A 57,671-nucleotide genomic window follows, 5' to 3' on the forward strand; every position below is an offset into this window, starting at 1 on the left:
TCGAAGAAGCAGGTCTGGTCCTGGAAAAATACGCAGAACTCGACCTCAAGAGAGACGACCTTCTGAAATTTTCCGGGCTTGACCTCCTGACCGCTTACATCGAGGAAAACAAGCTTCAGGATCATTACTGTGTCTTGTGTGTCAGCGGCACCAGCATCATCATCCGCTACATCCTGCTCCCGAAGATTCCGGTCGAAGAGCTGCCGACCGCGGTTCCATTCGAGTCCAAGAAGGAACTGCCATTCTCGCTGGAAGAAGCGGAACTGGACTATTTCATCGTCGGGGAAGTGGAAAAGGAAGGCGTAAAAAAACTGAAGGCCTTCGTTGCCGCATATAAGAAAGAGGAGCTGCAGAAATATTACCAGCTGTTCGAGCGGCTGGGACTGAAACTGAGTTCGATCGTCGTGACCCCTCCGATCTCGGAAAACCTGATCAAAATGCAGGGTGGAAAAATTTCGGATGAAATCATCGCGCACATCGATATCGGCTATCAGACTACCTCAGTGAACATTCTCAACTGTGGAGGCCTTGATTTCAGCCGCGTGATCCCAATGGGTTCCTTCCAGATCGACGAACTGATCGCTGAAAACCTGGCCGGGAATCCGCTTCAGGTTGAGGGTAATCTGGAAAAAGCTTCCAGGCTGAAAATTGAAAACGGGCTCACCGGCAGCGACGAGAAAGTCGTGGAATGGGTCAGGGACGGCATCAACAATCTGCTGCAGAGGGTCAGGCTTTCCATCGGATACTATAAGACCCAGACCGGAGCCAAGAAGATTGACAGGGTGCTGCTGACCGGGGGACTGGCCGGCCTCAAAGGAATTGCTCCATATCTGAAAGACAACCTGGAAGCGAATGTCGAACTTCTCAGACTGGAACCGAATCCGGAATTGAGCATCAGCCCGGAATTCAGCGGTCTCAATACCAACCTTTTCGCCACTGTGATAGGCGGAGTAATCGAAAATAAGGGATCCATTTCCAGGATCAACCTGCTGGCCAAGTATCTCAGGCCGAAGAAAGAAGTTTCACTCTCCTCATCCGAAGATATCCAGTACTTCTATAAAGAAATCATGATCCGTCTGGAAAAGATGATCCCGAATCCGAAGCTGCTTTTTACTGTCATCTATGCCGGACTTTTCATTCTGATGCTTGTGCCTTATCTGTTTCTGAATACATCCAAGATTTACTATTCAAGCAAGTCCGCAGATTACTCGACCAACCTCAACCAGCTATCCACAAAACTGGAGCAAGCAGTTGCTCTTAGAAATGAATTCAAGAACCTGGAAATAAAGGTGCGCGAAAAAGCCAGCATCTTCCAGGGAAAGCGCAACTGGTCCGAAATCATGGTTTCGCTTTCACATACTTTTACTGAAGAAGTGATAGTGGATTCGCTGAACTTCAAGATGGAAAAGAACCGTAATTATTCTTTCACACTCTCAGGAAAGACCGGAGATACGAACATGGCGACTATGGCTGCGATCGACCTCGGCAAAAACAAGTATTTCAGCGACGAGGTCGCGCTTGAAGACACAATGTTTTCAGAAGGAAATGCAGCCCAGAATAAAAAAAGGAAACTGCTCTTTTCTTTGAAGGGCAGCCTGAAAAATATTAATTATGAAAAATGACAAGCTGATCCTGGGCGGATTTTCCGGCATTTTCATCCTTATCTTCTGCTACTTGTCCTTTTTCCTGCTTCCACTGAACTCTGATATCCGGAAAGTCAAAAGCAATTCGGACAATAACCGCCGCCAGTTTGAGACTACTCAGGAAGAGCTGAAACGATTCGATATCCCTGACTTGAATTCCAAGATCGAAACGCTGAAAAAAAAGCTTAAGAGTTTTGAAGAATACAAGATAGAGCGCAAAGATATACCCGTCCTCCTGGACAAGATCACCCAGATCGCCTCCAAGCCGAGGATGAAAATCTATCTGAACAGCATCAAACAGGGCGGAATCCAGAAAAACGAAAAAATTTCCGAAGCTTCCGACAAGCCAAGCCCGCCGAAACCGGTTTCCTCTAGTTCAGAGCAATCCGCACCTCCGCCTCCACCTCCACCCGGTTCTGGAAGCACCCCTCCATCACCTTCTGGTGCATCATCCGTTCCCAATCAGCGCTTGACTGTACAACAACCCGGCACGCAGAAAACCCCGGATAAGATCACCTGGCTGGAACTGCCGATTTTCATCGAGATGTCCGGAGAGTTCATCGACATAGCCAAATTCTTTTTTTATCTGAACCAGATCGAAAACATAATCATAGTGGACAGTCTCAGCCTGGATACAGATTCCATGAATACCGGCGCCATCGAATGCAAACTTAAACTGGTAGTCGTAATGGGTGAGTCCAATGAATAAGATCAAACTGATCTTTTTCATTCTGGCCACGCTGACTGCGATGCTCGTGTGCGCCTTGCTTTTAATGAAGCCTGTGCAGCCCGGTGCTGCCATACCCGTCAACACTCCTCCAGTACCTCCGCCGCCTTCGAATGTTTCCGACACCAAGCCCCCAAAGCTTCCGCAAGTGGCCCAGGTCAAAACTTCGGAAACAGCTGTGCAGCCTGTGACCAAAAAAACTACCGTTGAAACGAATCTGGTCGTCGGCAAGACAGTCGAAGCATCAGCAGTCACACCTGTAGTTATTTCAAGCGAGTTGAAAGATATCTTCGCTTTCGAACAGAGTTTCGGTCGGAATATTTTCCAGGAACGGATCGATCTCAATGCCCCGCTGCTCAAAATCACGGAATACGAGAACCCCGACCAGGACGGCAGGTTCGTGGTGAGCTGGGCACCTGTTCTGCAAGCAAAATCATATGATTTCGAGATCAACGGGGATCTGAAAACAGATCTGAAATCACCCTACATTTTCGACAATCTGATTGAGGGCGAACTGTTGATGAGAGCAATAGCCAAGAATGACAATGGAACCAGCAAATGGTCTACCATGGAGCATTTAATCATAGAGAAAAAGAAGGAAGAGAAAAAGGTCGAGCGCGAAGTAATCAAGATCAATCTGCTTGGGATCATTAAAAAAAAGGAGAGCTTTCAGGCGCTGATTGACGATAAGTTATATAAGGTGGGCGATGAACTGTGCGGTGGCCTGATCAAGCTCATCGAGATCAAAAGGATCGTGCTGCTTAAAAACGGGCTGGAATATGAATTTCCGCTCGAAGGGAGTGCCGAAAATGAGATGTAGTTTAATACTGCTCCTGATCTTGTTCACGATGGCGGCAGCTGGCATCAATGACCCTGTTCCGCAGTCGCATTACTCCTATAAAATCCTGGAAGGGTTGAAAACGGAAAATCTGCTTGGGGAAAAAGGCGACCTTTATCAGCCGGGCATCACACTGACCAGGCGCGAAGTTGCTTCACTGCTCGCAGTTTCACTGTCCAATCTGGAAAGCATGACCCGCGAACAGGTCTCGACTGTTTCCACTGAACTTCTGGAAGGCCTTCAGAAGCTCACCCAGGAATTTTCAGAGGAACTCGAACTGCTTTATTCATTCGGGATCGATTCATTGACCCGCAAGATAACATTCCTGGAGCGTGCAATCACAGATTCAAAGCAGGGCACCAGTCTCGAAAAACCGTTGAAAGCCGCACCGATGCCTCAGCTTCAATCTCCTTCCACCATCGAACTTATGACGGAACTGCCTAATGCAGTTCCCGAAAAACCGGCTCTGCTCATGAAATTCGATCCGAACGATCCAGTGCTTAATCAGAAAGTCTCGCTCAACTTTGTCCGCACCGAATTGCCCCAGGTTCTGACCGCACTGTTTCAAGACACCACTTACAGCCTGGTCACAGGTGTGGACGTTAAAGGGAAAATCAACATCCAGGTCGAAGACAAGACCATCATCGAAATTCTAAAATCCCTGGCTGAAGCCAATAAATTCGACTTTCAGATTGAACAGAAAATTGTGACTGTGATCCCGATTTCCCGCGAAGTCACTGAAATTATCAAGCTGAATTTCGCCGAAGCCAGTGAGGTCGTTCTGCTGCTCGATGCATTCAAGGGCCGCACCGGCTCTGTCAAGATCGACAAACGAACCAAGTCGATCCTGGTTACAGACGCTATCGAAAACATCAGGAAGATGCAGAAGCTGATCGCTGAGATCGACATTGAATCCGATAAAACCAGGAAAATCCTGCACGTTTTCTCTTTCAAGTATGTCGATCCCAAAGACATCGAGTCGATCCTCACCACCCTTAAATCACAGGAAGGCATACTGCAGGTAAATTCCCAGAACAGCACCAGCATCGTGATCGATTATCAGGAAAACATCGATAAAATTGCCGAATACATCAAGAAACTCGACCTTCCTGCTGAATCGAAGCAGCTGCAGACAGAAATCTACAATGTGCGCTATGCCAAGGCTGTAGACATCGTTTCCATACTTCAGAGCGACGTCTTCAAGAAGCACGATGAATACAGCAAATTGCAGATATCCAGCGATGCACGCACCAACAGCCTGATCATTTCCGGGAAACCGGCAGATATCCTGTCTCTGAAGAAATACATCAAACGCCTGGACGCCAGAAACCGCCAGGTTGTAATTACAGCCAAGATCATCGAGGTCACACTGGATGATAAGCACAGCGAAGGAGTCAACTGGACCAAGCTGGTGCCCAAGAACAACACCAATAAAGCGCTTGACCAGGAAAACACGATGAAAACCCTGCTCTTCCCGGAAGCCAGCAACAATTTCACATTCTCCTTCAAGTTCGGCACACTCGACAATGAACAGTTCACATCTCTCCTGAACGCTCTGAAGACAATTTCCAATATCAAGGTGGTCAGCAACCCGACCATCACCACCCTCGACAATGTCGAATCCAAGATCCTGATCGGCGAAAAAATTCCATTCGAGGAAACCACTACTACAAGCACAGGCACCACCAGCAAGGTCACCTTCAAAGATGTGGGAATCACTCTTACAGTCACTCCCACCATCAGCTCAGATAATTACGTCACTCTCAAGGTTCACCCTGAAATATCCCAGCAGAACGGCGTGGTTCAGTCAACCGGCGAACCGATCATTGGAACTACGGAAGCCGACACTCAGGTGCTGGTCAGGAACGGCGATACAATGGTGATCGGCGGTCTGGTCAAGGAAACCAAATCCCATGTGGAAAACAAGCTGCCCCTTCTGGGTGATATCCCCGGTATCGGCAGGCTTTTCACCTTCAATTCGATGACGAAAAACCGGGTGGAGACCATTATTTTCATCACTCCGACGATCATGGACTATGAGGAGGGTAATCCCTATGAAATCAGCGAATATTTTGAATAAACCGTCGCTAAAATATCTGTCATTCGGATTCCTGACCGCGATTCTGTTGATTCTGGGTTGCGGACATTCTCCGTTCAGTCCTGATGCGAAAATGATTGTAGTCAGTACAGGCTCAAGTGTCCTGGCCCCGGTCCCATCCCAGGACGGGCTGACTATCAATTCGGTTCTGCCTTCCACTTCAGTGACGCTGAAACTGCTTCAAGGCACCAATGTTTTCATCGACGGCTATTCAGTGGACTATCTGGATGAAGCCGGCGTACTCCTTTATACCAAAGTCGGCCTGGCTACCAACTCCCTGAAAGTGATGGGGAAACTGTCGGCCTATCTCACGACGAGCACTGACCTCTCTCTCACCATCCCGGTGTATTCAAGGGACGTCTATTATAAAATCCATCCCTCAGACAAAGCTTACAACAGCGGGGAAGTCGATCTGCTCTCCCCTGTTTCAGCAGTAGTCACCTTCTATGGCACTGATGCCAATCAAAACCGCGTCAGCTGCACTGGATACGTCTCATTGACAACAGTACCCAGCAGCATGACTTCCACTTCCTAGGCAGCTGAAAAACTACCATCTGCTTCGTTGCACTCATCCTGCGCAGCTTACTGTACATTTCAAGTGCATCTTGACTAATGCTTGCATTGGTTTAGATGCACTAGATACAGCTCGCTTTGCGCGAAATCGTGCGCCTTGCATCTGGCAGTTTTTGAACTGCCTGGCTTAGTAGCCTTTTTCAAAAGTCTTGAGCTAAAAGGTGAGATAAGGGGACACCATACTTATCTCCCTATCTCCGGAAAAAGACGCTAACAATTTAGGCTGTTCAAAAGCGGTCAGATGCTAGAAGCGCGAAATTCGACGAAGTGAGCCGTACTAATCGTACGGTGAACGAGGCGGATAGAGCGCGACAACGCAGATGACCGCTTTTCAACAGCCTAATGCAAATCAGACTTGAGCTCGTCCACCAGTTTTTGTACTTCTTCCTTGCGGAGCGGGCTTTTATCCAGCGGTTCATCTTTCAGGCTGGATTCGATCTTTTTGCGTAATGCATCTTTGACTTTGATGTCTCTCTGATCAATTCCAGTATCCATGATCACAGGAGTAATGAATATAATCAATTCGCTTTTTTCCAGAGATTGCGCAGTGGATCTGAACATTGATTTAATGAGGGGAAGATCGCCCAGTACAGGTACTTTACTTGTTTTATTCAGCACATCGTTCTTGATCAGACCGCCGATGGCGATGGTGTCCCCGTCCCTGACCCGCATCATGGTTGTGGTTCTTCTGGAAGTGATGCGCGGGGTGTTGGTCGCGACATCCACAATTTCCACCACATTGTCCACCTGGATCTCAAGCTGCATGTTGATGAAGCCGTCTTCCCCGATCTTGGGCACTACATTCAGTTTGATCGGAACATCCACAAAATCGTAGGTGACTGTATCGCGAGGGGCGTTACCCGCGCTGGTGGTGGTCTGCTGCTGCTGCTTCGGCCATCTGCTGTTGATCTCGATTTCAGCTGAGCAGTTATTCAGAGTAGCCACTTTGGGGGCTGATAAAAGTTTGGCATCAGATTTAGTAGAAAGCGCTTTCAGGGCCATGTTGAAATTTCTGGAATCCATGGTCCCGAAACGGATTGTGCCGCCCGGATTTCTGGGATCAAGCACAGCGGCAGGGATCTTGACGGCAAGTGAAGCGAGGTCTTCGGGATTCCCGGCAGCATCATACACTCCGGTCATGATGTTATGCCAGAACCAGTCCATTCCCATGGTGTCTGACTTGCTGAGCGCGACTTCCATGATCTTGGCTTCAATCATCACCTGCATGGGCTTCCTGTCAAGATAACTGATTACTGAGGCCGCAGAATCGATCGCCTGTTTTCTGTCAGTGATGAACAGAGTATTGGTTTTCTCGTCAGTCAGGATGACAGCGTCGAATGACAGCAAAGGTTTGATCATGAGTGCAATTTCGGCTGCATTGCCCAGTTTGATGGGGATGATCCGGAGTTCTTTACCCACAGATACGGTATTCGGGATGCCGATAAAGGGAGTGATCGTTCCTTCTTTGGTGCCTGCGAAAGAAGGAATGACTTTTCCTTCCAGGCTGGAGATTGTTTCTCTGATGTTCCTGATCCGGTCGGGAGTGTCCACGATCAGAAGGCTTCGGGTGCTCGCATCAGCTGTGATCGTACCGCCTGGTCCGAGCAGGCTCGCCATCAGATTCTTGGCTTGTTCCGCATCCAACTTCTGCAGGTTTACAATCTCATTCACCCGGTGTTCATTACCCTGCTTGAACACTCTGACGATATCTCCTTCTAACGAATAACCGAAACCGTTCACATCCAGAATCGCTTCCAACGCTCTCTTAAGAGTGACGTTGTTAAGGCTGACTGAAATTCTTCCCCTCACATCATCCCCTGCGACGATGTTGAGACCTTTCTCTTTCACGAATATCTGAAGTACGGTCTGGATATCGACATCCTTGAATTCCATGGTGACCGTCTGCTTGTCAAGATCGACGGCCATCGAGATTGCAGTAAATAAAAGTATGATCAGCACCGTCAGTTTTGAGTTATATTTCATGGATGTCCTCCTTAGAACTGTTACCTTCATTATTTAACCGCTGTAGTCAAAAAGACATTGCATTCTGCAGGGGCTGCATATCTATCCAGATTGTCGGACATGCTGAAAACGAATACTACTTTGACAGGGTCGACATCGTCGGCGGTTGTTGTGGTCAAATTCACCATTTTCGCCAGAATCCCGGGTGTGAAACAGGAAATTGTAAGCGTTGACGGTGACTTATAAGAATTTCCAGGGATGGTATAGTTCAGGTTTGAAGAAAGGCCGCCAGCAGGCAGTCCCAGCGCCAGGTTAATATTGGTGGCACCGGAAAAATAATTCCATTTGGCCTGGATCAGTTTACCCGGTAAAGAGGTCCTGGAGTAGAAAGTGAAAGAAGCATCCGGCAGTTTGGCAACGGTTGCTTCGATCGTGTCAGGGTGCAGAATTCCTGCAGCAGAGTTTGTCTCAACGGAAAAGTCCGCAGCCGGGTAAAGTGCTGTAGCGCTGTTTCCCCCGGTGCATCCGTAAATAACCAACACAGACAATGCCGTAAATGCCAGTGCCGCTTTCGTGAGCATATTCTCTCCTTGTTTATTACAATCTCTACTCTTACTCCGCATTGATGGTATCTCCATTTTCCAGTTTCACACCCGTCTTTTCGATGCTCTGGATCTTCCTGCCATTGAGATCATCACCTTCCTGATAGATGCTGCCGTCGATCACAGCAAAATGCCTGGTCCCAAGAAAAATACCATTCAGGACAGGCTTGATTCCTGCGGATTCAGGTGCTTTATTCACTGCAGCAGGAACTGCAACCGCTATTTTTTCCCTGTATTGATCAGGAATTTGAAAAACATCCCTGATCACCTGGGCTTCAAGTTTTGCCACCTGCAATGGAGCAGTATTTTCGCGGGCAGGAGTCTCTGCCATCAGCAAGGGCAGAACAACTTCATCTTTATTGCCTGATTTCCGGAGAAAGAATATCAGAGCCAGTACTATCAAAATCAGGATCAAAGCTTTTTTAGGCATTGTCACTCCTTGACCACTTTGACGACAATCTTCAGCTGTCCGTTTTCCCTGTTTCCGCTGGAAACGAGGTTAAAATCAGTCACCTGGAGATTCACAGGCAGCAACAGCTCACAGAAACGTACGAAATTGAAAAATTCCAGATAGCTGGCCGTGAAAGTGAGGGAATAATTGGAATCCCTGGAAATGTCGGTCTCAGAAACTCCGACAGGCGTCATTTCCTTGATCATAAGATTCGTCTGTCCTGCGATTTCCCAGATTTTCTTGATCAGCTGGAACTCATTGCCTGCAAAGATGGATTTGTTGATTTCAGCCACATGGCTGTTGAGCAAATCCAGCTCATTCTGGAGTTCAGGCATGGAATTCACCTTGGTCCTGGCATTGGCGATCTGAGCATTAATTTCCATTATTTTTGACTTGAGTTCAACTGTATCTTTATAAAGAGGCCTGAAAAACAGCCGTTGTACGAACACCACTACGATCAAGGCAAAGATGATGTACAGAAGGATTTTGTCTCTCCTGTTCTTATTCATGCAATGCCTCCTGAATCCTGAGCGAAATGGAATAATCCCAGAGGCTGCCGGATTTGTTGCTCTGGCGGATACTGTCCAGATTCAATTCCCTGATATTCTTTAATGATTTCAGAGATTCCAGGAAATTCATCTGGCTGTCATAATCCCCTGCACTTCCTGTGAACTGGATTTTCAGGCCATTGCCCGCGCTGGTAACATTCAGGCTGCTGATCCAGCTTGTAGCAGGAAGCCTGCTAGACAATTCGGTCAGTAAATCAACGACTCCACTCTTGGTGTTAGAGAGAGCCAGCAGCTGTTTTTCCTTGACTGCCAGCTTTTCTTTCTGTACCTGCACCTCATTGAGCTTCTGGATCAGGGGATAATAGCGCTGGCAGACCTGGGAAGAACGCACCATTTCCCTGGACAGCCAGACATTATAAAAATGCAGGGAGAGGTAAGAGGCGATAAGCAGGATCAAAGTTCCGAGCAGCACATAAATCTCTGCCACCCTAGGAAGTTCCAGGCGCATCCGATCCCGTTCCTTGGCCGGCATTTCCAGTTCAGCGGTAAGCCGGCTGACCGGGAAAAGCGGTTTCTCGCGCAAGGCGCAGGCTGCAAGGGGAAGCAGTCTGTATTCGCTGACTCCTGCTTCCGGAAGTCCGGAGATCAGTTTTACACCCTTGCCGAAGATCTGCTCCAGGGTACTCAAAATGTTTTCAGGCACGCGGCCGCAGAGATAGACCTTGTTGACGAAGAAACGGAAATTGGCCTGGAAAAAGGCCTGGGTATGGTCCCATTTTTCATGCAGCCGGTTCACACTGTCATCGTCGCCCAGATTATAAGTGAGTTCACGGAAGAAGATCGGCACATTGTTCACCATGAAGCAGCAGAGAGCGCTGTCTGTAGAAAAATAAACGGCAGCTACCTGGCCCTGGCTTTCGCCTGTCTTGTCGAACAGGGTCTGGAAGCATGAGATTGGAGATTCCAGCCCTGACAGCGCAAATCCTGAACTTTTTACGATCGCAGAGATGCGGTCCCATTCCTGCTTTTTCACAGCTCCGATCAGAACGCGGCTGTTGCCGTTGCGGAGGTCTTCGAGCACACTGAAGTCCCAGTATATTTCGGTAGTGTCGAAATTGAAATAAGTAGCCAGATCCCAGAAAATCAGGGAGCGCAGTTTGGCTTCACTGACGCTCGGCAGCTCTGCCACGCGCAGGTTGAAGCTGTTTTTCTCCACAACCAGAGAGACTGGCAAGGTTTCCTCGACCTTTGCTTCCTTCTTGAATTCCTCAAACATCAGGTGCACAAGATTGTCTTCCTGGAATTCATTGCCGCGGACATTTTCAGAGAAAACAATTGTCTTTTCCCGGGCGAATCTGCCGCCTTTGAAATAAAGGAGCTGAACTCCGTCAGGGCTGATTTCCAGCGCAATCCTGTCATTGGACTTCTTGAAAAAACTTGGCATTGGCTTACCTTGTCGGTTTATTTAGTATGCTTATTTTGCCTATTATTCTAAGTATACTCTCATACTATTAAATTAAACACGGGTTTTACAGTTCAATCCGTTCAACCCTGTCGCATTATAGCATTCCCATCGTCAAAGTCAAACGAATTTGTTTAAATTTTTTGACGGTGTCCGCCTGAGGATTCCTTTTAAACCAGTGATTTTCATACTTTCAAAGTGTAAGCCTGGCATCGTTATTACCCAAATAAAATATAGTCATTTATTCTGGAGCGTCCTCTATTTCAGATCCGTAATTCACGCTAATTTTAAAGACCAGACCCTATTTCTCGCACTATTTCTCGCACAGCCTGCACCAGTTGATCGCTGGATTTGCAGGGTAAGTTCAGCCTTTACGCTACCGGTATTTTTCAGGGAAGATTAAGAACTTATAGGCTGGAATCACGATAATGTTGGATTCAGGGGTTTTGATCACCTCTTCTTCGTTTTCAGTGATAATAAAACCAGCACCGCCAAATTTTTTCTGCGCGTTGATCAGGCCTTTGATCTCTCTATCCCTTGTAACAGGATCATTCATTACTGAACAAACCTGGTAACAAGCGATTATTCCATCGCGCTCAGAAACAATGAAATCGCATTCGCTGTGGTTTTTGGCAAAATACACATTTTTATGCCTTCTCTTCAGTTCAATGGCTACCAGATTTTCCAGAATTTTACCCGAATCCTTCGAAAATCTGAAACTGACGGCCTGTAAAATGCCGTTATCAATGCAGTAGATCTTTTTCTCTGCCAGTTCGAGTCTGGTTATTTTCTCATCGTATCTTTTCAAAATGAGCATCAGATATATATTTTCCAGGTTTTCCAGAAACTCATACAACAGATTTTTTCCGATTTTTATGCCCTGTGATTTCAGCTCGTTAAATATTTTATTTATCGAAAATTCCCGGCCTGTCGAAGAAAAAAGTCTTTTTATGAAATATTTAAGCACATAAATCTGCTTGATTTCATATCTTTCTATGATATCCCTGAAAAGCATGGTGTTGAAATATTCCTGAAGAATTTTGTCCTTCAGGTTATCTTCGAATCTGATCAGTTCAGGAAATCCTCCGTAGCGCAGGTATTTCTGAAAATGCCGGATTATCAGGCTTCTGTTTTTCGAGGAATGAATTTCAATTCCGACCTTGTGGAATGAAAGATATTCCGGAAAGGAGAGGGGAAAAAGTTCGTAACAGATGGTCCTGCCGCGCAAAGCAGTAGATATTTCGCGGCTGAGTGATTTCGAATTTGATCCTGTGATGAAAATGTGACGACTGATCGAATCGTAAACCCTTCTGATGAATTTATCCCAGTGATCAATGTTCTGGATTTCATCAAAGAAAAAAAACACCTTGCAGAGATCATTTTCCGGATACAATTCCCTGTAAGCCTGCAAGATCAAATCCAATTCTTCGGTTTTCAGGTCAAGGCGCTCGTCCTCGAAACTGATGTAAACTAGATTTTCTCTGGGTATCCGGAGTTTTTTCATCAGATAATAAAGAAAATAGCTCTTCCCGGCACGACGCGGGCCGATGATTGTCACGATTTTTCCGCTGTCTGTGGGGACTGTTAAATTCCTGGTTTCAACATCAGGAAAAACCGACTGATGAAAATCCCGGATGATTTCTTTTAGTAATTCTTTACTCATAATAAAGAAACAATATCATATTTCTTCTTTAATTTAAAGAAAGATTTGTTTTGACAGTAACCACCTTATCCGAGTATTCTGGGGCTGGATAAACAAAACGGATTTAATCAGTTTTCAAAAATGACATGCCAATTATTCAGGGCGTCAGCTATTTCCGTTCCTAATTGACGCTAATTTTCAAGTCCTGAACCCAGTTTCCGCGCTTTAATTCTCTTCCTGCCGGATTCAAATATATGTTATACTCATATTATGAACTGTATCTTTTCCTCCCATGCCATGCTGGAAATGCAGAATCGAGGGATATCTAAAAGCATGGTTGAAGCAGTACTTGCAACTCCTGATCAGATTGTCAATGAATATGGAGGATTAAAGGCATATCAGTCGAAAGCTATTTTTGAGAATCAAAAAATGTACCTTGTCAGGGTGATCGTTGATGACACACTAGATCCGATTAAAATTATAACTGTTTACAGGACCAGCAAATTTGAAAAATATTGGAGGACATCATGAAAGTGATTTACGATCCGGATGTTGATGTATTGAAAATCTTACTAAGTAACGAATCTGTCGAAGAAAGCGATGAAGACAAACCGGGTGTGATTATTGATTATGATAAAAACGGTAACATCGTAGGGCTGGAAATTTTAAAAGCCTCCAAAAGAATGGAGAATCCCCGCTCCTTCGAATATGCAGTGGCTGGATAGATTTTAAGCGAACTACATCTGTTCTAAAAAATGACAATGTCAATTGTCAACAGCCTGTCAAGACACGGTCCCTTTCTGTCCACCGTTACTTCAAGCCGGAGAAAAATTAGAGAACCTGATTTCCAGTTTTTTTCCGAAAATGTCGGCTATTTTTTGCAGCATAAAAAAGCTGACATTCTGTTTGCCGTTTTCCAGCCTGGCTATGACACTCTGGGTAGTGCCGTTTTTTTTGCAAGGTCTGCCTGGGTAAGATGAGCTTCTTTTCTCAGTTTAGCTAACTTATACGCCAAGCGCAGAAGTTCCATTTCTTTCAGATACATTTCCTTGAACTCCAGATCTTTGAGTTGTTCTTCCTTAAAAGCCGCATAATCTTTCTTCTTCATAAGTCTGCCTCCCTTGATATAAATTCTTCAAAATTTCTACTGGCTCTATTTATTTCTTTATCAGGTGTTTTGCCGGTCTTTTTCAGAAATGCGTGTAATAAGATGATCCTTTTACCAACTATCACTGAATACAACACCCGATTTTCAAGACATGACTCTAGATCCCACCTGACCCCAGATCTCACCCAGATTCCACCCCTATTGAGCAATTTCCATCACTGTTAATGTGCATCCGTAAAGATCCGGGTATGATGCTGAATACATGAGTGCTTGTGTTCCGGATTGTGAACACCATCGAATTTTTATTGTATGAGTGCCTGCGGCTACTGTGGCTAAAGAGTTTCCACCAATAGGGAGGGAACGTGACTTACCGGGGCCGCTGTCCCGATCCCTACATTGCCATTGCCTTTGATGATCATCTGAACAGGACTGCCATTGATACCTGTAAAATATATATCCGCAGCTTCAGTATTTGTTCCCCATGATTGGCCGGACTGAATCCAGATCTTTTTATCCTCATCATGCGCCATGATCTTCAGTTTGATGTCTTTTCCGTCCAGCAGCAACTTACTGACGCTGGTTCCATCGCCTAATTTCACACCCACTTCTCCTGACGAAGCTACCGAAAATATGGTTGCTCCAACCGAATCCTGCACATTAAAAGCGGATGTGCCGTCGTTTGTGTTCAATTTTGTGCAGATGTCGCCTGCGAAAGCAGAAACCAGGAACAGAGTTATCATTATGAGCAGTAAGATTTTTTTCATTTTATCCTCCGGGATGTAACTACATATTCCAAGTGTTTGCACCTGTCTCTTCTAGCTGAAGACTATAGATAAAATCGTTCAACCCTGCAGGTATCCCCAGAAACAATCGTAATTCGGGTCGTTATAAGTTGCGCCGGTTCCCGACACGTAAAAGATGCCGATGTATTCCCCGGCGTTCAGATAAACGGTTATCGTTCCCTGTAACGTCTGCCAGTAGGAGAAGCCTGTACCATAATAATAAGCCAGATAATAGTCATAATTCTTGTAGCCGATTATACAATTGTATAAGGCACTGTTTTTATAAAAGGCATATCTGTATTCCTGGGAACCGGCATATGGCAGCAGAAGATTGAATCCAAAGACATACATGCCTGCCACAGGCGCATAAAAATTTCCGTTGCTGCTGTTATAGCAATTGCCGATATTGGTCTCCACTATGTTCCAGACCACCCAACTCCCGGGGTTGTTTGTGCCGCTGAATCTTGCCACAAAAGCTGGTTGATATGGTTTTGTAACCCTTCCAGCATTGTCAATCTTCAGATCCCTTCGCCAGGCAATGGGATTTACGCCTCCACTCGCAGTTTCTATATAAGCTTCCCCGTTGGATAACACTAGTCTGGCAGCCTGCCCGCCATACCCTGCGGTATTGACATAGTTATAGGTGCTGCCGGTCGTGACATACGCATTGTTGGCAAAATACTGCACCCAGCTGCTGTCAATACCTATTCTTGTATACGCGCTGTTGACATCGCTCACTGAAGGTATGGCAATTTCACCGCTTCCCAGAGAAAGTTTGGCAGGCAATGTGGTGGTTGCAATGCCAACTTTGCCATCCACTATCAAATCCTCCGGAGTAGTGGCTTTGGCACCTGAAGAATCAAGCCTTAAGCCACCTTTCAGATTGGCGAATCCTTTGGAATCGACTGAAAATAATAATGCACTGTCCGAATCCAGTACCTTGAAAGCTCCTGATCCGTCATTCGTATTGAGCCTGGTGCAGATGTCCCCTGCGAAAATAGGTATAATGAACATCATTACTAACAGCAACAGTGTGATTATCTTCATTTATCCTCCGGAATGTATTGCTGAATAGTAACTAAAATGTTTACTGCTGTAATAATTCATTCGCATCCTAATGTTTTCCGCTCCCGATTTTCTTCTGGGATACGAAAAAAAATACTCACTTCGATTTTACTTCAAGGGCATCAAGTCGTTTCTGAAGCGTGGCAAATAGTTCATGATCTTGCTTTTGTTCTTCAATACCTTTACGCAGCGCTTCATTATCCGCTTTCAGATCGCTGACCTCGCGATTGAGTTTCTTAACTCTTTCGATAAGTCCTTTGATTCCTGCAAGGGCAATGCCGGATAGATCTCCATCAGAGATCTTGGTTTCATTAGTACCATTCAGGCCAAAAGTCGCGTAGAAATCTTCAGCAAAAGGGCCTATGTGCTTGACAGAATCACTCCCAGATGTGAAATTCCATTTCGATACTTCTAAAGTTTCGAGTTTGTTTAGAATCTGCTGATAGTCAGTCTGCATAATATTTTCCTTCATAGTTCGACTTGAAACTCGTGTATAATAACCATTTACATCTATATATGATGAATAAAGTCCCCCTATGGAGAATCCTATATAGGATCCATCTGTTTTGATGACTTGATAAATACTGGTCGGATAGCCAGGTAAATCGCCAACATCGGCAAACAAGCCCAAATATGTTCCACCCCAACCCGAAGCTCCGGTACAACGAGCGGCTATACGTCCATTCACATCCAACTTGTATGTCGGTGTTCTCCCGACACCCACATTTCCTCCATTAATTGTTAAAGATGGAGAGGCTGTTGTTTGTGGATAAGCCCATAGATTTAGCGAGGCATTTGCACCTGCTGCAGGATAGCTGACGTGGAAATCTATGCCGGCTCCATTTGGAGTCGACCAGCCTGAATTGGTCTGTCCACCGAATAAAATTCTGTTTTCCATCACAGAGGAATCGCTCAACCTGTTTGAATACATTGTTAGCATCGGGGTTGCAGCAGTTCTGTTTATTTCAAGAGCAGAACTCGGGCTGATAGACCCGATCCCGACATTGCCCAGATGGTCTATCACCATTCTGTCCTGCATGCCGCTGGTATATATGTTGGTAGTGAGAAAATGGATCTTTGTTCCATACGCCCCGCTGCCCTGAAAGAGAATTCCGCCCTGAGTGCCGCTGTCTGTAGCGGAAGTGGTAATTCCGACGAAATCGTCGGCTGTGGTACTCTGCTTGAAATGCAGACCACCATATGCGGTTCTGCCAGTTAGAGTAGAATTTGGGGAATCAAAACTGATTTCAAGGCTGGTGTTGGGAGTGGGAACGCCGATCCCGACATTGCCGTTGTTCCTTATTGTTAACAGTTCGAGCCCGTTGGCATCCAGCAGATCGTCTTCGGTAAATATTCTGAAGCGTGGAGCAGTACCATCCTGGACCTGATCGAGATTGAAATGCCTGGTGACTCCTGTACTCCTCCATTCCAGCTGCCCGCCGTCAGCGCTTGCGGCAGTTATCCGGACACTCGGGTTAATGCCTTTGGAATCTACCGAGAACAGCAGATTGCTGTCTTTATCCTGCACTTTGAAAGCACCTGATCCGTCATTTGTATTGAGCTTGGTGCAGATGTCACCTGCGGAAGCAGGGATTAGAATCAACGTTATCATCATGAACAGTGTTATTTTTTCCATTTTCCCCTCAACAACGATTGATCTAACATCTCTTGTTATGCCGTATTTGAAACAAGTCCTTTCTGTCACCCTTCACTGAATATGGCTGGTGTAAATTAAATCGCCATAGGTTCTTTTACAAGATTCCATCTTCTTCTACTTCGCTGCGAGCTGATCCTGGATCTCGTTCTGCCGCTTCAATTCAACTTTCAACGATTCTATCTTCTTTCGCTGCTCTTTAATCGCTTCAATCAATAAAGGTACAAGTTTTTCGTAATACAACCCTTTATATCCATCTTTATCTGTAGTCACTAATTCAGGAATAATCTTTTCCACTTCTTGAGCGATCAACCCAACCCGAGTGCCTGTTTCAAACCCTTTAGTCTGATTTTCCTCTTTTTTCCATTCATAGGTGACTCCTTCCAGTTTACAAATCTTACCAAGAGAACCTGTCAAAGGAGTAATATTTTTCTTCCACCGGACATCAGAATGACCCCCATAGGGACTGTAAATGTAGCCAGCCACCTGCAAAGTATACCCGGCATTATTCTGCATTCCGATACCTACAGGACCTGCAAAGATTGCACCACCCCACGAAGCTGGAGCTCCACCTGAATACCCTACGGTTAATCCGGCATTGCATCCCAGCACTTGGTCAATCCAAACATATTTTGGATTATATGCTCTAATCCAAGTTGTATCTGACATATACCAGCCCCCGCCATAGCTGTCATTATAAAATCCTGCACCTTCGCTCGTTCTTAGCCACCCACCATTTGCATAAACTTCCCCGTTAACAGTCAATTTATACCCTGTCGTTGCTCCGCCGACAGCGACATTGCCTCCATTGTAATGAATGTAAGTATTGGTCGGATTTAAATAATTAAGGTACAAACCGCATGCGGGCGCAGAATCCAGATGAAGATTACCATTTGTGGATAAAACCTGGGCAGTCGAAGCAACACCCTGATTTCCACCAGCTCCAACATATAGTTTACCGCCTGAGGTATTGGGTCCGTATAGTGCAAGTGATGAATCACCTGCAGAGATTTGAAGCTTCGCACCAGGGCTCACAATCCCGATTCCGAGATTGCCGGACGAAGTAAAACGTGCAGTTTCCATAACTGCACCCGCGTTCCTGGTTTGAATGGCGAGATCTGCGGAAACCTGGGAAGTTGTATGACTTGAGAATATTGTGCAGATCCCTGCCCCGGCTGCCGTCATACCGCTATTGTCATTGGTGTTGAATGATAATCTGCCGAAAGTGTTGTTAGTCAAACTAGTGTTTGTGAGAGCCAGAAGAGAGCTTCTCAAAGTGTTTGCAGCAAACACTTCAGCACTTGGATTTAAAACATGTAGAATCGATTGAGGGCTCCCAGTTCCTATTCCGATTTTGCCGCTTGAATCCACTGTGAATAGCAGCTTATTGTCAGAATCCAGAATTTTGAAAGCGCTGGTTCCGTTATTTGTGTTGAGCCTGGTGCAAATGTCTACAGCAAAAACAGGGATTAAATATAGAGATACTAATAAAAGCAGTGTTATTTTTATCATTTAATCGCTAGTTTCTCCAGAGCATCGTTTCTCCGCTTCAATTCAGTCTCCAAGGAATCGATAGCCTTCTGCTGTTCTTTGATTGCTTCAATTAAATAAGGCACTATTTTCTCGTAGTAGATCCCTTTAAATCCTTCATTGTCCGTAGTCACCACTTCTGGAATAATTTTTTCCACTTCCTGGGCGATCAGTCCAACTCGCTTGCCGCTTTCAAACATTTTGTTCGGTACTTTATCCTTTTTCCATTCAAAGTTAATTCCCTGCAGTTTGGAAATTTTCTCAAGAGAATCTGATAAGGGTGTGATGTTTTTCTTAAATCTAACATCAGAATAATATCCATAACTATAGACATACCCATTTACATATAATGCATAACCGGTACTATTGTTACTGGTTCCAATGGCGACTGGACCTGCAAATATTGCACCACCCCACGAACCGGGAGCAGCACCACCATATCCAACTGTCAATCCGGTATTGCATCCCAATACCTGATCTACCCATACGTATTTACCATTGTAAGCTCTGATCCAGGTTGCATCGGTCATGTACCAACCCCCGGCATAGGTTTCGTTAAACCATCCAGTAGCACCGCTCGTTCTAAGCCATCCTCCATTAGCATAGATATCGCCCGCCACATGTAGTTTATAAACAGGGTTCACGGCTCCGATCGCAACATTTCCACCGTTGTAATTGAGGTAAGTATTTGTTGGTTGAAAATAATTCAGATACAAATTACATGATGGTGCTGAATCAAGATGAAGATTGCCGTTTGAGGATATAATCTGTGCAGTAGATGCTACTCGCCCCTGATCTGTAGCTGCTCCCACATAAAGTTTGCCACCCCATGTGGCATTTGGTCCAAATAATGCAAGTGATGAATCACCTGCAGAGATCTGAAGCTTTGCCCCTGGGTTAGATATCCCGATTCCGAGGCTGCCTGCTGCCGTAAAGCGTGCGATTTCTGCAACTGTACCAGCATTCTTGGTTTGAATCGCAAGGTCTGCCGAAACGGCATTGGTCGTATGGCTCGTGAATATGGCGCTGAGCCCGGCTCCAGTGGCCAATACACCGCTATTATCAATTGTGTTGAACAACAGTCTGCTGAAATTGTTGGTAGTAGTATTGGTATTAGTGAGCGCAAGGAATGCACTGCTCAAATTGGTTGCTGAGAAAACTTCAGTACTTGGTCCTGATACCTGGAGGATCGATTGCGGGCTACCTGTCCCTATCCCAACCTTGCCGCTGGAATCGACTGAAAAAAGCAATTTGCTGTCTTTATCCTGGATTTTAAAAGCGCTTGAGCCGTCATTTGTATTGAGTTTGGTGCAGATGTCGCCTGCGAAAGCAGGGAGCAGGAACAACAGTATCATAAAGAACAGTACGATTATTTTCATATTACTCTCCATCAACATTCAACATTATTCATAATACTTATGATGAGCACTGGGTAATCGCTTGAAACTGCAAGGCACTGGCGGAAAAAAAGCCTGATAATGGAAAGCTGCGCTGATCTCGGAGCTGCCTATATTGTCCGGCACTCTTGAGAAAATCACTTTATTGCCGGGCGAACTTCCTGTATTTGTGATCGTAAGATTGTCTGCGATTACTGCCCCCCGGAACAGGGCCGTGAGATTGAAAGTCTGAGTGTTGCCGAGACTGACATTGACAGCCCCTCCTGCATAGACCAGTCCGTTATGTTCGATCACCACGGATTCAGTTCCTTTTGAACCTGAGTAGATAAAGCTGATGTTGCCGGTTGCGATCAGATTCAGCCGCTGTGAGGCCGACATGCTCTCAGGGCCGTAAACCGTGATGTTCCCTGCGATCAGAGTAGTGTCACATCCATTCGTAATTGCAGCATCACCGATCTGAGTGAGATCTATTACCACCGGATTATTTCCATAATAAAGAATCACATTGGGATATTTTGTATAAAAATCGTCCAGAAGATCGGTCACATAGAAACTGATTCCAGATTCAGTAACATAAGTGCCGATCTTACCGGCATAAGCCGTAAGGTGAGCGGGCAGATAGCATTCTGCGGTCAGATTCTGCTGCACATCCAGTATGATCTCACCGCTTAATGTAATGTCACTGGCAATCACCTTGAGATTTCTGTCATGCGATGCGAGATTGTTGGATCCATAGAGAATGGTATTTGTTTCAATGGAAGTGCCGATCAGATAAATCACTTCTCTGGAATGACTGTAGATTTCAGCAGTAGTCTTGGTAAGATAACAGTTTTCGCAGGTCTCTAAAATCTCACCAGTCAGATGAGCCGGATATGTTGTTTCAAAGGTTCCAGCTGGCTGGGAATTGAAGCGTTTAACATAAAAATTCTTGATCCGGTCTGATTGGAATGCGTAAGAGTCATCAGGAAGAAATTTCAGCGGCAGATACTGGGGGTTTGTGTCAGCATCAACTGTATAAAAAGTGTTCTCTTTGGTAATGTCACCATCTTTTAAAACAATATAGGGAGTGTAAGACAGGGAAAAATCGTTTTCCAGCACAAGCGGTTTGTTGTAAATAGAGGGCAGTACTGCGTTTTCACTGGTGAAAATCCGGGGTTCGAATTCCTCAGTGCCATAACTCCTCCACAATCCGTCTGCAAGCTGGTATTGATAATCTATTACTATATTCTGCTCCAGCGTGTCTTCCCTGCCTGTAAAGATCATTTCAGTGGTGCTGATTCCAGGAATGAAAAAATCGGTCTTCCCTCTCGCGCTGTTCCATGATATGCGGGATTCACTGGTGGAAAAAGTCATTGCAGCAGGTGAAAATTCGGTTTCCAAAGAACCAAGGAAATAGGAAGAATTACCTGCAGCTTTGAGTTCGTTGCGGTATTTCTCCTCGATCCTGATGCCGGCAAGAGAAGCATTCCTGGCGATATTCACGAATCCGACCAGGGCGATCACTGCCCCAAAAATCAGGATCAGGGCGATTACCAGGATGCCGCCACGATTCTGCCTTAAAAAACGACTGCACAATCTCATTAAAAATACCCCTGCAAATTCGGGCAGACACATGGGTCTGCCCCTACGATTTCACCATTCACTATTCACCATTCACCTGAATCTTCCTCACCCAGACGCGATAAATTGTAGAGTATCTTCAATTACTATTGTTAGATCCTCTTATCCATGAAGCCAAAGGCTTCATGGGCGCGTCTCTACCGCTGCGGCGCTACGCCTGTCCTGAAATCCACGTTCACGAAACCGTCTTCCACTGCTATCCGCACCAGGTAGAATTCGCTGGAAACCCTGGTCACTTCAAAGGCTGTCACCCTGTCGAGAAGAACTTCGAAAGCAGCATCGTTCACAGTCCTCCTGATTTCTCCGGAAAATAATCCATTGGAATCAGTGGCAGACACAAATTCATAATCAATTTCCTTGGTGTCGATTGGCGACCTGTGCATCACGAAGTCCACTTCGTTAGTGCCTGTCACAATAATCTCATCCGTATCGCTGGTTTTCATCTCCCTGATGATCCGCTCCAGGGCCATCTGGGTTTCCATGCCTCTCTGGACCATGCCACAGGACTGAACATAGGCTGAAATGCCAGACTGCAGGATCCGGGTGCCCAGCAGGCAGACAATGCCCACCAGCGCAATGGTCAGCAGCAGTTCGAAGAGGGTTAATCCCCTGGCATTCATTTTCATATTCAATCCCAATTCATGGGCAGACACAGGGGTCTGCCCCTACGTTTTATCATTTTCCAATCACCCTCCCACTTCGCTATGCTCCGTGGGTAAGAATCTGTAACCAAATTCTGCGAATTTGTAACAGCTTCTATATCACCATTCACCATTTCACATTCCCTTAACCCTGTATGTAAATTCATAAATATTCGCTCCCATGGTGCCGTCGCTTTTCATCAGGCCGTTACCGCTGGGATCCATTTCCCCGCTGCCGTTCGTGACCTCGACAGTGATGCTGAATCTGCTCGCATCTTCAGAGACTAATGTTCTTCTTAAATAGCTGTAATCCCGGTCGCGTACTTCGGTCGTTCCTGTGATGAAATTAGCGATCAACGAGGTCTCAGAAGTTGCCATCAGCTCTGCGATCCTGGCCCTGGCTGAATTCAGTCCCTGCACCCGTTCGCAGAACATGGAGCCTGCCCTTGTGCTGTTGCCAAGCACTACCAGAAATGACCCGGAGAACACTCCAACTATGGCGATGGTGATCAAAACTTCCATCAGGCTGAGACCCCTCATTGCGTAACCCTCCCCAGTGTATTCACTGAGAATTGCACTGTGGTGCCGCCTCTCTGCAGGCTGAAACCGATGGAATCAGAAATTCCGCCGAATTTATCAAAAGTGATTGTATGAGGAATAGTTACTGCCACTTCACTGCTTGTCAGATCAGCGAATGTCACCCCGTAAGGAAGAGTTACACTCCGCCCGTCAAAGAGATCATATGTTGAAGCATTGAGTGTGATGATCTCCGGAGTTTCCAGGGAATAAGCCTGATAGCGGGTAGAGGTGAGATCTGCCTCCAGCTTCTGCCTGGCGTTCTGGAATTCCCAGTCGCCGAGGATGCCGGAAACTGACGGGCCAGCCACATAGGCCAGCAAGCCTACAAGGGCGATCACCAGCAGCAGTTCCATCATAGTAAAGGCATTGTGATCGTGCATGGGTACATTTTACAACATGGATAGGGTTTTGGCTACAGTATTTTTAAGAATAGTGAATAGTGATCAGTGAATAGTGATTAGAAATTCCAGTGTCTTTCGCCATTCACCAAATCACCATTCACTATTCACTTCCAAAAGCGTATCCTTTTTACATGAAAAAAATCACAGTTGTTTTAATAATCTCAACCCTGGTCCTGGAAATATTCTATTTCCGCCTGAAAAGCACGCCTGCAGGGGAATCCAAAAAAATTGAAATCAGGCTGGCTGAAATTGAGGATTCGATCTTTCACGGCTATTCCGAAAAACCGCGCCTTCAGTATACAGAGCTGTTAAATGAATTTCCGGAAAATCTGAGCATCCGCAGGTCGTTAATCCGGAGTATCCCCGCTGAGACTGATCCAAAATCCCCTTTATACTCAGTTTCCAGCAGCTTATTCCTGGCCAGGCATACTGGGGGAACACTTGACAAAACCGCTGGAGAAATCCTGACAGGAGCGCTTTTCGAACAGTCAACCAGCAAAGACCTTCTTACAGAGATCATAGAAGTCCTGGCAGAACGCTGCCCTGAGGCAGTTCCTGTCTGCCGGAAATATATTGCAGATCGAAATTCCAAGTATCGGCTTCCATCATACAGGCTTCTTAAAAAAATGGGTGCGCTGTCGGAAACTGAAGAGGCCTCCTGCCATTATGCAGACCTGCTTACAATCCATTATGGTATTTCCAGCTGTGAAATTATCGATGCCATTGCTTACTTTGATCGGGAATCCGGAAGGCCGGACTGGGAAAAGTTCAAACAAACCTTTGCTTCATCGTCAATGGACACTGTCGAAAACATAGTCCCGTATGAATACCTGGATGGCCCGGCCTCTGAAGTCTCACGCGTGCTTGTGAGTTGCTTTTTTCCTGAAATCAGGAAAACTCTTTTATACTGCTTTGACCAGCCGGAACCTAAATTGCGATACAATGCGCTAAAAGCTCTGAAACTGGCAAATTACCAGGATCTGGATTTTTTCAAATTTCACAGAGTCAATCTCACTTATTTCAACCCGGCCTGCAAATCATGTTCCTTTCAGGCTTACTTCAAACTCCATAAAATTTCAGTCGATTTTTTCATTTCCCAAAAAAACGGACCAGGATCAAGTGAAGCACTGAAAAATCTGCTGGACGGAAATGTTTTTTTAACTGAAATCATCGCAGGTCTTGAGCTGGAATATCTGAAACCTGCCGAAGAGGCGCTTTCATACCTCAACGCGGGGATCAGGGAATTTCCGGCTCAGCACAAGTAAACAATTTAGTAACAACATTCTCTTTTCCGCAGTATAATTAATTTAAGGGAGAATCCTGATCCTGGGAGGGATTGAATTATGAAAAAAACCGGCATAGTGCTGCCGCTGGTCCTTGTTTTACTTTTAGTTCTCTGCATGCTCGGCCTTTTCATGAATAAATCAGCTCAGCACGAATACCGCTTCACATACAGAAGCACAGATCACCTCAGAGCTCTCTACATCGCCCAGGGCGCGATTCAGGCCACTCTCGCCAATCTCCTGCAGGAAATGAACAGAGCAGGCAATATCCGCAATAACTTTGTCAGCGACGGTGCCACTGCCAATTTTCTCAATTACAACCAGCTCGACGGCACATACAAGGCAGCCATCGACAGCCTGGGCGGTGACCTCAACAAATCCGACGCCGGAGTGATCGATGAAACCAGGTACGACCCTCCGGACATCAATACCACTCTTTCTGAAAGTACTGTAGTCAACGGACAGGGCACTTTCTGCGGCGACAGGATCAAGAGGCTAACCATCACTGCCACAGTCGTTTTTCACGGCTCAGGCGTCAAAAAACAGGCTCCACCGTTCACCAAGATAATCACCCAGTGTTTCGACTGCAAAATCGCGGACATCAGGCCTGTAGGCAATAAATACGTGCTGATGGTCAAGGAAAGCGGGAAAGCCGATTTTGACAAAGGAGATCATTTCTTTGTGAAATACCAGGATAACAATGGACAGAGTCTCGGCATCTCCATCGGCGGCAAGCCGGAAATCCATCTTTACAAGCAGTATTTCACCCACATGGGATGGGAAGCAGTCCGCAATAATGCGGATTCCGATTTATTTAAAGGTTCGCCCCAGGATTCCAACTCCCCGAAATCCCTGATACCCGGATGGCAGGCAGACGCTGGATCAATCTCACCCGACCCGAGCAGCAACTATGTGGCAGACAATGAAGGCTGGGACGACCAGCTGCAGCAACCTGGAACATACCCTCTGAGCATGTGCCAGAACGCACAGCAAGCCTCTTCACCTCAAACCGGAGCCGGTGGTCCTCACATAGTAGGCGGCCAGCCGAACTGTGTTCTTGATACAGGTGCCGGTTACGGCGTCGAACCTGCTTTCTGCGGACCTGGAATCGAATGGAAAGATAACAAGCACAAGTTATCAGGCAACAAATTTTACTTCAACTTCGGTCTGGACGACGGACGCTCCCACCTGTTTTACCATAACTGTTCCGAACCGTGCACAATTCATGGAGATGTCTGGAAAGTCTGGGAAGTGATGAGCTATGAAGCAAAAGACATCCTGGATACAGGAATTTGCCCTTGTGCAGTAGTGAACAAGCAGGGTCCCTGCAACTGTCCAAGCATGACAAATCCCAACTGCTGTCAATGTCATCATATTGAAGTCAAAGGCTGGTGGGACTGCATCGATATCATGATCATGAAAAATGAAGGTGAGGTCAAAGGAAAATACAGAACCGACAATGGCGGGTGGAATAACTGGACTGGAAAACCTGAAAAAATAGATGTGTTTAAGAACTTCAAATCCAAACCTGATTTTCAAAATGGTGATTCATTTGTATTCAGTGATTTCCTGCGCGGAGCTACGCGCAGAGTTACCGATCTCACAGCAGACAAAACCCTGTACGACGGAAACCGCCTCTATCTCGAAGGCATCGTTCAGACTTCAAAACAGGAAAATCTGAATCTGATTGTCAACCATCCCGGCTGCCTTCTTTCAGGAACCAGCAACAGTGAAGTGGATGTGAACCTGCGCAGTTCCATTTATGCTCCCAAAAATAATCCGTTCTTTGCGCCGCCTACTGCTCTCAGCCTTGTCACAAACGGTACAGCCAACCTTTCAGGAACTGAAATGGCTGCAGGCATCTGTGCCCAGAACAGCATCAACGGCGATATCAAGCTCCACGGCAACCTGGTCACTAAAACGATCAACAAGGGCAGCCTCAGCAACGAATTGCTATATGACAGCACACTTCTGAGAATGAGCGGCCAGTTCGGAAATCAGATCGATAGGGATGCCTGCTTTGTGGTCTCGATCAGCCCGATCCCGCAGGAATTTTTCGATCAATATAATCTAAAATAAAGCGTATTATCAAAGCATGAAGAAATTCGCCGTTGTTTTCATATTCTCAGCCCTGCTCCTGGAAATCGTATATTTCAGCCTGAAAAGCACGCCTGCCAGTGAATTCGATAAAATCAGGGCTGCTGTGGAAAACCGCGATTTTCAACAGGCTTATCTGCTGCAGAAGGAACTGGGAAGGCATTTCCCGGACAGTTCTATGGCAGGAGCAGCCCCGGAATTCATAATCTCCTTTGAAATAAGGGAACTTTCCCGGAAGTCATATCAACAGGCATTGGAGCTGCTGGCAAGAAGAAAATCAGAATTTCCCGGACTTTCGCCAAATCTGGAAATCGAAATCAGGCTGGCTCAGATTGAGGATGCGGTCCATCAAGGCAGTTTTGATGAACCGCGCCTGCAATATGCCGGACTTTTGAAGGAATTCCCTGAAAGCCTGGCAATCCACAGCTCCATACTTAAAACTCTCCCTGGAGAATGGGATCCTGCTTCTCCGCTGAATTCAATCAATAACGCCCTGTTTATAGCTGAACACACTTCCGGAATCTTAGATCCGGTCCCTGGCAACGTATTAAGTGATGCCCTGTACAAACCTTACCGCTTTAAAGAGCTTGCCGGACGGCTGGTCCCGATTCTGGCCTTCCGCTATCCCGGAGCCCTGGATAGATGCCGGGAAAATCTCAACTCGAGATCCACAGATTTAAGAATTCCTTCCTACCTGGTATTAAAAACGAGAAATGTTCTTTCAGAATCAGAAATCGCCGGATACCATTATCGGAATTTATTATCACTCGAATTCAGCAAAGGCAGCCTGGAGATCAGAACTGCAGTCGACTATTTCAAAAGCGCTGTCAAGAGATCAGACTGGGAGGATTTTAAAAAGACTTTCGCTGCCTGCTCCACTGATACTGTCGAGAGCATTATCCCCTTCGATTCCACCGAAGACCCGGAAACAGAAGTCCCGCGTTTAATGGCAACCTGTTTCTTTCCGGAACAAAAGAAAACCCTGCTTCATTACTTCACCCAGCCGACAGAACCAAAATGGCGCCTGGACGCCTTGAAGGCTCTTCAGATCGCAGGCTGTCAGGATCTGGATCTTTTCCAGTTCCACAGGACAAATCTCACGTTTTTCGACCCTCTCTGCAAAAATTGTGCAATCCGGAATTACTTTAAACTGCACAAGTTATCAGTCGATTTCTTCGGATCGCAAAAAAACGGACCTGAATCCGCAGAAGCCTTGAAAAGCCTTATGTCAGGCAGGACATTTCTGATGAAATTGATGAATACGCTTGACTCTGAATATTCAGGATCTGCGGAAGCCGCATTATCTCACCTCAACAGTGCAATCAAGGATTTTAAAGACCGCAATAATTGAAATATTTAGTAACAAAATATCGGAGTCTATGGTATAATTAAGAAAATGGGATTGCTCCCTGGAGTTTCGAATTATGAAAAAAAGGGTGTTGCGCTCCCGCTCGATCAGTCTCTGCTTTTCGTTCTCTGAATATGTTTTTTCATATAATAAACCAGCACAGCACGAATTTCCCTTCATTTACAGGGACACAGGCCTAGAAAAAAAGCAGGAGGCTTCATGAAGTTGAATTTTTCAAAGAAATCAGTAAAAGAGTATAAGGAGGGACGTATGAAAAAAAGATCAGGCATCGTACTTCCGGTAGTTCTGGTGCTGCTCTTGGTACTCTGCATGCTCGGTTTGTTCATGAACAAATCCGCGCAGCATGAGTACAGGTTCACTTACAGGAGCACAGATCATCTCAGGGCGATCTATATCGCACAGGCGGCCATCCAGGCCACTCTGGCCCATATCGAAGAAAAAATGAACGTTGACCAGACCATGAGGAAAGCTTTTGTCGAAGACGCTTCAGGCGTCATTGTCAACAGTCTGGCCGATCTTGAAACACTTTATCAGAAAGCGGTCACTGATCTGGATACTGACCTGAATTCCATTGATGGTGCCAACAAGCTGGATGTAGGACATTACACGGTTTCCAAGCTTACTGCAACTCTCTCCAGCAGCACAATCGTCAATGGACAGAACACAAAATACGGAGACCGTATTAAAAGGCTCACCATCTATGCCATGGTCAACTATCGTGGAGCAGGCACCAACAAGCAGGCACCTGCATTCGACAAGGAAGTCACCCAGTGCTTTGACTGCAAGATCGCGGATATCAGGCCTGTAGGAAACAAGTATGTCCTGATGGTCAAGCAGAGCGGAGCAGCAGATTACGATAAAGGCGATCATTTCTGGGTTAAATACCAGGATGATAAAGGAAAAAGCGAGGGGATCTCCATTGGCGGAAAACCCGAAATTCACCTGTTTACACAATATTATATCCATTCAGAATGGGATACAGCGCGGAAAAATCAGGAATGCGATTTCTTTACAGGCAGCGCCTCAGACTCAAATTCGCCCAAATCCCTTATCCCTGGCTGGCAGGCAGGCGACACTCCAGTCGTTGACAAGGGAAAGTATGTAGCAGACAATGAACCCTGGACTGAACAGCTCAAGCAGCCTAACACTTATACATTAAGCGACTGTGACAAAGCCTGCCAGTCCTCATCTCCAAAAAAGCCTTCCAGCGGTCCGCATGAAGTTGGTTCAACCCTTACACTCTTGGATACAGGATCAGGTTATGGAGTAGAACAGGGGTCCGAATGCGGTCCTGGAATCAAGTATGAGCAGAACAAACATCCTTTATCTTCGAACAAGTACTATTTCAATCTGGGCTTGAAAGACGGCCGCACACATCTGTTTTACAAATTCTGCACTGATCCGTGTCCGATTCTCGGGGATGTCTATAAAGTCTGGGAAGTTGTAAGTTACGAAGCAAAAGATGACAAGGATACAGGCACCTGCTCGTGCGGGAAGGTAGATTCGGCCTGCTGCTGCACCTGCAAGGATCCCAAGTGCTGCCAGGCCCATCATGTTGAAACATCAGGCTGGTGGGATTCCAGCGACTCAATGACCATGAAGAACGAAGGCCAGGTCAAGGGTAAATACCAGGTAGACAACGGCGGCTGGAATAAATGGACAGGCAAAGCCGAAACCATCGACTGCCCGAAGAATTTCAAGTCCCAGCCTGATTTCGGCAGTGGAAATGCCTTTGTGTTCAAAGAATTCCTGAAGGGCGCTACCCGCCGTGTCACTGACCTGACAGTTGACAAAACCCTTTATGACGGCAACAAGCTTTATCTGGAAGGCATTGTTCAGACCTGTAAAGTTGAAAAGCTCAAGCTGACAGTCAATCATCCGGGATGCCTGCTCTCAGGCGATTCAGGCAATGCGGTGGACGTCAATCTGGACAGCTCTGTTTATCAACCTCCACAGAACAAGTTCTTTGCTCCGCCAACCGCTTTAAGCCTGGTCACTAACGGTACTGCTAACCTGTCGGCAACTGAAATGTATGCCGGCATCTGCGCCAAGAACAGCATCAACGGGAAAATCAAGCTGCACGGCAACCTGGTCACTGAAGTGATCAATAAAGACAGTCTGAGCAATGAACTGCTGTACGACAGCACTCTGCTCAGGATGAGCGCTGACAAGAAATACGGCAACACCAACGCGGATGAAGCCTGCTTCGTGGTCTCGATCAGCCCGATTCCGCAGGAATTTTTCGATCACAATTCGCTGGTGCAATGATCGGCAAGGTAGTAAAATGATTATCCAGGGCAGGTCAATATCCTGCCCTGGCTCCTGAAAAAGAAAATCAACCGGCAGCTTTAAACAGATTGCCATGGGAAGGGAGTATAAGGAGGATATATGTGGTGGAAAAAAGGCATTGTCTTGCCTCTGATCCTGGTGCTGCTGCTGGTGCTCTGCATGCTCGGACTGTTCATGAATAAATCAGCCCAGTATGAATACGGCTTCACTTTCAGAAGCACTGATCACCTGCGGGCGCTCTATCTGGCGGATGCGGCAATTCAGGCCACACTGGCTCAGATCAAAGAAGACATGAACAAGGCAGGTACAGTCCGCGATGCGATGGTTGGTATTGGTTCCGGTCCAGTGATTAAAGACACGGACCTGAGACCTCCATATAGTATAGCACTGTCTGCTCTTGAAGGCACCATGAACGACAATGACGGCACAAATATGATTGATACGTGTAGAATTGTTAAAATTGAGACTGATGCTAAAGTTTCCGATAGTCTGCTTTTGCATCAGAATCTTTTTACAGACCCCAAAAAATTCTTTGGCGACCGCACCAGGCGGCTCATCATCACTGCCCAAATTACTTTTTCCGGTGCAGGAAACCAGAAGCAGGAGAAGAGATCCTTTAAAAAGATCGTCCACCAGAGTTTCGACGTGAAAGTGGCTGATGTGAGGCCTGTAGGCAACAGATATGTGCTGATGGTAGCCAAGATCGATGATTCCAAGAAGGATTTCAATACAGGCAATCATTTCTGGGTCAAGAACAAATCAGACACAGGCGCGGAAAGCGTCGGCATCTCCATTGCAGACAAGGAAGCAGTGGTAGATCTGTTCCCTCTCTATTCAGGCCATGAAGACTGGGAAAAATACAAAAGCGATGTGAAATACGACATTTTCAACAATGCCAATGACGCCAACAGCCCCAAGTCGCTGATACCTGGCTGGGACGATCCGATGGATGACGCCTTCAAACCTGAAGACAAGGATGCTTTCGTGGCAGACAACGAGCCCTGGGAAGTGAACAACAAGCTTTCCATGGCTAAAAAATCAAACATCCTCAAGGAATTGAGCGGAGCCGCAGAATCAAAAGGAAAGCCTGCCGACCATAGCGCTGTAGCCAACCCTGTCCACCTGAAAAGCAAGGAAGGAGTTCTCCTGAATGCCAGCGAAACAGGGGGTGCGCCGATCATCCCGATCCCGTTTCCAGTGCCGTTCCCGGTCCCGCTCATCTCTGACAAAGGCGGACACCTGCTGGAAGAGGAATCAGATCCAACAGGGATCTCATATCTGTTGGGAGGTAACTGCGGATTCCAGATCGAGTTCGCAGCTCTCGTTCATCCCCTTAAGAAAGTTAACGATGGCCCTTTCTTCAATTCAGGGCTGGATACAGGCAGAACCCATCTGTTTTACGAGAACTGTTCAGTCCCATGCCCGATTTTCGGGGATGTCAAGAAGAACTGGAAAGTCTATCTCTACAAATCAATTGCCGCAGGCGAAACCGGCAAAGATAAAGTCGAAGAAGGCCCAGTCTGCAGAAAAATTTTCACTGGCGGCGACTGGACGATCCGCTGCTACCACCACAACAGCTTCCAGCACAAAAATAACACAGCTTGGGACACCAATGACGAGGCTCAGATAGAGGTAGTCAAGATAGGCCAGACCCAGCCCCAGGCAACGGAACTGAAAGGTCAGTATCAGATCAAAGACAATAATGCCTGGAGCGCCTGGAATAAAGATCCGATCGAAATCAACCTCAACCTGAATCTCAAATCAGACAAAAACCTGACAGGGATCACTGCAGCCACTCTGATCAAAAAACAGTTTTTGATCGGCGCTACCCGCAGGGTTCTGAAGCTCGGCGATGACGCCACCCTGCTTGCTGCCAGCAATAAGCTCTATCCTGAAGGAGTGGTCGATGTCACGGACTGCGGAGACATGAAACTGATAGTGAACAGTCCGGGCGCTCTGATCACTGACAAGGCGTTTACTCTTTCTTCCTCCAGTTATAATGATCAGAACGGTTTTTTCAAGGCCAAGACCGCACTCAGCCTGGTCACACAGGACATTGCCACAATCGGCACTTCTCCGACCAGGGCAGGCATCTGCTGCAAATCCGCAGACACTTCAGGCGGCGGGATCAAGCTGCAGGGCAATCTGGTGGTGGAAAAAATCGTGATCAACGGAAAAAAAGAGATCCAGGGCCGCCTGTTTTACGACGGAGTGCTGAAGGATGATGCTTTTATCGTAGATAATGTCGGAGACAATGATGAAAAAGCCAGTCTGGTAGTTTCCATCAGTCCGATTCCACAGGAATATTTTGATGAATTCAATTTGAAATAGTAATTATTCAATAAGAAAGGGGTATCAGATGAAGAAAAAAGGAATTTCCCTGGTAGAGATGATGATCGCCATCATGATTCTCGGAGTGGGGATCGTCTTTGTCACCAAGATGTTCGGGCAGGGCGGCTATGTAGTTGCCAAATCCAAGTGGGAACTTTATGCGATGTGCCTGGCCAACGGAGAAATCGAACGGATCAACTTTTACAGCGGGGCTTTCTCCAACCTCAAAGCCAGCAACAAGGGTGCAGCCAACTGGCAGGACAAGTGGAGCCCGCTCGATCCGGGAACCGATTTTCTGGCCAATAAAAGCGTGATTCCTCAGGAATATCTCAATGCCGAGTATCAGAAGAAGATCTCGATCGAGATGGTGCCCAGCGGCACTAATAATTTCCTGGCCAAGGTCAATGTCTCGATCAAATGGCACGAGATGACATCCAGCGGCAACAAAGGGTTCCAGCTGAACGTGCCTACCCTGATCGCCACACCAAAGCCCTTCTTTGAATATAAACAATAAGGAGTAACAATATGAAGAAAAAAGGATTCAGCTTACCGGAAATACTGGTCGTTGTGGCGCTGTTCGGAATCCTGATCCCTGTGCTGTACTGGGTTTACAAGGCCAACTGGCTGGTCTTCCACCGCACCACCCAGCAGCAGGCCCTGCAGGAGGACATCCGCGACTGCCTGAACAAGATGATCATAGACGTCAAATCAGCCTATAAGATCGAAGTGGCAAAAGCAGGCCCTGATGGATGCATCAAAATCCAGCGCTTCAATGGCTATGCCAAGAAAGACTCCACTACAGCCCCGCCCAGCATCAGCTATAAGCCGCAGGAACTGGTGGAAATCGAATATTCCGTTGACAGCGCCAAGAAACTTCTCTCACATAAAGTCGGCGGCTCAACCAGAGACTCATACCCGAATATCGGAACAATGGAAGTGGTTCCTCTGACGCCTGATACGGCAAATTACACCTTCAAAGCAGCAGCTGCCGGAGACAAAGACAAGATCGCAGGCTTTTCAGTCTACATCATGGGCTCATATTTGGATGATTCCATGAAAGGAAAAGCCCAGGTAGTCGAAGTGGAAACCAAGATGTTTTCCCACTTTCTGAGGAATTATCTGATTTTTGGATATGACGGCAAACCCTTTATGCCTGAAGGCGGCTATTTCACCAACCTGGAAGTGCCTGGCGCAGGTAATGATGAATTTTAGATAGCCGTTGAATTCTGAGCGAAGCGAAGAATTCTTACGGATATCTATCCCCTACTGGGGATGAAAGCTGCAGCGTCCCGAAAATAGTAAATTTAGGATGAGAGATTCTAACGAAACAGTAATTTCGTAAGAATCTCTACAGCGCGTAATTCCTGACTATCAGTTCAGCAAGTAGATCAGAGATACTTCTGCCAAGTTTGGGATGCTCAAATTCCGGAGCTATTTCCAGCATGGGATAGAGGAAAAAATCCCTGTTCTGCACATCATGGTGAGGAACCACCAGATCTTCTTCCTCAATGATCCAGCGGTCATAAAACAGAATATCAATATCTATGATCCTGGGGCCGTGCTTCTCCCTTCTGATCCTCCCCATCTTTTCCTCTATTTTCAAAAGTTCTCTTAAAAGCTCCCTGGGACTGTAAAGGGTTTCCACCATCACAACTTTGTTCAAAAAATCCGGCTGGTTCTTCAATGCATATGGCCTGGTTTCATAGATGCTCGACTCCTGCTCCAGAACCAGCTTGGGAAGCTTGGTCAGCATGATCAAAGCCTGGCTCAGGTTGTTGAATCTGTCGCCCAGGTTGGAGCCCATGCCAAGATAGATTCCACTGTTCAACGCTTCCTCCTGATCTCGAGCTCACAACTGCCGATGCCCGGATATGGAACGCTCTGCTTGCAGACAGTGACTATAACTTCCAGGACAGGCCGGAATTCCGTTAAAATGTACTTTGCGATCTGCTCAGCCATATGTTCCAGTAAATAAAACCGTTCACTGCCTTCTATGATTGCCTTTACTCCGGCATATACTCTTGTGTAATCCACAGTGTCTTCGATTCTGTCGCTCTGGCAGGCTTTTTCGAGATCAGCAGTCATTTCCAGATGGACAGCCAGTTTCTGTCCAAGCTTCCTCTCTTCCTGAGAAACGCCATGGTATCCGTAAAATTCGAGATCCCTGAGCCTGATCTTTTCCATGGCAGCATTCTACAGAGAATCAAAGGGATTGTCGATAGTAAAAAAAAGAGCTCCATCCGGAGCTCTTTTTTGTCTCTAATCAGAGGATCGTCATTATTATTGGACCTGTCCCTTATAGTCGGTGACAGCATTCAGCTGCCCGATGCAGGCCTGGCCGTAAGCCACTTTTCCGTAACCTTTATCGCCCCACTCCTCACCCCAGGAATTCTTGATGATCCAGTAACCAGCCGCATCATCCCAGCCTACTGCCAGGATGGCGTGGTTCGGAGTGCCGCCCTTGATGTTATAAACGCCTTTGGCATATGCCTTGAAGGCAGGGCTGTCAGCATCCACCACAGTCACGATTGAGCCATAATAAAAGATGCAGGATTTCATCATTTCCGCGTCTTCCTCGAAAACAGCAGTATCGTTTATTTTATAGGTTCTGGAAAGCGCTTTGCAGGATTCCTTCACTGCTTTGTATGGTTCCGCTGATTCTTCAGCACAACCCTGGTCCCTGAAATATTCGGAACAGTCCAGGTTTCCGCCGTCGCAGCCATAGCCCTGCTTGTTGCAGTTGAGCAGGTCCTGCTCGGCAAGGTCGACTTCCTTTTTATCTGCGCACATGATGTTGTGCTCGAAATTGGCTGTAGCTGCAAATGCCCAGCAGCTGCCGCAGTCTCCCTGGTTCTTCACAGGTGTAACCCCTTTGTTATCGCGCCAGTCCCATTTCTGCAGCGATGCCTTGAAACTCTTGTTATGCAGTTTTTTAACGATCCGCTTCAAGTCCTCAGGGGTGAACTGTTGCAGACCTGTGCAGTTTTTGTATTTAGGGATCGCTTCAATGGAAACCTCGAAAGCGTTTCCGTTTTCATCTGCGATCTGCTGTGCCTGCTTGACCAATGTATAGCGCTCGGACCTGGTGTAGGTCTGTTCGATAGGCACCGTGGTCTCTGCATAAAGCGTGACTGCAAAGACCATCAGCATCAGAATTACGATTCCCGATCTCATACTGCACCTCCCAAAATAATAAACATATAGGAAGAATTTCTCTCTACTTTAATTATACTTTCCAGATAGAGTCTAGTCAATTGAAATTCCCTTCTGAATTCCAGGTAAATCGAATCTGAATTTTAGTGAGCGAGCTGGCCCTTATAATCGATCACCACATTCTCCTGACCGATACAGGCGCAACCATATTTAACTTTGCCGTAGCCTTTGTCGCCCCATGCTTCACCCATCTGGGAATTCTTAATAATAAAGACTTCATCGCTGTCGTCCCAGCCCACTGCCAGGATGGCATGGTTGGGAGTGCCGCCCTTTACATTGTAGATTCCCTTGGAATAGGCTTTAAAGCCCGGATCATCGGCATCCACTACTGTCACGATGGAACCGTAATAATAAATACAGGATTTCATCATTTCCACATCTTCAGTGAAAAAAGCCCAGTCCTTGATGTTATATGCCCTGGTCAGGCCGGTGCTGCAGGCTTCAGTGGTTGCCTTATATTTACAGTCAGCTTCAAGGGCTGCGCCGTTTAAAAAATATTCAGAACAGTCAAGCTGCCCGCCGGTGCAGTCATAACCCTGCTTATTGCAGTTCAGCAGGTCCTGCTCGGAAAGATCCACTTCCAGGGAGTCAAAACACTTGATCGAGTGCTCCAGATTGGCTGTGGCCGCAAAATCCCAGCAGCTGCCGCATGCTCCTTGATTCTTCGCAGGTGTTACTCCGTCGTGGTCCCGCCAGTCCCATTTGGCCAGGTTGGCCTTGGCATTGAAACGACTCATTTTTTTCGACAGCATTTTCACTTTTTCACTGTTGAAGGGGATCAATCCTGGGGTATTTCTATATTTCGGGATTGCCTCCATGGAAACCTCAAAAGCATTGCCGTTTTCTGCAGCGATCTGCAGAGCTTTTTGATAAATATCGTAGCGCTCGGACCTGCTCAGAGTGTTGTCCAGACTAGCCGCAGTTTCGGCATAAAGCGTGAATGCAAAGAACAGCAGTATCAAAATTGCGATTCCAGATCTCATATGGCACCTCCCGGAACTATTAATCAGACAGGTATATTTTCCTCTATTTTAATTATACTTCCAAACCAGAGCCCAGTCAATCCGAATTCCCGGCTGTAATGAGCTGTAATAAAAGAATTCCCGGATAAATCCGGGAATTCCGATAGTTATACTCAGATTTTTGTTACAGCATCTTAATGGTCGAGCTGCTTGCCTTTATAATCTATGACTGTATTCTCCTGTCCCACGCAGGCAGAACCGTATTTAATCTTGCCGTAGCCTTTCTCGCCCCATTCCTCACCCCAGGAATTCTTGATGATCCAGTAGCCGGCAGGATCATCCCAGCCAATCGCCAGGATTGCATGGTTGGGGGTGCCACCCTTCACATTATAGACGCCCCTGGAATAAGCCCTGAAAGCAGAGCCTGCATCGCAGACTGTAACGATCGACCCGTAATAATAAATACAGGATTTCATCATTTCGGCATCTTCTTCGAAATTGGCATATTCCTTGATTTTGTATTGTCTGGAAAGTCCGCTGTTGCAGCTGCCTTTCTGAGCCTTGTATGGTTCATCGCTTTCCATAGCTGCACCTGAATCCCGGAAATACTCAGAGCAGTCCAGGCAGCCTCCGTCGCAGCCGTATCCCTGTTTATTGCAGTTCATCAGGTCCTGTTCGGAAAGATCTGTTTCCTTGCTGTCAAATGTCTTGATCGAATGCTCAAAATTTCCTGTAGCTGCAAAGGCCCAGCAGCTTCCGCAATCGCCCTGGTTTTTAACCTTGGTGACTCCCTCGTGATCACGCCAGTCCCATTTAGGGAGCATCGCCTTGATGACTCCAGCGGAATTGATTTTGTTCAGAAGATCGCCTTTTCCTTCTGCACTCAGCAATTTCAAACCATTGGGGTATTTATACTTAGGTATGGCATCCTTCGAAACTTCGAATGAATTGCCGTTTTCTGCGGCAATTTCCTGGGCTTCCTGATAAATCGCAAAACGCTCCGCCCTGGTCAAAGTGATCGCGGAATCGTCGGTGTCTGTGGCCCAGATTGAAGTCTGAGAGAGAAAAATACATGTGACAATCAAAAACAGACAGGAAAAAGTCTTCATACTGCCCCCTTATACTCTAATTCTCTTACCGCTCTTTACGAGTCTGTAGACCCAGGCTTAGCCCGGGTTTTATCCACAATTTAATTATAACGCGGAAAACAGCCCTGTCAATCGGTTTTTACTTGAATAATGCTTCATGAAATCGTTTGTTCACTGCTTGAAGTTTATAGGTTTAAATGTTGGTATGTTAGTAAGTTAGGGAAGGAATAATATTCTTATGGATTATAGATAACAGCTCAATACAGAACCTCCCAACATACTAACTTACAAACCTACTAACATACCAACCTCATTCAGTACGAAAACGATTTATGGAAACAGTTTACTATCTATTACGGATAGTCATACCCTTCCTGCCAGGCATTGAAAAGAAGGAGCGTTTCCTTAGCCTCTGCTACATCGTGCACCCGCAGGATATCAGCACCGCCAAGAACTCCCAGTGTATGGAGCACGGTCGATCCATTGAGCCTCTGCTCAGGTGGTTTACCTCCAATGGTAGCGCCGATGAAGGATTTCCGGGAAAGCCCAAGCAGCAGAGGGCATCGCAGAGACCTGAACTCGGAAAGCCTGCGGATCAGGACGAAATTGTCGCTCACGCTCTTCCCGAAACCGATCCCTGGATCGAGCATGATCCGCTCGGGCTCGATCCCGGCTTGCAGAGCTCTCTCTTTTTTCCTGGAAAGTTCAGTGTACACTTCGCTGATCAGATCGTGGTAGAGAGGATTTTTCTGCATGTCCTTGGGAGTACCTTTGATATGCATCAGACAAACAGTCGCCCCGGATTCAGCAACAATTTCAGCCATTTTCGCATCAAAATCCAGGCCTGAGATATCGTTTACGATCTCAGCCCCTTCAGAGAGGCAGGCTGCAGCCACGGCTGATTTGTAAGTGTCTATGGAGAGAGGGGGAACTTTCCTTTTTTTAAGAGCGCGGACAAGGGGCAGCAGGCGGGACAGTTCATCTTCAGCGCTGACTGAGTCGGCGCCAGGCCTGGTCGATTCAGCGCCCAGGTCGAGGAAGTCAGCCCCATCCTCAGCCATCCTGTCGGCCCTGCCAAGCGCTTCATCGATGGATTTCAGCCTGCTGCCTGCATAAAAGGAATCAGGTGTGAGATTGAGAATTCCCATCAGATATCTGCGGCCAAGCTCATATTGTTTTTCACCGACTTTGAAAATGCGGATCCTTTGGTCAGGGAAAGATTCCAGTTCCGCGGCCAGCGCTGTTAAAAACCGGAAATTGTGGCGGCGAATCCTTGACACAAGCTCCAGATAAGTCTTGCCGGTTCCGAGCAGGATCAGGTCTGTGTAGACAGCCGAATGATCAACTGTTCCGCTGGAAACCGCCGCATCCGCACCCAGAGACAGCATTTCCTGTTTCAGAATATTGGCCTCTGTAACAGGAACCCGGAAGATTTTCAGCGGTAAAATGATCCCTTTCCCGGCCATGATTCTGACACCTTCCGGAGAAACACCGGAACGGCCGAGATCCGAGGCCAGTTCTTCCTCAGTGCGTGAGGACAGGCTAAGAATTTTTATCGAATGAATCATAGATCTGTTTCAGGCGCTTCACGTCTTCCCACATCTGGTACTTGGGAGAATCTTTGTCGCGCGACGGATTTCTCAGGAGATATGAGGGATGGTACAAAGGCATCAGCACTGCATCATGGGAAAAGGTAAAAACCTTTCCATGGTCCCTGGTGATGCTGAAGCTCTCGCTCGAGAGCAGGAATCCGGCGGCAATCCTGCCTAGAGCAGCAATCACCAGCGGATTTATCGATTCGATCTGCCTGAGAAGATACGGCCAGCAGGAGTTCAGTTCAGATTTCGAGGGATCGCGGTTATTGGGAGGACGGCATTTGACGACATTAGTGAGGTAGATATCTTTGCGTTCAAAACCTACGGACTGCAAAATCTTATCCAGCAGTTCACCGGCCTTGCCCACAAAAGGTCTGCCGCTGAGGTCTTCTTCCTCACCGGGACCTTCGCCGATAAACAGGAGACGGGACTTCCCGTTGCCCTCACCTGGTACAGCGTTGGATCTCCCGGCCGCCAGAGAGCATTCAAAGCAGTTCTTGATCCTGGAAGCTACGCCATTCAGATCAAGTTGTTCCAGTTCCCTGTAGTCCATTTCAGCTTCCCAGCACCAGATGAATTCTTAAAACCTTTACTGAATGGGTAAGCGCTCCCATGGAAATCATGTCGATGCCGGCCTTGGCAAAGGTCTCGATGTTTTCCTCGTCGATTCCACCGGATGCTTCCAGGAGCGGGAAGCCGTCTGTCCGCATCCCTGCCGCGGTACTGACGTCCTCAGGTGAAAAGTTGTCCAGCATCACAATGTCGACCTGCGAATACAGGGCTTCCTCGAATTCTTTGAATGTGCTGACTTCGACTTCGATCTTCAGTCTGTGTCCGTATACTTTGCGGGCTTTTTCCACGGTTTTCTTGACAGAGCCGAAATATCGGACCTGATTGGTCTTCAGCATCAGCAGATCTGTCAGCCCATATCTGTGATTGTAGCCTCCCCCGATCCTGACCGAGTATTTTTGAAGAGCCCGCAGTCCCGGAACTGTTTTCCTGGTGTCGAGGAGCTTTACTTGCTTGGGCAGCCTGTTCACTAAGTTCCTGGTGCGGGTGGCAATCCCGGAGCAGTGTTGAAGAAAATTCAGGGCAGTGCGTTCGCCGCTGAGTATTTCTCCGATCTTGCCGTGCAGGGAAACCACCTTATCTCCCTTTTGGATACAGTCGCCGTCTTTCTTCAAGAGCTCCACCCGGACATCCGGAGAAAGCTGACGGAACACCTCAACCACGGCCTCAAGTCCAGCCACAATCCCTTCCTCCTGAAACTCGATCATGGCTGACCCGGGAGTGTTCCCGAAAATATCGGCGTCCGGTCCGTTCTGAAAACCCAGATCTTCTATCAGAGCCAGTTCAACCAGTCTTTTTAAGTACAGACGGTTCAAAGATCCTCCTGCTGAGTCATTGATTTCAAAAATTCCTCGTTGGTCTTGGTGCCTGAAAGCTTCCGCAGCAGCAGTTCGACACTTTCGCTGGAAGAGAGCGGGTTTAGAACCCTGCGCAGAATCCAGACTTTATTCAGCACATCCTCGCCCAGAAGCAGTTCTTCCTTGCGTGTGCCGGACTTTTTGATGTCTACTGCCGGAAAAATCCGCTTTTCAAACAGCTTGCGGTCCAGGATCAATTCCATATTACCGGTTCCCTTGAATTCCTCGAAAATTACCTCGTCCATCTTGCTGTTGGTATCGACCAGGGCAGTGGCCAGAATGGTGAGGCTGCCGCCGAATTCAATGTTCCTGGCTGCCCCGAAGAATTTTTTCGGTTTATACAGGGCTGCGGGGTTGACTCCTCCGGTAAGAGTCTGCCCGGTATTCGGCATGGACAGATTATAAGCCCTGGCAAGCCTGGTAATGCTGTCCAGCAGTATCACCACGTCCTTACCGAGTTCCACCAGCCGTTTCGCCTTGTTGATCACGATCTCCGAAACCTGTATATGCCGCTGAATCGGCTCATCGAAGGTGGAAGCCACCACTTCGCAATGAGTGGAGCGGATCATGTCCGTGACTTCCTCGGGCCGCTCGTCGATCAGCAGAATGATGATCTTGATCTCCGGATTGTTGCGGGTCATGCTGTTGGCTATTTTCTGAAGAAGTATGGTTTTCCCGGCTTTGGGCGGGGAAACTATCAGGCCGCGCTGTCCCATTCCGATCGGGGTGATCAGGTCAATGATACGGGTGGACATGTCAGTCGGATCGCATTCCAGAGTGAATTTCTTGTCCGGATGAAGTGGAACCAGATCGTCGAAATGAAGCCGGTTTATGTTTTCCTCAGGTATCAGCGTATTGATCAGGTCCGGCTTGATCAGGGCAGCGTATTTTTCGTTGTCTCTGGGTCCCTTGATCGGTCCTATGATGAGGTCGCCCATTCTCAGGTCGAACTTCTTGATCAGGATCGGTGAGACATAGACGTCCTTGTCGGAAAAAGAGTAATCCTTGACTCTGAGGAAACCATATCCCTCGTTGAGGACCTCCAGATGTCCTGATGATATTTCATGTCCCGCTTCCTGATTGAATTTTCCATAGACTTTCAGGAACAGGTCGTCCTTTCCTAACTTGGTGTAATTTTCAATCTCCATCTTTTTGGCCAGAGCCTGCAATTCCTTCTGACTCTTGCTGCGCAATTCCTGGACTTCCATCTTCACTCCTTTGCATGATATTTAGTAATTTGGCATTGATAACGTCACAGTTTTCATCGCTGAAACCATTGATTCAAATTCACCCGGAACCTGCCTGAAAGAATTTTGGTGTGTTAGAGAGTCTTGCCCGATTGCCACATGATTCTGGAAACGACTCCAGTCACCACTAATTCTCCTAACAAAATACAAGGGGTTTTTGATACATAATCAAACTCATTCCATATTATGCATCATTCCTCAGGATGTCAATCGGCTGGATAATCTCATAAATACCAGTGACCTTTCCTTACCTCCAGCTCCATAATTCTGCCCGGTTGCCGATATTTAAAAGAGGCATGCTGCAGGGAGAAGACGTCCCTGTCACTGCCTTTTCCATAGGAAAGGAGCCGGCGGTATCAGACTGCTTGTTTTTTTGATTTTTCTGGCATTCTCGGCACAGCTTCAGGCTGAAGACGACCTGTCGATCAGCGGAAGTAAAGTGTTCAGAATCAGGAAGACCCTGGTAAATGGAAGTCTTTCGAAATTTCTCTCGGATTACCAGGACTGGACTCCTGGATTCAAGCTGCAGCAGTCATTGCAGCTCCAGATCGACGGCAGAATCGGAGAGAATGCTACTGTATCAGCGTATCTTGATGATTCGGATTTCGATCAGGAAGACAAGTTCCTGACCCTCAACCTGAAAGGACCAAATTATCGCCTGACACTCGGCGATTTTAAAGTGGATCTGCCGCAGACGCGCTATGCTGTGTTCAACAAGAAAGTCCAGGGTATTGAAGCAACCGGGCTGCTGCCATGCAACCAGTCGGTCTATGGGCTGTATACAAGTTCCAAAGGCCAGACAGTCACCAAACTTTTCAGGGGCATGGGGAACAGCATGGAATACCGCCTCGATCCCGACAAGATCCCTGTGATTGAAAACAGTGAAACAGTCAAAGTCGGATCCCGGACACTGCGGCGGGGCGAGGACTATCTGATCGAAAATGACGAAGGCCGGATCCTGATCAAAACCCAGATCCTGCCCATTGAACCTGAAAACACAGTTACTGTCAGTTACGAATATGAGGAAGGCAGCCAGGGCTACAAGAGAAATCTGATCGGCAGCCGGTATACCAAGAGCTTCGACCAGAACAACAATTTGATCCTGGAATTTTTCGGACTTGTGGACAACAAGGACAAGAAAGTCACAGGTTCACAGGACGATCCGGGAGCTCCAGCCCCGATTTCCCATCTGGTGGGAAGCCAGCACCTGCAGTTGTTCCGTAACGGCTGGCGCGCAATTCTGGACAGCGCCTTTAGCGAAAAAGACAATGATCTGCTCAACTCTGCCCTGCCAAGTCAGCAGCTCAAGGAAAGCAAATCCTGGCATCTGGAACTGGATAAGAAATTTCCAATCGGCAATTTCACTACTTCCAGAGAAGAGCGGGACCCTGATTTCGAAATCATCGGCAGGAAGGAAAGTTATCAGTACAATGATCTGAGGAGCTATGGACTCGCCCTCTGGCCTGATTCCAGTTTCAGGCCGTCTTTCGCGATGCTGCAGGGTACCAGGCTGATCTTTCAGGACCTTGATCTGAACATCAATGCAGTGAACAGTCCGATCACAGCGTCGGATGAAGAAAAGGACGCTGCATTTTCCTATGATCTTCCCAAAAAACTGCGTATCTCGGGTACCTCGGTGGCTCAGAATAAAAGGAATCTGGCTCAGAGCATCGATTCCAGCGACGATCAGAAATCAGTCACATTCAATAAAAACTGGAAGAAAATCGACCTGGTGAGCGGTGTGGAGGGTCACAATTTCAGACAGAATTTCAGGACAACCGATAATTACGACCTCAGCAGGTACTCAAATTCGGTCACGTACAGGTACAATCCCAGAAGCTCATTTTCCCTGAATCTGTCGGATCAAAATAAAGAAGGCAGCACCGGCTGGCTCTCTAAAACCGCAGATCTGGGCCTGCTCTGGGAAGCTTTTCTGGGCGACAAATACCAGGGCAACCTGACATACAATGACCGCAGTCTGAAGGACTTCCTGAGCAACAGCGAGAACTCCAAATCGATCGAGGGCAAGCTCAGTTTCAGTCCCTGCGAAAAACTCGACGGTTACATCAAATACCTGCACCAGAACCTGATCAGGCTGACTTATGACATACCCAGTCAGACCTATCTGGAAAACCCGCTGCTTTCCAAGGACTTCAGCTTTTACTGCCGGATCAGCCCCAGAAACAACCTGGAAGACAGTCTGTCAGGTAATTACAAACTGCAGGACCGTACTGATCTGGGTCTGCTGGAAGCAGGCATGCAGGTTCTCCACAATAAGCTGAACTTCCATTATGGAAAAAATACGATTTCTTACAATACTTCCCTTATCAATACCAAACGTGAGATAACCCCGGCTAAAAACCAGGAGCTGGAAAACGGGCTGCAGTGGTATTTCGCTCCTACAGATAACAATTCATATACTCTCAGTTTCACTAGAACCGGAAAAAAAGATTTCCTGTTATCAGCGAACAACGAAAAGATCAGTTCAGTCAAAATTGAGTCCGAACGGTTTTTTTCGGAAAAAATCAGCTTCAACCTGGCCACAGGATTTGATATAATTAAACGCGCCATGCCACCTTCGGAGCGCACGCAGCTCGCATCGGTGGGCATGCAGTACAAACCGTGGGAGAAGCTCTCACTGGGCTGGGATTTGGAGAATGACATCTCCCACAAGGACACCAGGCGGATGAAAACCCTGAATCGCTTCCGTGTCAACAGCAAGCCCAAAGAAGACATGGAAGTTTCTTCCTACCTGGACCTGGTCAGCAGCAATGACACTGAGGATTACAATTCCCGGATGTTCAACCTTGAGGTGACTTTCCGCTTCTGATGAATAATCTTTTGACAGTACTTCTATTCCTGCTTCTTACCATAGAGCTTTGGGCTTTCGATGTTTCAGAATTCACTCCTGACAAGATCGAACTTCCCACCAATACTTTTAAAAAAGTGCTGGTTTACGATCATATTCCTTATCTGATTTCCGATGAAGGGCTTTTTTACCTGAAAGACAGTAAATTTCTGGGCTGGACCACCAAAAATTCGGAGCTGCCTTCTGATTTTCTGACTGATTTTCAGATCATGGACAATCAGTTCTACATTACGTCCCTGAAGGGATTCTGCACATTCAACGGCATCCTGACTTTTCTGAATCAGGATAAAGACAATTCCGGCCTGCCTGACAATTTTCTGCAGGCCCTGGCTGTAGATGAACACAATGTCTATTTTGCATCCAGAAACAAGCTGATCAGCTTCCAGGACAGCCAGTGGCACACCTTCAAACCTGAGCACGACATCGACCTGATCAAGCAGATCTGCCTGTTTGGTGATTCGGTTTTCATACTAACCATCCAGAATCAGATCTTCCAGATGAAGAAAGACCAGATTGTCCTGTTCACCCCGCCCTGGCTTGCCAATCTGGAGGTCAATTTTCTCCTGTCAGCTGACGATAAGCTTTACTTCTGCACAAATCACGGCCTGATCACTGATACAGGCACTGAAACTCTACAGGATGTCTCTGATTTCAATGTCAGGACGGCCTGCGCTGCACCGGGCGGAGATATCTGGGCCGGCGGCCAGGGCTTTTTAATGTACCGGAAAGACGGAAAATGGGAAGATCTCAGCATCAAATATCCGAACCTGAAGAGCGAAGAAGTGATAAGCCTGGCCTGCGATTTCTACGAAAGCACCAAGCAGCTCAAAGTCTATGCTGTCATCAAATCAAACGGACTTTTATGCTTCAACCTGTTTTCCACGGAAAGCCTCAACCTGATCGCTGATCTCAAAAAAAGCGCGGTGGAGAACTTTGAGAAGAAAGAATACAATGCCGCCGAAAAAGTGGCGAAACAGGTGTTGCTTTATCAGGAACATGACCCTGAGATGCTCGAACTGCTCGGTAAAATCTATCTCTCGCGCAGTGATTACGAGTCGTTTCTGGGGTCTGCTTTCCCTCTGGCCTCAGACTATCCGGAAAAATCGGAATTCCTGATGCAGATCGCCAGCATCTATGAAGAACACGGCCAGCCGGTCCAGGCGCTGCAGTATTACAGGATGCTCCTCTACAAAGACGGCGACAAAAGCGTTCTCTATGAAAAAATCGGCAGCATTTACGAACAGCTCAGATTCAGCGACGATGCCATCCTGATTTACAAGAAATGGGCTCAGGAATACGAGCAGATCACCCCGTATCTGAGGATCGCCAGTCTGCATGAGAAAGCAGGGGATTTCAGGTCTGCGGAAGCTGACTATCTGTCTGCCATCAGCAATTTTCCGAATCTGGAAAACGTCTATCTGGCGCTGGCCAGGTCTTATCTCAGCTACAGGCTGTCTACTCTGGAAGAAGTGCAGAAGCTGCTGGAAAAAGTGACTTCAATCAATCCCAACAACTCCGAATGTTACAACCTGCGTGGTTATTCCTTCCTGCTTTCCAGCCAGTTCACAGAGGCTGAGAGCGAACTGCTCAAATCCCTGCGCCTTGACCCTAACAACGGGGAAGCGCATCTCAACCTCGCTGAACTTTATTTTGTGATGAAGAAGAACGATGAGATGGAAAAGGAACTGCAGGAAGGCACCAGGCTGCTTCCGAATCATCCCCGGGGCTTCTATCTTAAGGCCCTTGTGGCAATCGACCGCGGTGATTACGCACCTGCGATCGAGAATCTGGAAGAAGTGGTGCGCCAGGATCCTTACAATGACATGGGGCATTATTACCTGGCCAAATCCTATCAGAACGCCAATTATTTCAAATCCGCACTGCTGGAATACAAGAATGTGCTGGAGATCTCGCCTGACTTCAGGTACGGCTCCCAGGTCCGCGACGCCATCCTGCTGCTGGAGCGGAAGTGATGGTTAAAAGATTTTCAATGGTTTTTTCAACTGATTGATTCCGCATTTTCAGCATTGAAAGCCCCCTAGAAGGGGCAGGGCAACTGAGGCGGAAACAGTTCTTCGCTGCCTGAAAAAAACTGTAACCCCCGGAGGACTATATACCGGCTTTCTCCGGCACGGAGTTCCATCCGCCACACCCGGCCTTTCGTCTGCGTGAACATGACTGCATCATCCGCAGATTTCAGGTCCGCTTCGATGATCCGGCAGAACCAGCCTGCCTTGTTCCGCACAGCTAACCGCACAGCTTCGGCGATATGGTACTCGCCGCTGTGCTGAGAATGGATCACGATCCGGCTCAACTCCACATCGTATGGAAAGGTAAGCTGCACAGATGCCCAGCCGTCTTTAGTTTTTGCGGAGTGCCACATTGTGGCTGCATCGTACGTCACTGTGCCGTCTTTCTTGTTGGGACCGATGAACCCTTGCAGGAGGTTGGAGATTTTGCTGCCATATTCTTCACCTGATTCCGTGGAGATCTTCAAGCCGTCAGGCTGGCCCGGTATCTTCATCGGCGGTATAGTCTCGATCCGCGCTGCAATTGAGTACCCTGGCGGCACATCCGTTCCCGGGTCGAATCGGAATTTTGAGAACACGCGTTTGTTGAGCGCCAGCGCACGGAGATCTTCTGCAATGAGTATCCCCTGCGTCTGACTCGCAGTGAAATGATTCGTGTGATGTCTGAGGTTGTAAGACATGAGTGAGTCGTTTGAAGCCATGTCGTATCCGTAGGCATCCACATGTGGCAGGCCGAAAGAATGCCCAAGCTCATGCTGCAGGGTGGACTGGAAGTTGGGAGGCCCATCCAGCGCGAATGAGGAGAGGATGACGATGCCGCCACCGGTGTTGAGCCCGCCGTTGAGCGGCCGGCCCCCGCCAACCGGGAAGTAGTCATTCGGATTCATCATCACGGCAAGCAGGATATATGGGCAGTTGTAGCGGGTGCATTTCAGTTCCGCGAGCAGCTCGCTGACGACTTGCGGAGCAGAGCCTTCCGGCTGCTCCCGGTAGAAAGCCAGCGGGCGCGCTGATTGATAGATCCGCAAGCCGTCTTCCGCGATGGCAAAAGAGTCTTGATTCCGGAGCAGCTCACGATACCGAGTCTGGGACCAGACCAGATGCTTCATGAGGCGTTCGGCCTGGTCGTTTGTGGGAGCGGGTTCACCTTTCGGGATAAAGAAGACAGGGAGGACCTTCACTGAATGCGGGGGGACTGCTTCCTGCCCTTCTGCCCCGGCAGCCATGAAAACCGTCAGAATGGACCAGATAATCAGTGATCGGTTTAAAATTGTACTGACTGCATTTTTCATTTTTCCGATATGATAAGTTCTTTCATTTCGCGTGTCAAAGCCGCAGGTTAAAGGCTTCCAGGAAAGTGAATGATAAATTTTACCGATTAAGTGGTGAACTGGCTCAGGAATTCTCGCGTCTGAAGAACGGCCAGAAAGTTTCTTCGTTGGAGGTCATGATCCGGAAGAAAAGATAGAGTACGCCGGCATCGATGAAAATGTCGGCCAAATTGAAAATCGCGGGGAAAAATCTCAAGTCAAAATAATCGATCACATAACCCAGTGTGACCCTGTCATAGAGGTTGCCGATCGCCCCTCCCAGCAGGAAGCCTAGTGATATCTTGTAAAAGATCTCATTCACGCATACTCTCTGAGAGTAGGCCAGTAAAAGTGCAATCGAAATCACTGCCGAAACAACCAGAAAACCGTTCTCGCCCTTCATCACGCCCAGGGCTGCCCCGTAATTTTTGACAAATGTCACATGAAAGACATTCTTCATCACAGGCAGGGTTTCATGCAGGAAAAATTTCTGCTGGATCAGGAACTTGACGAACTGATCAAGCAGGAAAGTACCCAGCGCCACATTCAGCGTGAGTAAATTTATCTTATCCAGCAGGCTCCTGCGGCTGTTTTTTCTCATCATGCATGTCTATCGACGATTAATAAAAAGTTCTTTAAGACCTTTTTACAAATAAGGATTTCTCAGCTATAATTCATTCATGCTGCAGAAATTAAAGGATTATATTCAGAGTTTCAGCGACTCGAAATGGACAAACCGTCGTGACTACGCCAGGCTGGCTGCAGAGCTGCTGCAGGACCACCTGCAGAAAAACCGGGATGCCGAAAAAATTCTATGGGACGGCATCTGCTCCGAAAACAACGACGTTTCATACTGGAGCAAACGGGTTCTGGAAAAAAGCGCTTCCCTGGATTTTCTGATCGAATCTCTGGACAACGAAGAGCTGATGAAAGATCCAGCCAGGAGCAGGCATCTTTTCGAATTGTTCGGATTCCGTTTTTCAGAAATCTACCCCTATCTGCTTGCCAATTTCAGTTTCTTCAGTAAAGAGAATCAGCTGCACCTGATCCGTCTGCTGTCTAAAAACGGGGACCGCAACCTGATCGAATTCTTTTCTTCCCTCTCTTTTTCAGAAGACCATGACCTCAAGGCTGAGGCAATCAATTTCCTGTCCGGCTTCCACGACAAGGAAGCTCTGCTCGGCCTGTTCTCATACCTCAACGACGATCTGCTGAAAATCAAGACCAGGGCTGCTTTCAAACTGGCCAAGGGACTGGAATTTTTCGAACTGGAAGGCGGCAAGGAGTATCTGGGCTGGTTTCTGCCCCTGATGCCCGAAAAACTGAAAGACCGTTTCATTGCAATCTACAGTTCCTCTGAACCCGGGAAGCTCGCCAGCCTGATCGAAGAGATCAGCACTTCCCAGAGATTCATTTTAATGCGCCTGCTGCCTGTAAACGACGATTTCATCAAAGTCATGCTCAACCAGCCTCTGATAGAATTCCAGTACCTGGCTCTTCTCTCCTATAAAGACCGGATTTCCCAGACTTTCAGATCAAAGATATTTTCCTACCTGGAAAGCGACTATCCGGAACTGAGGGAACTTTCACTGCGCACTGCAAGGGAATCCAACATCGAGGTGGAACCCAGGATTCTGGAGTTACTCCTGAAAACCAATGACCCGGAGACAAAAAAGATAGTGCTGGACCTGATTTCCATCAACCCGGCTGAACAGCTCTTTGATTCTGTGATCAATCTTGTGAATACCGGATCCACTGAAGAACGTTTCTTCTCTTTGTATCCGCTGGTGCAGTTTTACCGCTTCCCTGACAAACGCCATCTGGTGATCGAAAAGCTGGTTCAGTGCTTCAAGGATTCATACTGGCCGGTTCGCAATCAGGCCAGCCTCTGCTTCAAGTATCTGGACCACGAGGTGATCGACCTGCTGCTCGTGATGCTTGGGACTGAACAGAACCGGGATATACTGTACTGGACGATTTCCAGTCTCGGCCAGTTCAGCGATGAACGCATCCCTGTAGCGCTTCTGAATTTTTATGAAAAGACTGCTGAATTCGATCTCAAGCGCATCATGCTGGAAGTGCTGGGAAACTTTCCGGGCGACAAGGTCTGCGAGCTTTTCAAGCGGCAGATCAAAATTCAGGATTATAAATTCATCGTGCTGAAAAGCCTGCATCATATGAACCCGGACAAGATCGAGGAGATCATCGAGAAGAGCAGCTTTACCCAAGAGGAACTGCCGCCCTGGCTCAAGCTTAGAGAGACCAAGGAAGAAGCGAACCGTGAATAAAATTAAAACATCCGTAACAGTCAGCCGATAGGTGATGAAAGGAAGGAGCGTATATGGCAAAAATATCCGGCATTTCCGGTGGAGTCATTGACAGCACCCCCAAAAAAATCAAGCAGACCAAAAGCGATGAATTCAAGAAAATAATTGATCAGAAACTCGCGGAATCGGGAAAAAAGACTGCAAAGAGCGAAGCAGACAAGACCACTAAAAAAATCGAACTGCCGGCTGACGCTAAAAAAGCCTTGACCGAAACCCCTGACGTGCGCGAGGAAAAGATCCAGAAAATCAAGGAACAGATCGCAAATGGCACTTACAAGGTGGATGCCAGGGATGTAGCAGGCGCGATGCTGAAAAAGGGCTTTAAGCCCTGACGGATGTTGAAAAACAACCATCTGCTTCGTTGCATTCGTCCTTGATCAGTCATCGTACGTTTATGTACGACTCCTTCTCGCGGACTCATACGCCTCGTATCTGGCTGTTTTTGAACATCCGGTGAGCATGTCCATTTAGTCAGGTTATTTCTTTGACTGTATCATGATGATTCGAGCGCTGGCTTCCAGAGAAGACGCGAATTTATAGGCTTCCTCAAGATTTTTCCCGCTGCTGAAAACACCATGTGAACGCACCACCACCAGTGGTGAATTCTGAAATAGAAGCGGGATCTTTTCAGCCACTTCAGCAGACGCAATCGCGTTTTCCACCGAAAGCACCGGGATTTCCCTGAAATAGAACTTCCCCTCAGCGTCCACAGGAACTATCCGGTCGGTATTAAAAGATAACGCTACCGTGTGAGGGGAATGGCAGTGCACTATGGCAGCGGCTTTAGTCGCCAGATAGATCGACCTGTGTACCACATATTCCATCGAAGCAAGTCCCTGGAAGCTTGAATTCAGATTCACGCCGACAATATCGGCATAGGTCAGGAATCCGCACTGGGAACCGGTTCTGGTGATAAAAACAGTATCCCCCTGTCTGATGGAAAGATTCCCGCTGTGGGAATGATTCAATCCTTCCAGAAACAGCCTGTGCCCGATTTCCGCCAGCTCCTTCCTGATGTCAGCCATGACTCTCAACTCCTTGGGTCAGATAGAAGCAAATTCTAACAAATTCCGCCTTCTTTGCCAAGAAAATCGGAATTATGATATGATTAGATAAAATGAGCGAAGAATCCAAAAACATCAGAATCGAGCGATTGCTGTCAGCTAAAACTGTCCTGATTTCCTCCACAGTCCTGATCTTTTTCGTGCTCCTCTCCCATCTGGGCATCCAGAGCATGCGCCTGAAAAATCAGGAATTCGAACATCAGCTCGCCTCCCAGAATCTGTCGGCGAATATGCTGAACGTGGTCTTCAAGAGAATGGGCAAAGTGGCAGATGCTGTGGCAGACAGCCAACAGGTCAAAGACTTTCTCTCAGGCGGGAGTGCAGAGATCCAGACTACTCTTGACACAACCATGAAGATCCTGAGCGCAGACATAGTGTACCTGATGGACAGCAACGGAAATGTGATCGCCTGCACATTTTACGGCAGTAATGAAACCCTCACAGGCAACAATTATGCTTTCAGACCATATTTTTCCGAGGCCATCACCGGAACCCCCCAGATCTTCCCTGCACTGGGTGTGACTACCAGAAAGCGCGGAGTTTACTTCAGCGCGCCGGTTTACATTCTCAACAGCTTTACCCCGGCCGGAGTGGTTGTGATCAAAATGGGTTCAGACATGATCGACGAGCTTCTGCTCCAATACCAGTATAAATGTGCCGTCACTTCTCCTTCGAGCGTGGTCTTCTCCACAAATTTCGACGAATGGCTGTTCAAATTTGTGCCGCCTGTTGACGAGAAAAAAATTCAGGAAATAGACGAAACCAAGCAGTTCGCCGGCAAACAGATCTCCCTGGCTCCCTTCCATATGCTGAAAAAAGAAACAGTGATCGACGGGAAACTCTTTTTCGTCGCACATGCACCCATCGGCAGCTCCAAATGGACCATTATTTCCCTCACACCCAAGAATTTTTCCTACCCGCTGAGCAGCCAGCAGAAATCCTTTCTTGCCTGGTCAGGACTGATGATCCTGCTTTTATTCCTGATCATCACGATCCTGATCGCGCACCTGCTCTGGCGGAAAAAAACCATGCTGGAACTTAAGGAATCCGAAGAAAAATACCGTCTGCTCTTCGCCTCAGAAAGTAATACGATCATTTTGCTCGATGCTGAAACCAGGCATGTCGCTGACGTCAACGACAAAGCCTGTGCACTGTATGGATATACCAGGGAGGAATTCCTGCACCTGAAATCCACGGATTTTGCCGGAGAAATGGAAACCACTTTCGCTGGCAGCGATAAAATGACTTCCATCAGTTCGGAAATCATCCCTTACCGATATCACCGCAGGAAAGATGGAACGCTGTTTTCAGTGGAAATCTCCTACGGTTCTTTCTCCTGGCGGAGTCGCAAGATGCTCTGTGTACTCGTGAGAGACGTCACTGAACAGAAAAAAATGGTTGAGAGCCTGCAGGATTCAGAACGTAAATTCAGGACATTGTATGAATCCTCAAGCGACGCCATCATGCTGCTGAACGAGGAAGGATTCTTCGACTGCAACCTCGCAACTCTTAAAATATTCGGATGCAATAGATCCGAAGAGTTCCTCCACAGGCAGCCCCATCAATTTTCACCGCTCAGGCAGCCGGATGGGAGTGATTCCACTGAAGCAGCCAGGCGTCACATCAAAAAAGCTTTTGCCGAAGGCAGCGATAAGTTCGAGTGGCTGCACTGCCGCAAGGACGGAAGCACGTTCCCTGCCGAAGTCTGGCTGACAGCTATGGAAGTAGGTGGAAAGAAAGTCGTTCAGGCGGTGGTCCGCGATATTTCCGAACATCTGAAATCACTGGAATCACTGTCCGGCACAGCTCAAGATGAAACCCTCTCCTGACCTCCAGCTCTGTTTCACTGATTACTGCAACTTTCACTGTGTGATGTGTCTTCAGAGTTCCCATGCAGGGATGTATGGTTCCTCTTCAATCAGAACCCCGCCGCTCCATGCAGGCAGAAAGGGTTTTATCAGTGAAGAACTCATTCTCAGGCTGATCTCAGATCCCATACTCAGCGGAATCAATTTCCGGCTTTTGAAGGCCCAGTGGCTTGGCGAAGCATTGCTTCATCCGGATTTTTTCCGCCTGCTTTCATTACTCACTCCATTTTTCCCTGAAATTCTGATCAGTACCAATCTCTCTTTACTGAACTCAAAGAAACTCGGAGAGTTTTTCGCTCTTCTCGAAAAAAGCTCACATTTCACTCTGCTGATCTCTCTCGATTCTTTCAACCGGGAGACTTACAAAAAAATCAAGGGCATCGACCAGCTGGAACTCGTACTTTCCAACCTGAAGGAATTGAAGAAGATCCGCGACCTGAAAAAGAACTGTAATCTCAATCTGGTTCTGCAGATGATCGTGATGGAGGAAAATCAGGCTGAAATCAGGGATTTTCTCGTCAGGGCTTCAGATTTTCTCCACAAACCCTCAATCATCTATGATCAGGAGGCAGTCACTCAGACCTGGAAAGACAAAATTTTTTATAAAAGACTGGGGGCTGCGGACCAGGCTAAATATGAGCTGATGCACAGAAATGCCCTGATCGATTCAGGACTTCTTCCGGCAGAAATCACAGCCTGGGACAGGATCATCACTACCAGCGCAGCCCCGGAGAGCGGCGGAAAACGCCGGCCCTGCCCAGCCCCGTTTCTCACTCCCACGATCAACTGGGACGGGCAGGTCACAGTCTGCTGCATGGATCCGGAACTGGAACTGAAGATCGGAAATCTGGAAAATCAGTCTTTATCGGAGATCTGGGGAGGAACTGCAGTCAATCAGCTGCGTTCAGCGCATCTGTCAGGAAGCCTGTCTTTATATCCCCGCTGTCTGCGCTGCCAGAATCTCGATCTGCTCCCGCTCCCGGAACAAACTATCTTTTACTGGAAAAAAAGGCTCGGTTAACGATTTGTTACAGTGCCTGACAAATTGTAACAAATTGTAACTGGATTAAGGGTATGATTCCGGCTATTATCGTAATTGTAGAGCAGAGAACATCATACGAGGTACCCCCCTCAGTTCGAAACCTCTACGACCTGTAGTCCACTTATACTCTAGTCCTCTGACCGCTTGCAAAAGTGGTCTTTTTTTTATCCACGGATGTTTCAGGGTTGACACACGGGTCAACCCCTACGGGATGGGTTTTGTCAGAATATTATCACGTAGGGGCAACGCTTACCGTTGCCCATTTTCCAGGGATTGCACACAACCCATTCTACATTGATTGTGAAATCAACAACATGTCCATTGTGAATTCCAAAGCAGTTCGGGCACCCGTAAAGGGTGCCCCACGGTCTACGGTCACTTCTTATTCAGTATCTTCGCCACCTTCGGCGCACGCAGCCTGTGCGGCTGCGGGAAACCGGACCCGAGCAACGGCCGGCAGTAAATATAGAACTTTTCAGTCACATCTTTTTTTAATGGGTCGTAGAAATCCTCGGGCATGTGCTTGGTCTTGGCTGCGATTTCATCAAGCTTCACCAGTTTGTAATCAACAGAGTAATTTCCGGTGCGCTGAATTGTAATCGAGCCGTCAACATTGTGCCAGAGCGCGAACTGGGCAGCCTTTTCGCCAACTTCGCGGGCCTCAAACTGGTCCACGTCTGAAACGCAGCCTACAAACGAGCGCTGCAGGTAGCCGAAAGTATCAGAGCGTACCCGTTTGATCTTCAGTTTCGCGCGGATCTCATCTGACAGGAGATCTCCGAGTGCGCCGGTACCTGAAAGCTGGACATTTCCGTGGGCATCCTTTTCTGAAGTTTTCATCAGGGTTGTCATGATCGGCTGATGCTCTTTATCCGAAACGCCTTCGCTGATCGCAACAATGCAGCGTCCGAATTTCTCATAAGTGCTCTTTACATCAGACAGGAATCCGTTGATGTCAAAGGGATTTTCCGGGATATAGATGAGATGCGGCCCGTCATCGGGGTATTTCCTGGCCAGAGCGCTCGCAGCCGTGAGGAATCCCGCATTCCTCCCCATTACTATGGCAATATAAACTCCAGGCAGTGATCTGTTGTCAAGGTTGGCTCCCATGAAAGCCTGAGCCACGAATCTGGCGGCTGACGGAAATCCCGGAGTATGATCATTGATCACCAGGTCATTGTCGATAGTCTTCGGGATATGGATCACCCGCAGGTCATACTCGGCTTTTTCAGCTTCATCATTGACGATTCTGGCTGTATCAGAGGAATCATTGCCTCCGATGTAGAAAAAATACCTGATTTCGTGCGCACGCAGCACTTCGAAAATTTCCTTGCAGTATTTTTCATCCGGCTTGTCCCGGGTCGAGAGCAGAGCAGAAGAAGGCGTGGATGCGACTTTTTCAAGGTTATTGGTGGTTTCCTGGGTCAGGTCCACCAGCTCTTCATTGATGATGCCTTTGACGCCGTTCAATGCGCCGTAAACTTTAGTGACCTGGGAAAACTTCCTGGATTCCAGAACAGCTCCCACCAGACTCTGATTGATTACAGCTGTCGGTCCACCACTCTGAGCGATCAGAACTTTACCTGTCAGTATCGAACTCATTTTCCCTCCTTGGTATTTTCAACCTTGTTCAGTGGTCCATTTATCTCCTGATCCGGGAGTGCACTTTTCCCGGTCTTCAGAAAATCGCAGGCAGTTTCGAGGTCCCTCACTATGCCGATGACTCGATTGATTCTGGTCAGATCCAGGGTTTTCAGAAGTTCGGTTGAAACTCCGGTGAAGAGCAGCTCTCCGTTTCGCTCCCTGAGATTTTTCCAGAGGGAGAGCAGTATGCCGTGTGCCTCTTCTGCGACAAAACCCTGTTCGAAATCCACCACTACGCGCAGTGCTCCATCCCGTTTAAGTTTGTCAGCGATTTTCCTGAATTCCCCAAGATTGTCCCTGAAAATCCCGGAACCTGCACTTACTACCTGAATTCCATCCCTGACAGACAATTCCATTTTTTCTCCAGTCTGGTCAGACTTGTCTTACCTGTCTTTCGATTAATTACTAAAGCGTACCCAGTATATTCACTACCATATTATAAACTTTCCCGTCCTGTGGAACAAGATTCAGCATTTTCTGATAAGCTGCGCGTGCTGATTCCTTGTCCCCGGTTTTCAGATAAACTTTGCCGAGATTGTAATAAACTCCGGCAGAATCAGGCTTGATGATTTTAGCGATCTCGAAATTCTTGATTGCCGGTGAATATTCTTCCTTCAGAAGATAAGCCAGGCCGAGGTTATAGTGCAGGTCATAGTCGCTGTCTCTGAGCGCCACTCCCTGCCGCAGCACCGCGATGGCGTCGTCGACTCTGGCGAGAGCCAGGAACACCAGGCCCAGATTGTTATAGACCAGCGGCTCATCCACAGCAAGGCCCCTGGCCTTTTGTGCATACTCCAGAGCCTTCTCAAATTTTCCCAACCCATAATAGGATTGAGCCATCAGGTCATAGCTGCGGTAATCCCCTGCATCAAAGGATACGGCCTGCTCCGCCTCAGCCAGCGCTCTGTAAAATCTGGATTCTTTGAGAAACAGGCGGCTGCTTTCGATATGAGCCAGACTGCGATGTGTTTCAGTAAGTGTGACTGGCTTAATATCCATCTTTTTTGCCACTACAAGCTGCTGGTAGGGCTGTTTGAGCAGATTGTCATGATAGCTGCAGCGGACTCCGCCATTCTCCAGTGAGAACTGACCGTTTCGCGAACAGACAGGAAGCTGTTCTATATATTCCTTTTCCCTGAGCAGTGTCAGATCAAGTTTTTCCATTCCTGGAAACTCCGGTCTTTCCCTGTCATAATCAAGAAATTTGTAACGGAAATTCGTGACAACATCCCTGCGCAGCGCCTGATCGCGGTTATATTCAAGCACAGCCTTGAACACCAGATGCCTGACCCGGTAACAGTTCACCAGATCCAGAAAATCCTGGTATTCAGA

53 protein-coding genes (1 of these 53 running past the window's edge) are annotated in these 57,671 nt (G+C 47.4%); 20 read left to right on the top strand and 33 right to left on the bottom strand.

From position 1 onward, the window contains the following. From pilM to PHW04_11210, 5 genes are all read left to right on the top strand, one after another. Window positions 1-1,622 (top strand): pilus assembly protein PilM (pilM, locus tag PHW04_11190; protein MDD2716442.1); only part of this gene is annotated, 1,622 nt, incomplete at its 5' end. Further along, on the top strand, window positions 1,612-2,352 hold the full coding sequence (gene pilO, locus PHW04_11195; GenBank protein ID MDD2716443.1) for a type 4a pilus biogenesis protein PilO: 741 nt from the start codon (window positions 1,612-1,614) through the stop codon (window positions 2,350-2,352). The genes pilM and pilO (PHW04_11195), both read left to right, overlap by 11 nt. Continuing rightward, window positions 2,345-3,190: a hypothetical protein gene (locus PHW04_11200; GenBank protein ID MDD2716444.1), complete on the top strand. Its 846-nt coding sequence runs from the start codon at window positions 2,345-2,347 to the stop codon at window positions 3,188-3,190. Before pilO (PHW04_11195) ends, PHW04_11200 begins: the two co-directional genes overlap by 8 nt. Then, complete coding sequence (locus PHW04_11205) at window positions 3,180-5,288, top strand: secretin N-terminal domain-containing protein (protein ID MDD2716445.1); 2,109 nt, start codon at window positions 3,180-3,182, stop codon at window positions 5,286-5,288. Before PHW04_11200 ends, PHW04_11205 begins: the two co-directional genes overlap by 11 nt. Next, on the top strand, window positions 5,263-5,841 hold the full coding sequence (locus PHW04_11210) for a hypothetical protein (GenBank protein MDD2716446.1): 579 nt from the start codon (window positions 5,263-5,265) through the stop codon (window positions 5,839-5,841). Before PHW04_11205 ends, PHW04_11210 begins: the two co-directional genes overlap by 26 nt. A gap of 377 nt (window positions 5,842-6,218) precedes the next feature. Here the strand turns inward: PHW04_11210 and PHW04_11215 are convergent, their stop codons facing one another. From PHW04_11215 to PHW04_11240, 6 genes are all read right to left on the bottom strand, one after another. Then, complete coding sequence (locus PHW04_11215) at window positions 6,219-7,862, bottom strand: secretin N-terminal domain-containing protein (protein ID MDD2716447.1); 1,644 nt, start codon at window positions 7,860-7,862, stop codon at window positions 6,219-6,221. A 29-nt stretch (window positions 7,863-7,891) separates the two neighbouring features. After that, entirely contained in the window at window positions 7,892-8,422 is a 531-nt protein-coding gene (locus PHW04_11220) for a hypothetical protein (protein MDD2716448.1), read from the bottom strand. Between the two features lie 31 nt (window positions 8,423-8,453). Further along, entirely contained in the window at window positions 8,454-8,873 is a 420-nt protein-coding gene (locus tag PHW04_11225) for a hypothetical protein (protein ID MDD2716449.1), read from the bottom strand. 2 nt (window positions 8,874-8,875) lie between these two features. Next, window positions 8,876-9,403 carry a type 4a pilus biogenesis protein PilO gene (gene pilO, locus PHW04_11230; GenBank protein ID MDD2716450.1) on the bottom strand — a complete coding sequence of 176 codons (528 nt, stop codon included), beginning with the start codon at window positions 9,401-9,403 and terminating at the stop codon, window positions 8,876-8,878. Then, window positions 9,396-10,847 carry a PilN domain-containing protein gene (locus PHW04_11235; GenBank protein MDD2716451.1) on the bottom strand — a complete coding sequence of 484 codons (1,452 nt, stop codon included), beginning with the start codon at window positions 10,845-10,847 and terminating at the stop codon, window positions 9,396-9,398. Before PHW04_11235 ends, pilO (PHW04_11230) begins: the two co-directional genes overlap by 8 nt. Window positions 10,848-11,241: 394 nt before the next feature. Further along, window positions 11,242-12,528, bottom strand: a complete 1,287-nt coding sequence (locus tag PHW04_11240) for an ATP-binding protein (GenBank protein ID MDD2716452.1) — start codon at window positions 12,526-12,528, stop codon at window positions 11,242-11,244. A gap of 249 nt (window positions 12,529-12,777) precedes the next feature. Here PHW04_11240 and PHW04_11245 point away from each other — a divergent pair, with 249 nt between their 5' ends. Then, complete coding sequence (locus PHW04_11245; GenBank protein MDD2716453.1) at window positions 12,778-13,038, top strand: DUF4258 domain-containing protein; 261 nt, start codon at window positions 12,778-12,780, stop codon at window positions 13,036-13,038. Next, window positions 13,035-13,232 carry a DUF2283 domain-containing protein gene (locus PHW04_11250; protein MDD2716454.1) on the top strand — a complete coding sequence of 66 codons (198 nt, stop codon included), beginning with the start codon at window positions 13,035-13,037 and terminating at the stop codon, window positions 13,230-13,232. Before PHW04_11245 ends, PHW04_11250 begins: the two co-directional genes overlap by 4 nt. 90 nt (window positions 13,233-13,322) lie before the next feature. On the opposite strand, the gene PHW04_11255 is transcribed toward PHW04_11250, so the two are convergent. The 12 genes from PHW04_11255 to PHW04_11310 form a co-directional block, all read right to left on the bottom strand. Next, window positions 13,323-13,427 (bottom strand): hypothetical protein, encoded by a 105-nt coding sequence (locus tag PHW04_11255; GenBank protein ID MDD2716455.1) that lies wholly within the window; start codon window positions 13,425-13,427, stop codon window positions 13,323-13,325. 5 nt (window positions 13,428-13,432) lie between these two features. Further along, a complete protein-coding gene (locus tag PHW04_11260; GenBank protein MDD2716456.1) occupies window positions 13,433-13,615 on the bottom strand; it encodes a hypothetical protein in 183 nt (60 codons plus the stop codon). Continuing rightward, window positions 13,612-13,752, bottom strand: coding sequence for a type II toxin-antitoxin system RelE/ParE family toxin (locus PHW04_11265; GenBank protein ID MDD2716457.1), 141 nt, complete (start codon window positions 13,750-13,752; stop codon window positions 13,612-13,614). The genes PHW04_11260 and PHW04_11265 overlap by 4 nt, the downstream gene beginning before the upstream one ends. 195 nt (window positions 13,753-13,947) lie before the next feature. Further along, window positions 13,948-14,379: a hypothetical protein gene (locus PHW04_11270; protein ID MDD2716458.1), complete on the bottom strand. Its 432-nt coding sequence runs from the start codon at window positions 14,377-14,379 to the stop codon at window positions 13,948-13,950. 78 nt (window positions 14,380-14,457) lie between these two features. Continuing rightward, window positions 14,458-15,444 (bottom strand): hypothetical protein, encoded by a 987-nt coding sequence (locus PHW04_11275; GenBank protein MDD2716459.1) that lies wholly within the window; start codon window positions 15,442-15,444, stop codon window positions 14,458-14,460. Window positions 15,445-15,559: 115 nt separating this feature from the next. Then, entirely contained in the window at window positions 15,560-17,098 is a 1,539-nt protein-coding gene (locus PHW04_11280) for a hypothetical protein (protein MDD2716460.1), read from the bottom strand. 135 nt (window positions 17,099-17,233) lie between these two features. Beyond that, on the bottom strand, window positions 17,234-18,628 hold the full coding sequence (locus PHW04_11285) for a tail fiber domain-containing protein (protein ID MDD2716461.1): 1,395 nt from the start codon (window positions 18,626-18,628) through the stop codon (window positions 17,234-17,236). Next, complete coding sequence (locus tag PHW04_11290; protein MDD2716462.1) at window positions 18,625-20,025, bottom strand: tail fiber domain-containing protein; 1,401 nt, start codon at window positions 20,023-20,025, stop codon at window positions 18,625-18,627. Before PHW04_11290 ends, PHW04_11285 begins: the two co-directional genes overlap by 4 nt. A gap of 24 nt (window positions 20,026-20,049) precedes the next feature. Further along, the gene (locus tag PHW04_11295) at window positions 20,050-21,624 is read right to left on the bottom strand and encodes a hypothetical protein (GenBank protein MDD2716463.1); all 1,575 of its coding nucleotides are present in this window, start codon (window positions 21,622-21,624) and stop codon (window positions 20,050-20,052) included. A gap of 176 nt (window positions 21,625-21,800) precedes the next feature. Next, window positions 21,801-22,289 (bottom strand): type II secretion system protein, encoded by a 489-nt coding sequence (locus PHW04_11300; protein MDD2716464.1) that lies wholly within the window; start codon window positions 22,287-22,289, stop codon window positions 21,801-21,803. 150 nt (window positions 22,290-22,439) lie between these two features. Then, window positions 22,440-22,844 (bottom strand): type II secretion system protein, encoded by a 405-nt coding sequence (locus PHW04_11305; protein MDD2716465.1) that lies wholly within the window; start codon window positions 22,842-22,844, stop codon window positions 22,440-22,442. Then, window positions 22,841-23,263 carry a prepilin-type N-terminal cleavage/methylation domain-containing protein gene (locus PHW04_11310; GenBank protein ID MDD2716466.1) on the bottom strand — a complete coding sequence of 141 codons (423 nt, stop codon included), beginning with the start codon at window positions 23,261-23,263 and terminating at the stop codon, window positions 22,841-22,843. Before PHW04_11310 ends, PHW04_11305 begins: the two co-directional genes overlap by 4 nt. A gap of 152 nt (window positions 23,264-23,415) precedes the next feature. Between PHW04_11310 and PHW04_11315 the strand changes: the two genes are divergently transcribed. The 7 genes from PHW04_11315 to PHW04_11345 all read left to right on the top strand — a co-directional run bounded on the left by PHW04_11315 (window position 23,416) and on the right by PHW04_11345 (window position 33,865). Further along, window positions 23,416-24,549, top strand: a complete 1,134-nt coding sequence (locus PHW04_11315) for a hypothetical protein (GenBank protein MDD2716467.1) — start codon at window positions 23,416-23,418, stop codon at window positions 24,547-24,549. Between the two features lie 78 nt (window positions 24,550-24,627). Next, window positions 24,628-26,646 (top strand): hypothetical protein, encoded by a 2,019-nt coding sequence (locus PHW04_11320; GenBank protein MDD2716468.1) that lies wholly within the window; start codon window positions 24,628-24,630, stop codon window positions 26,644-26,646. A gap of 16 nt (window positions 26,647-26,662) precedes the next feature. Further along, a complete protein-coding gene (locus PHW04_11325) occupies window positions 26,663-28,015 on the top strand; it encodes a hypothetical protein (GenBank protein ID MDD2716469.1) in 1,353 nt (450 codons plus the stop codon). Window positions 28,016-28,282: 267 nt separating this feature from the next. Beyond that, window positions 28,283-30,301 carry a hypothetical protein gene (locus PHW04_11330; GenBank protein MDD2716470.1) on the top strand — a complete coding sequence of 673 codons (2,019 nt, stop codon included), beginning with the start codon at window positions 28,283-28,285 and terminating at the stop codon, window positions 30,299-30,301. A 120-nt stretch (window positions 30,302-30,421) separates the two neighbouring features. Further along, window positions 30,422-32,653 (top strand): hypothetical protein, encoded by a 2,232-nt coding sequence (locus PHW04_11335; GenBank protein MDD2716471.1) that lies wholly within the window; start codon window positions 30,422-30,424, stop codon window positions 32,651-32,653. Window positions 32,654-32,681: 28 nt separating this feature from the next. Beyond that, a complete protein-coding gene (locus PHW04_11340; GenBank protein ID MDD2716472.1) occupies window positions 32,682-33,167 on the top strand; it encodes a prepilin-type N-terminal cleavage/methylation domain-containing protein in 486 nt (161 codons plus the stop codon). Window positions 33,168-33,178: 11 nt separating this feature from the next. Next, entirely contained in the window at window positions 33,179-33,865 is a 687-nt protein-coding gene (locus PHW04_11345) for a type II secretion system protein (GenBank protein ID MDD2716473.1), read from the top strand. A 136-nt stretch (window positions 33,866-34,001) separates the two neighbouring features. On the opposite strand, the gene folK is transcribed toward PHW04_11345, so the two are convergent. The 9 genes from folK to rho all read right to left on the bottom strand — a co-directional run bounded on the left by folK (window position 34,002) and on the right by rho (window position 42,146). Further along, entirely contained in the window at window positions 34,002-34,481 is a 480-nt protein-coding gene (folK, locus tag PHW04_11350) for a 2-amino-4-hydroxy-6-hydroxymethyldihydropteridine diphosphokinase (GenBank protein MDD2716474.1), read from the bottom strand. Further along, window positions 34,478-34,837 (bottom strand): dihydroneopterin aldolase, encoded by a 360-nt coding sequence (gene folB / locus PHW04_11355; protein ID MDD2716475.1) that lies wholly within the window; start codon window positions 34,835-34,837, stop codon window positions 34,478-34,480. Before folB ends, folK begins: the two co-directional genes overlap by 4 nt. A 96-nt stretch (window positions 34,838-34,933) precedes the next feature. Beyond that, window positions 34,934-35,827: a C1 family peptidase gene (locus PHW04_11360; protein ID MDD2716476.1), complete on the bottom strand. Its 894-nt coding sequence runs from the start codon at window positions 35,825-35,827 to the stop codon at window positions 34,934-34,936. Between the two features lie 122 nt (window positions 35,828-35,949). Next, window positions 35,950-36,849 (bottom strand): C1 family peptidase, encoded by a 900-nt coding sequence (locus PHW04_11365; protein MDD2716477.1) that lies wholly within the window; start codon window positions 36,847-36,849, stop codon window positions 35,950-35,952. 173 nt (window positions 36,850-37,022) lie between these two features. Beyond that, a complete protein-coding gene (locus tag PHW04_11370) occupies window positions 37,023-37,937 on the bottom strand; it encodes a C1 family peptidase (GenBank protein ID MDD2716478.1) in 915 nt (304 codons plus the stop codon). Window positions 37,938-38,269: 332 nt separating this feature from the next. Next, complete coding sequence (gene folP / locus PHW04_11375) at window positions 38,270-39,484, bottom strand: dihydropteroate synthase (GenBank protein MDD2716479.1); 1,215 nt, start codon at window positions 39,482-39,484, stop codon at window positions 38,270-38,272. Then, complete coding sequence (locus tag PHW04_11380) at window positions 39,459-40,064, bottom strand: uracil-DNA glycosylase (GenBank protein MDD2716480.1); 606 nt, start codon at window positions 40,062-40,064, stop codon at window positions 39,459-39,461. The genes folP and PHW04_11380 overlap by 26 nt, the downstream gene beginning before the upstream one ends. A 1-nt stretch (window position 40,065) precedes the next feature. Continuing rightward, window positions 40,066-40,896: a carboxylating nicotinate-nucleotide diphosphorylase gene (nadC, locus tag PHW04_11385; GenBank protein ID MDD2716481.1), complete on the bottom strand. Its 831-nt coding sequence runs from the start codon at window positions 40,894-40,896 to the stop codon at window positions 40,066-40,068. After that, window positions 40,893-42,146, bottom strand: a complete 1,254-nt coding sequence (rho, locus tag PHW04_11390; protein MDD2716482.1) for a transcription termination factor Rho — start codon at window positions 42,144-42,146, stop codon at window positions 40,893-40,895. The genes nadC and rho overlap by 4 nt, the downstream gene beginning before the upstream one ends. Before the next feature lie 412 nt (window positions 42,147-42,558). Between rho and PHW04_11395 the strand changes: the two genes are divergently transcribed. Together PHW04_11395 and PHW04_11400 are read left to right on the top strand one after the other, a co-directional pair. Next, window positions 42,559-45,015 (top strand): hypothetical protein, encoded by a 2,457-nt coding sequence (locus PHW04_11395; protein ID MDD2716483.1) that lies wholly within the window; start codon window positions 42,559-42,561, stop codon window positions 45,013-45,015. Further along, window positions 45,015-47,027 (top strand): tetratricopeptide repeat protein, encoded by a 2,013-nt coding sequence (locus tag PHW04_11400; protein MDD2716484.1) that lies wholly within the window; start codon window positions 45,015-45,017, stop codon window positions 47,025-47,027. The genes PHW04_11395 and PHW04_11400 overlap by 1 nt, the downstream gene beginning before the upstream one ends. 65 nt (window positions 47,028-47,092) lie before the next feature. Here PHW04_11400 and PHW04_11405 read toward each other — a convergent pair whose 3' ends face one another. Together PHW04_11405 and lspA are read right to left on the bottom strand one after the other, a co-directional pair. Next, entirely contained in the window at window positions 47,093-48,376 is a 1,284-nt protein-coding gene (locus PHW04_11405) for a hypothetical protein (GenBank protein ID MDD2716485.1), read from the bottom strand. Window positions 48,377-48,479: 103 nt separating this feature from the next. Beyond that, on the bottom strand, window positions 48,480-48,995 hold the full coding sequence (gene lspA, locus PHW04_11410; protein ID MDD2716486.1) for a signal peptidase II: 516 nt from the start codon (window positions 48,993-48,995) through the stop codon (window positions 48,480-48,482). A 79-nt stretch (window positions 48,996-49,074) separates the two neighbouring features. Here lspA and PHW04_11415 point away from each other — a divergent pair, with 79 nt between their 5' ends. Both PHW04_11415 and flgM read left to right on the top strand, forming a co-directional pair. Beyond that, a complete protein-coding gene (locus PHW04_11415) occupies window positions 49,075-50,682 on the top strand; it encodes a hypothetical protein (protein ID MDD2716487.1) in 1,608 nt (535 codons plus the stop codon). Between the two features lie 53 nt (window positions 50,683-50,735). Then, the gene (flgM, locus tag PHW04_11420) at window positions 50,736-51,053 is read left to right on the top strand and encodes a flagellar biosynthesis anti-sigma factor FlgM (protein ID MDD2716488.1); all 318 of its coding nucleotides are present in this window, start codon (window positions 50,736-50,738) and stop codon (window positions 51,051-51,053) included. A gap of 144 nt (window positions 51,054-51,197) precedes the next feature. Here flgM and PHW04_11425 read toward each other — a convergent pair whose 3' ends face one another. Next, window positions 51,198-51,746: a class II aldolase/adducin family protein gene (locus PHW04_11425; protein MDD2716489.1), complete on the bottom strand. Its 549-nt coding sequence runs from the start codon at window positions 51,744-51,746 to the stop codon at window positions 51,198-51,200. 92 nt (window positions 51,747-51,838) lie between these two features. Here PHW04_11425 and PHW04_11430 point away from each other — a divergent pair, with 92 nt between their 5' ends. After that, window positions 51,839-53,614 (top strand): PAS domain S-box protein, encoded by a 1,776-nt coding sequence (locus PHW04_11430; protein ID MDD2716490.1) that lies wholly within the window; start codon window positions 51,839-51,841, stop codon window positions 53,612-53,614. Next, entirely contained in the window at window positions 53,598-54,674 is a 1,077-nt protein-coding gene (locus tag PHW04_11435; GenBank protein MDD2716491.1) for an SPASM domain-containing protein, read from the top strand. The genes PHW04_11430 and PHW04_11435 overlap by 17 nt, the downstream gene beginning before the upstream one ends. Window positions 54,675-55,070: 396 nt before the next feature. Here the strand turns inward: PHW04_11435 and PHW04_11440 are convergent, their stop codons facing one another. The 3 genes in view from PHW04_11440 to PHW04_11450 are tightly spaced (at most 49 nt apart) and all read right to left on the bottom strand, a layout consistent with a single transcriptional unit that may run on beyond the window. Then, window positions 55,071-56,297: a 6-phosphofructokinase gene (locus tag PHW04_11440; GenBank protein MDD2716492.1), complete on the bottom strand. Its 1,227-nt coding sequence runs from the start codon at window positions 56,295-56,297 to the stop codon at window positions 55,071-55,073. Continuing rightward, window positions 56,294-56,695 carry an STAS domain-containing protein gene (locus PHW04_11445; protein ID MDD2716493.1) on the bottom strand — a complete coding sequence of 134 codons (402 nt, stop codon included), beginning with the start codon at window positions 56,693-56,695 and terminating at the stop codon, window positions 56,294-56,296. The genes PHW04_11440 and PHW04_11445 overlap by 4 nt, the downstream gene beginning before the upstream one ends. A 49-nt stretch (window positions 56,696-56,744) precedes the next feature. Beyond that, window positions 56,745-57,671 carry the 3' portion of a tetratricopeptide repeat protein gene (locus PHW04_11450; protein ID MDD2716494.1) on the bottom strand. 525 nt of this gene lie beyond the right edge of the window, so the window shows 927 of its 1,452 coding nt (coding positions 526-1,452); its start codon lies beyond the right edge, outside the window; it ends in the stop codon at window positions 56,745-56,747.

The organism is Candidatus Wallbacteria bacterium (assembly GCA_028687545.1).
GTDB lineage: Bacteria > Muiribacteriota > JAQTZZ01 > JAQTZZ01 > JAQTZZ01 > JAQTZZ01.

Bases quoted from the DNA above. Each gene is read 5' to 3' on its own strand.
- pilO (MDD2716443.1), top strand. From the start codon at position 1,612: ATGAAAAATGACAAGCTGATCCTGGGCGGATTTTCCGGCATTTTCATC.
- PHW04_11200 (MDD2716444.1), top strand. From the start codon at position 2,345: ATGAATAAGATCAAACTGATCTTTTTCATTCTGGCCACGCTGACTGCG.
- PHW04_11205 (MDD2716445.1), top strand. From the start codon at position 3,180: ATGAGATGTAGTTTAATACTGCTCCTGATCTTGTTCACGATGGCGGCA.
- PHW04_11210 (MDD2716446.1), top strand. From the start codon at position 5,263: ATGAAATCAGCGAATATTTTGAATAAACCGTCGCTAAAATATCTGTCA.
- PHW04_11215 (MDD2716447.1), bottom strand. From the start codon at position 7,862: ATGAAATATAACTCAAAACTGACGGTGCTGATCATACTTTTATTTACT.
- PHW04_11220 (MDD2716448.1), bottom strand. From the start codon at position 8,422: ATGCTCACGAAAGCGGCACTGGCATTTACGGCATTGTCTGTGTTGGTT.
- PHW04_11225 (MDD2716449.1), bottom strand. From the start codon at position 8,873: ATGCCTAAAAAAGCTTTGATCCTGATTTTGATAGTACTGGCTCTGATA.
- pilO (MDD2716450.1), bottom strand. From the start codon at position 9,403: ATGAATAAGAACAGGAGAGACAAAATCCTTCTGTACATCATCTTTGCC.
- PHW04_11235 (MDD2716451.1), bottom strand. From the start codon at position 10,847: ATGCCAAGTTTTTTCAAGAAGTCCAATGACAGGATTGCGCTGGAAATC.
- PHW04_11240 (MDD2716452.1), bottom strand. From the start codon at position 12,528: ATGAGTAAAGAATTACTAAAAGAAATCATCCGGGATTTTCATCAGTCG.
- PHW04_11245 (MDD2716453.1), top strand. From the start codon at position 12,778: ATGAACTGTATCTTTTCCTCCCATGCCATGCTGGAAATGCAGAATCGA.
- PHW04_11250 (MDD2716454.1), top strand. From the start codon at position 13,035: ATGAAAGTGATTTACGATCCGGATGTTGATGTATTGAAAATCTTACTA.
- PHW04_11260 (MDD2716456.1), bottom strand. From the start codon at position 13,615: ATGAAGAAGAAAGATTATGCGGCTTTTAAGGAAGAACAACTCAAAGAT.
- PHW04_11270 (MDD2716458.1), bottom strand. From the start codon at position 14,379: ATGAAAAAAATCTTACTGCTCATAATGATAACTCTGTTCCTGGTTTCT.
- PHW04_11275 (MDD2716459.1), bottom strand. From the start codon at position 15,444: ATGAAGATAATCACACTGTTGCTGTTAGTAATGATGTTCATTATACCT.
- PHW04_11280 (MDD2716460.1), bottom strand. From the start codon at position 17,098: ATGGAAAAAATAACACTGTTCATGATGATAACGTTGATTCTAATCCCT.
- PHW04_11285 (MDD2716461.1), bottom strand. From the start codon at position 18,628: ATGATAAAAATAACACTGCTTTTATTAGTATCTCTATATTTAATCCCT.
- PHW04_11290 (MDD2716462.1), bottom strand. From the start codon at position 20,025: ATGAAAATAATCGTACTGTTCTTTATGATACTGTTGTTCCTGCTCCCT.
- PHW04_11295 (MDD2716463.1), bottom strand. From the start codon at position 21,624: ATGAGATTGTGCAGTCGTTTTTTAAGGCAGAATCGTGGCGGCATCCTG.
- PHW04_11300 (MDD2716464.1), bottom strand. From the start codon at position 22,289: ATGAAAATGAATGCCAGGGGATTAACCCTCTTCGAACTGCTGCTGACC.
- PHW04_11305 (MDD2716465.1), bottom strand. From the start codon at position 22,844: ATGAGGGGTCTCAGCCTGATGGAAGTTTTGATCACCATCGCCATAGTT.
- PHW04_11310 (MDD2716466.1), bottom strand. From the start codon at position 23,263: ATGCACGATCACAATGCCTTTACTATGATGGAACTGCTGCTGGTGATC.
- PHW04_11315 (MDD2716467.1), top strand. From the start codon at position 23,416: ATGAAAAAAATCACAGTTGTTTTAATAATCTCAACCCTGGTCCTGGAA.
- PHW04_11320 (MDD2716468.1), top strand. From the start codon at position 24,628: ATGAAAAAAACCGGCATAGTGCTGCCGCTGGTCCTTGTTTTACTTTTA.
- PHW04_11325 (MDD2716469.1), top strand. From the start codon at position 26,663: ATGAAGAAATTCGCCGTTGTTTTCATATTCTCAGCCCTGCTCCTGGAA.
- PHW04_11330 (MDD2716470.1), top strand. From the start codon at position 28,283: ATGAAAAAAAGATCAGGCATCGTACTTCCGGTAGTTCTGGTGCTGCTC.
- PHW04_11335 (MDD2716471.1), top strand. From the start codon at position 30,422: ATGTGGTGGAAAAAAGGCATTGTCTTGCCTCTGATCCTGGTGCTGCTG.
- PHW04_11340 (MDD2716472.1), top strand. From the start codon at position 32,682: ATGAAGAAAAAAGGAATTTCCCTGGTAGAGATGATGATCGCCATCATG.
- PHW04_11345 (MDD2716473.1), top strand. From the start codon at position 33,179: ATGAAGAAAAAAGGATTCAGCTTACCGGAAATACTGGTCGTTGTGGCG.
- folB (MDD2716475.1), bottom strand. From the start codon at position 34,837: ATGGAAAAGATCAGGCTCAGGGATCTCGAATTTTACGGATACCATGGC.
- PHW04_11360 (MDD2716476.1), bottom strand. From the start codon at position 35,827: ATGAGATCGGGAATCGTAATTCTGATGCTGATGGTCTTTGCAGTCACG.
- PHW04_11365 (MDD2716477.1), bottom strand. From the start codon at position 36,849: ATGAGATCTGGAATCGCAATTTTGATACTGCTGTTCTTTGCATTCACG.
- PHW04_11370 (MDD2716478.1), bottom strand. From the start codon at position 37,937: ATGAAGACTTTTTCCTGTCTGTTTTTGATTGTCACATGTATTTTTCTC.
- folP (MDD2716479.1), bottom strand. From the start codon at position 39,484: ATGATTCATTCGATAAAAATTCTTAGCCTGTCCTCACGCACTGAGGAA.
- PHW04_11380 (MDD2716480.1), bottom strand. From the start codon at position 40,064: ATGGACTACAGGGAACTGGAACAACTTGATCTGAATGGCGTAGCTTCC.
- rho (MDD2716482.1), bottom strand. From the start codon at position 42,146: ATGGAAGTCCAGGAATTGCGCAGCAAGAGTCAGAAGGAATTGCAGGCT.
- PHW04_11400 (MDD2716484.1), top strand. From the start codon at position 45,015: ATGAATAATCTTTTGACAGTACTTCTATTCCTGCTTCTTACCATAGAG.
- PHW04_11405 (MDD2716485.1), bottom strand. From the start codon at position 48,376: ATGAAAAATGCAGTCAGTACAATTTTAAACCGATCACTGATTATCTGG.
- lspA (MDD2716486.1), bottom strand. From the start codon at position 48,995: ATGAGAAAAAACAGCCGCAGGAGCCTGCTGGATAAGATAAATTTACTC.
- PHW04_11415 (MDD2716487.1), top strand. From the start codon at position 49,075: ATGCTGCAGAAATTAAAGGATTATATTCAGAGTTTCAGCGACTCGAAA.
- flgM (MDD2716488.1), top strand. From the start codon at position 50,736: ATGGCAAAAATATCCGGCATTTCCGGTGGAGTCATTGACAGCACCCCC.
- PHW04_11425 (MDD2716489.1), bottom strand. From the start codon at position 51,746: ATGGCTGACATCAGGAAGGAGCTGGCGGAAATCGGGCACAGGCTGTTT.
- PHW04_11430 (MDD2716490.1), top strand. From the start codon at position 51,839: ATGAGCGAAGAATCCAAAAACATCAGAATCGAGCGATTGCTGTCAGCT.
- PHW04_11435 (MDD2716491.1), top strand. From the start codon at position 53,598: ATGAAACCCTCTCCTGACCTCCAGCTCTGTTTCACTGATTACTGCAAC.
- PHW04_11440 (MDD2716492.1), bottom strand. From the start codon at position 56,297: ATGAGTTCGATACTGACAGGTAAAGTTCTGATCGCTCAGAGTGGTGGA.
- PHW04_11445 (MDD2716493.1), bottom strand. From the start codon at position 56,695: ATGGAATTGTCTGTCAGGGATGGAATTCAGGTAGTAAGTGCAGGTTCC.